This window comes from Streptomyces sp. NPDC013187 (genome assembly GCF_042899705.1).
In the GTDB taxonomy this organism is placed as follows: domain Bacteria; phylum Actinomycetota; class Actinomycetes; order Streptomycetales; family Streptomycetaceae; genus Streptomyces; species Streptomyces hawaiiensis_A.
In genome coordinates this window covers 371944-428200 of sequence record NZ_JBIBAF010000009.1, presented here as the reverse complement: position 1 = coordinate 428200, position 56257 = coordinate 371944, and the positions used below count along the sequence as shown (strand labels likewise).

The window sequence follows — 56257 nt, the reverse complement described above, 5'->3', positions numbered from 1 at the left end:
TCGATGACGTACAGCCAGTCGTCACCCCGCCGGCGCAGCACGTCGAGCGCGGTGCCCGAGTGCCGCTCCGGGCCGCCCTCGGCCGTGTCCACCTCGATCGACCAGTCCACGACCAGCAGCGCGGTGTCGGATGTCACGTAGGACTCCAGCACCCGCGCCGTCATGACGGGCCGCAGCGCCAGCACCTCCGCCCGTCCCTCGGTCCGTGCGGGCCCGGAAAGGACACTGCCGTCCTCCTGGACGGATATGGCGTCTACGGCGAAAAGCCGGTCGAGAGTGGCGACATCACCACTGTTGAAGGCACTGACGGCGAGTTCCGCCCGTGCCAGGACCTGTTGGTTCAGATCTTTGTCGATGGCCGTCATGGCGAGATCACTCCTCGGTCGTCCGGGCCGGTCGGGAAAAGCGCGCGAAAGGGCCCCACGGGCCCGCGCGTTCCGCGCGTGAGCCTGCCATATCCCGGTCATCGCCAGGCAACAAGCCGCCCCGCCACGACGGTTACTCCGTGGTGAGCTGCAGCGGAAGGCGGCCCCCTACGCTTTTCCCATGATTCTTCGAAGGGTTTCGGAATGAGTCCTGTGTCAGTGAACGAAGTCGTTCGCGGAATTCCGGTGGAACCGGCGTCGATGCGGTCGGCAATGGCACGCTTCGCGACCGGCGTCATCGTGCTGAGCGTCGGTGGCGAGAACATTCACGGAATGACCGCCAACGCGTTCAGCTCGGTCTCCCTCGAGCCGCCGAAGATCCTGTGCTGCGTGGCCCACAGCGCCGTCATGCACAAGGCGATCACCTCGGTGCACGGGTTCGGTGTCTCTATCCTGGGGGCCGGACAGGAGCCCGTCGCCCGTCACTTCGCCGACAAGGCCAGGCCGCTGGGGGCCGAGCAGTTCCACGGGTTCGGCTTCGAGCCCGGGCCCCGCACCGGGGCGCCACTCCTGCACGGGGCGGTCGGCTGGCTGGAGTGCGAACTGTCCGAGGCCTACGACTCGGGAGACCACTCGATCTTCATCGGTGACGTGGTCCACGCCGCCACGGCGCAGGACTCGTCCGGGCTGCTCTTCTTCAACGGCGGTTTCCGGCAGCTCGGAGCCGCCCCCGAATGACAGGGGTGACCATGTCCGCAGGAACGACACAGAAGCCGGCCTGGCCCGTGGATCCGATGGTCGGACCCTGGTTCATCGAGGCGCTGAACGAGGGCCTGGCCCGGTCGGTGCCGCGACTCACGCGGCCCGCACCCGCCCGGCGGCACGATGGCCCGGACACGCACGCCGTCCTCGCAGGCCCCGAGTCCGGCCACGGATTCCCCGACTCCCGCGGCATCTCCTTCACCGACCGGCACGCCTTCGGTGACCCCTTCGCCGCGAAGGTGATGGCCGCCTACACGGAGGCACTCGACACCGTGCTCAGCGGCGCCGAGCGCGAAGACACCCGGCTGCGGCGGGCGCTGCTGCGCCACGGAGCCCACGCGCTCGCGGCGGCGTCCGGACGGGTCTGCCGGACGCCGGACGGCGGCGAGTGTCTCCAGGAGCGGCCGCTGGAACCGGAGCGGGCGGCGGAGATGGGGACCCTGCTCATGGAGTGTGCCGCGCTCGTGGCGCTCGGCGACGGATCGCCGCTGCCGGGCTCCCGGGCCGCCGATCTCATCAGGGACCTGGGGACCTCCGTGCGCCGGACACCCGGGCCGGGCCGGACCCGCCGGGACGCGTCACGGCCCCGCACTTCAGCAGAAGTTCACAACAGGCACACCAAGTCCTGACAGGATCTCCTCATGGACAAAGGTCTTCTTACCGGGAAAGTCGTCCTCGTCACTGGGGCGAGCAGTGGCATCGGAGCGGCGGCGGCCAGAGTGTTCGCCCAGGAGGGTGCGGCGGTCTTACTGGTCGCCCGCAGACAGGAGCGGCTGGCCGCGCTCGTCGAAGAGCTGCGCGCCGAGGGGGCCCGGGCTGAGTACGTGGTCGCCGACGTCACCTCGCGCGAGGACGCCGCCATGGCGGTGAAGTCGGCCGTCGGTACGTTCGGACGGCTCGACGGGGCGTTCAACAACGCCGGCGTCGGCGGCGACCGCACCCCTCTGCACCAGATGGGCGACGAGACCTACGACGCCATCATGGACACCAACGTGCGCGGTGTCTTCAACTGCCTGCGCGCGGAGATCGAAGCGATGCTCGAGCACGGTGGCGCGATCGTCAACAACAGCAGCGTCGGCGGACTCGTCGCCATCCCCACCGCAGCGCCGTACGTGGCCTCCAAGCACGCCGTCGTCGGCCTCACCCGGGCAGCCGCCGACGAGTACGCGCAGCAGGGCATCAGGGTCAACGCCGTGGCCCCCGGCACCACCCGCAGCGAGATCACCACGGACTGGTTCGCCCGCAACCCCGGCCTTGAGGACATGGTCAACTCCATGACGCCCCAGGGTCGTACGGCGGAACCGGAGGAGATAGCCGCGGCAGCGGCCTGGCTGCTCAGCGACCGCTGCCCCTTTCTGACCGGCACGGTCCTGCCGGTGGACGGCGGCTTCGTCAACCAGTGAGGACCGGTACGACGTAGGGGCGATTACCCGGCCGTTACTGCCGCCCCACGGCTCCCGGATAGATTCGCAAGCCACATAAGGCGTGTGGGGCGCCCTGTTCGGTACGGCTCCTTCGCCGGGCCGGGCCGAATCACCGCAGCGGTGGCGCGTTTCGGCGCTGGGCCCCCTTCCCCCCGACCACGAGAGGGCAGGACACCCATGTCGAAGCAGTCGCTCACCCTTGTCGGACTCGGCCCGATGGGCGTCGCGATGGCCGACGCGTACCTCGCCAAGGGCTACGAGGTGACCGTGTGGAACAGGACGGCGAGCAAGGCCGAGCCCCTCGTGGCCAAGGGGGCCGTCCTCGCACCCACGGTCGCCGACGCCCTGGCCGCCCACGAGCTCGTCCTGCTCAGCCTGACGGACCATCAGGCTATGTACGCCATCCTCGGCCAGGCCACCGAGGCACTCGAGGGCAGGACCGTGGTCAACCTCAGCTCGGACACCCCGGCCAAGTCCCGTGAGGCGGCCGCCTGGGTGAACGGGCACGGCGCGGCGTACCTGACGGGCGGGGTTACGGTGCCGCCCCACCGCATCGCCGGCCCGGGCGCGCTCACGTTCTACAGCGGCCCCCAGGACGTCTTCGAGGAGCACCGCGCCACGCTCGAGGTGATCTCCGCCGCCGATCACCGGGGTGAGGACCAGGGACTGGCCGCCCTCTACTACCAGCTGCAGCTCGACATCTTCTGGACGTCCCTGTTCTCCTGGCTGCACGCCGTCGCGGTCGCCGAGGCCAACGGCATCTCGGCCGCCGACCTCCTGCCCTACGCCTCCGGCACCCTCGCCTCGATGCCGGACTTCCTGGGCTTCTACACGCCCCGGCTGGACGAGGGGAACTTCGCGGGCGACGTGGAGCGGCTCTCCATGGGGCTGGCGAGCATCGAGCACGTCGTGGAGACCGGACTGGACAGCGGTGTCGACTCCTCGCTCCCCGCCGCGGTCCTGGAACTCCTCCGGCGGGGCTTCGACGCGGGCCGGGCCGAGGACAGTGCCACGAGCATCGTCGAACTGCTCAAGCAGGCCTCCGCGTAGAAGGCCCGCCGAGACACGGGAACAGAAGCCGACAAGGGAGGGTGAGTGGGATGACTGCTGCCGACAAGCACCATCTGGCGGTGCTCGAAGCGGTGCGGAGCATTGCCCCGGGACTCAGGGAGAACGCCCGGGCCGCCGAGAAGGCCGGCTGGATACCGGACGAGAGCATCGAACTCCTCGAGAAGGCCGGGGTCTTCGGCATCGCCGTGCCCGAGAGGTTCGGCGGTACGAACCTTCCGGCCGCCGAGCAGTTAGCGGTCCTTCAGGAGGTGGCCAAGGCCTGCGGTTCCACCGGCTGGGTCACCGCGGTCTGGGTGACCACCGCGTGGATGGCGAGTCTCTACCCCGACAAGGCCCAGGAGGAGATCTTCGCGGGCGGCCAGGTGCGTGTCTCCGGCGGCTTCACCCCCTCCGGCACGCTGGTGCCGACCGAGGGCGGTTACCTCCTCACCGGCGAGTGGCGTTTCAACAGCGGTGTCCGCGCCGCGGACTGGAACGTCTGCTCGGCGCTCGTCCAGCACGGGGACGGCCGGGTCGAGGACCTGTACCCGCTGGTCCCGACCTCCGACCTGGTCATCGGAGACGACTGGGACGTCTTCGGCGCGGCCGGGACCGGCAGCGTCACCTCGAGCGCCGACGGCGTCTTCGTCCCCGCACACCGCGTGGTCGGCGCCGAGGCGTACGAGGCGGCCACCGGCGACCGCTGGAACGCGGACCTCAAGGGCCGCAACTACCACCTGCTCAGCTACGTCCTGACCCAGTGCACCGCCGTCTACACCGGCCTGGCCCGGGCCGCCCTCGACGTCTTCGTGGAGAAGCTCCCGGGCAAGGGCATCGCGTACTCGAACTGGGCCGAGCAGATCAGGCATCCGCACATCCACCACCAGGTGGCCGTGGCCGCCAACAAGATCGCGGCGACGGAGGGCCTGCAACGCTCCTTGGTCGAGCTGGTGCAGGAACGCGCCGATCAGGGCCGCCGGCTGACGGTGGCGGAGAAGGCGACGATCCGCGGGCAGATCGCCTACGTCGTGCAGACGGCGAAGGAGGCCGTCGACATCCTCTACACCCTCAGCCCGGCTTCCGTCATCGTGCGCAGCGGAGACCTCCAGCGCATCGAGCGGGACATCCTGGCCCTTTCGGTGCACGGCCTGTTCGCCCCCCTCGCCTCCCTGGAGGTCCAGGGACGTCTGCTGCTCGGCCTGGAGCCCGACAACGACTACCTCTGAGCCGCCGGACCGGGCGGAGCCCGGGGCCCCACGCCCGAGCGCCCCGCCCCGTACGCACTCGACGTGCCGTACGGGACGGGGCGCTCGGGCGTTCGGGGGAGCCGGGCGTTCGGGCGTTCCGGGGAGCGCGGGTTCGGGGCGCCGTTACGACGGCTGCTCGTCCCACACGCCCGTGGCAGCCGTCTCGCGCACGTAGTCGGCGAAGTCGCGCGGCGCCCGGCCCAGGATGCGCTCCACGGCGTCCGTGAGGTAGCCGTTGGCACCGCTGTGCACCTGAGCGAAGAGACTCGACTCCATACGGGCGAACTCCTCGGTGTCCATGTACCTGTACGGTTCCGGCACACCCGCGGCCCGCATCTCGGCGGCGAACTCCTCGGCTGTCTGCGCGGTGAAGCGGAAGTCGTGGCCGGTGCCGGCGGCGATCTCCGCCACGGCGTCGCCGAAGGTCAGCAGCCGCGGCCCGGTCAGCTCGTAGAGGCGGCCGGTGTGGCCGTCCTCGGTGAGCACCCGCGCGGCAGCCTCGGCCACGTCCTGCGCGTCGACGAACGCCTCCCGGCCGTCCCCGGTGGGCAGGCGGACCTCGCCGGCCACCAGCGGGTGCACCAGCAGCGCCTCACTGAAGTTCTGGTGGAACCACGCGGGACGCAGGATCGTCCACGGGGCACCGGACGAGCGCACCGCCACCTCGGCCGGGTAGGCCTCCGGCCAGCCCCGTGCCGACTGGAGAACCACCCGCTCCACGCCGAGAGAGAGGGCCAACTCGCCCAGCGAGCGCAGCCGTACCGCGGCCTCCTGGCTGAACAGGTTCTGCAGGTAGACCACATACACGGCGCGGGCGCCCTCCAGGGCGGGAGCCCAGGTGGCGCTGTCGAGCCAGTCGAAGTGCTGCTCGGAGGAGCGGGACGCCACCCGCACCGGGTGGCCGCCGTCGCGCAGGGCCGGTATCAGCCGGCGGCCGACCTTGCCCGCACCACCGAGGACGACGACGGGTCTCTCCGTCAGATTCTCAGTCATACGCTTCACTTCACCGGTTCCGCAGGCCCGGAGCAAGGGGGCCCCGCACCCCACAGGGTGCCCGGTGACCAGCGGGTTCACCCCACTGGGCGGCCAGTGACGGGGCGGTGGCCGGGCGATGGTCACCGCCCGGCCGGATCTCCCGGTCCGGACCCGTCTCCCGGCCCGGTTCCCCTCTGAGCATGGCTGCCTCGTCCGGGGTGCCGGGGGCCGCTTGGTAGACGATCATCCGTCAGTCGGCTCGGGCCGGCGGACACCCTCCACCGTCGCGGTGTAGCTGGCGCCGGCATGCCCCAGGGCGCGTGCACGGTGCTCGACGGACGACACGGCGCGCAGCACGCTCGTGTCGAGTCCTCGAAGCCGCGCCGCCTCGATGATGTCGTCGACCGTGGAGCACCGCATCGTGAGCAGTTCACCCCCGCCCGGGTAGGCTCCCTCGTCGATCTCGCGGGCTGTGTCGGGTGCGAGCAGCGCGACCGTGTCGAGCATCACCCTCAGATAGGGCGCGAAGTCCCGCACCTTCACACCGTCCGCTTCGGCCAGGGCGAAGCTGTGCATCATCCCCGACATGCTCGTCCAGAAGAAGTCGAGCAGAGACATGTCGTACAGGGCGGCGAACCCCGGATCCTCGCCGACGTGCACCACGCCGCCGCCCAAGGCCTCGAAGGTCACGCGGTGCCGGTCGTACGCGTCCCTGGAACCGCTGAGGAAGACCAGCGAGTCCGGGCCGGCGATGAAGCTCGGGCCGATCATGATGGCACCGTCGAGGTAGTCGATCCCCTGCTTCGCCGCCCACGCGGCCGCGGTACGGGACCGCTCCGCCGTGCTCGTGGAGACGTTGAGCAGCACCCGGCCCTCGAAGTCGGTGGTGTCGACCGTGTCGAGCACCGACTGCGCGGCCTCGTAGTCGGCGACGCTGACGACGACCAGGTCGCCCGCGCGCACCGCCTCGGCCGCGGTGTCCGCCCACTGAGCGCCCGCGGCCACCAGGTCGTCCGCCTTGCCCCGGGAGCGGTTCCAGACGGTGGTGGGATGGCCCGCCCGTGAGAAGGCGCCGGCCAGGGCACGACCCATGGGACCCAGACCGAGCACGGTGACCGGCAGTTTCCGGATGTCCGATCCAATTGTCATGTCAGGCAGCATCTTGGCTTCTGACCGTCCTCACAAGACCCCTCGGTCAAAACGTGCTCAAAGCGCTCTCAAAAAAACATGTCAGAGGTCGGAAAATAGACAGGAAGGGGGGAGATCGGTATCTGTCGATTACCGCGGAGTGGGTGCCGTAGGGAAATGTTTTCGGCCTCCAGGAACGGATCCTGGAGGCCGAAAACATTCACCTGGCGGGTGGCGGGGTCAGCGACCCCGCACCGTCACTTCTTGTTCTGCTTGAGCAGCTCGATCACGCCGGAGAAGTCGTCGCCCCCGAAGCCGTCGGCGACCCGGCGGTCCATCAGCGACTGGATCGGGTCCAGCAGCTCCGAGCTGACACCCTGGCTCCGGCTGGCCTCGACGATGTTGCGGAAGCCCACCTGCTGCATGCTGAGCGCGGCCGAGATGCCGATGTTGTACTCGTCGTTGTCGATCTGTCGCGCCAGGTTCGCGACGATACCGGCGATCGAGGTCACGTACGGGATCAGCAACTCGGTGGAGAACTGCTGAGCGTTGACGCCCTCGGAGCGCACCATGGCGATGGCCTGCACGGCGCCACCGAGCATGCCGTACATGCCGGCCAGCAGGGACAGGTCGAGCAGGGACGCCAGGCCCGCGTCGGTACCCGCGAAACGGGCGTCGCCCATGGCGCTGAGAACCGGCTTGTCGCGCTCGAAGGACTCGGTACCGGCGCCGCTGTAGAGCACGTAGGCGTGGTCGGTGCCGATGATCTGCGGAACGGCCATGATGCCGCCGTCGATGTAGTCGTAACCGAGGTCGGCCGCCCACTTCGCGGTCTCCCGGGCCTGCTCCGGGGTGCCGTTGGTGAGGTTGTAGACCGTGCGGCCCTTCAGGGCGTCGCCCAGCGGGTCCAGGACCTCGCGGACGGAGTCGTAGTCGAGGAGACAGACGATGACCACGGGGCTCGCCTGCGCGGCCTCGGCGGCCGTTGCGGCACGCTCGGCCCCCTGCTCCACCAGGGCGTCGGCCTTGGAGGCCGTACGGTTCCAGACCGTCGTCGAGTGACCGGCCTTCAGAAACGCGCCGGCGAGCGCCGCCCCCATCTCTCCCAGACCGATGACAGTAACTGCGGTATTGCCCGCCATTTCGTGTTCCCTCTCACTTGAAATCAATCGGGTGCCGGGGATGAGTGTTACCGGTGCGCCAGCGGAAATCAAGTGCGTACGGTGGCGAGGCACCTGCGTTTGCATGAGAGGGAATTAGTCCTCGTGAAAATGACAAACTATGAGTCTCTTGCTATTCGCTCGGGCCGGTCGGTGATATGGGTGTGCGGGTGGCGATCAGAAAGATGAATGGCTCCACGCGCGCACGCCTGTGACCGGACCGGCTCCGCGGCCCCTCCGCCCGCCGGGCGCAGGGGCCGCGGCCCGGGAGCCGGCGTCAGGCGCCGAGGATGCCGGCGATCTGGCCCGCGGCGGTGTTACCGCTCTCGATGGCGCCGTCCATGTAGCCGTTCCAGCCGCTGGCGATGTCGCTGGTGGCGAACGTGAGCCGGCCCACCGGCTGCTGGACCGCCCGCAGGGGACCCATCAGGACGCCCGGACCGCGCACCGCCCAGCCACCCTGCGAGTACGGGTCCTGGCCCCAGTGCTGGGTCGAGACCGCGAGCACCTCGATGCCCGGGATGATCTTCCGCAGCTCGGTCTGCACCGTCGCCCGGTCGCCGGCGTTGAACGACGCGGCATTGCTGAAGCCGATCACGATGTTGCCGTCGGAGCGCTCCTTGAACGGGAACACCGCGGTGATCTTCGAGGAGGAGGCGGCGGGCGACTCCGCGGAGAACCGAACCAGGCCGGAGCCCTTGACGTGCATCATGAACTTCTGGGCCGTGCGCACGCCGAGGCCCCGGGTGGACAGGCCGGTGAACTCGGAGGGCAGGCCGGGCGTGAACCGGATGCTGTTCCACACGTTCACCGGGACCGCGACCACCACGCCGCCGGCGGTGTAGTTCGTTCCCTTCGCCGTCACCGTGACCTGCTTGCCGTTGACCGAGACGGTGGTCACCGGTGAGTTGAGCTTCACCGTCGCCTTGGCCTCGTTGAGGATGGATTGCACGAGGGCGGTCGAACCCACCGTGGGACGGTAGGTGTTGATGCTCCCGTAGCCCTCGTAGCTGTGGCCGGCCAGAGCCCACCAGTGGGCCAGCTCCGTCAGGCCCATGGTCGAGGCAGAGCCGGTCAGGTAGGAGGTGGCCGGGTCGGCCAGCAGCTCCTCCGCGGGGCTGAACCGCATCTGGTTGAGCCGGTCGCGCATGGAGAGCTTGTCCAGGTCGCGGAGCAGGTCCTCACGCGTGAAGGGCTTGTAGGGGTTGGGGAACCACTCCCTCGACCCCTCGAACAGGGGCGTGACCACCTGCGACTGGCGGGTGAACAGGTCGAAGGGGTCGAAGGGCTGCCAGCCACCGGTCGTGGTGGTCGGGAAGTAGCTGCGGGCGGGCGGCGCGTCGGCGGTCAGTGCCAGCTTGTGCTTCTGGACCTCCTGCCACACGAGCGGCTGCTTCTCGTCGACCCACGTGCCGCCCATCTCGACCTGCTCACCGGCGAAGGTGGACGTCCACACCCGGCCGCCGATGCGGTTGCGTGCCTCCAGCACCAGGACCTTCAGGCCCTTGGCCGTGAGACTGCGGGCGGCGCTGGCCCCCGCGAAGCCGGCGCCTATGACGATGACGTCGTAGTCGGCGCGGGACGCGGCCCTCGCCGTGCCCGACGTGGCCGCCGCGACCGAGGCGGTCAGCGCGGTCGTACCCGCCGCCTTCAGCAGGAACCGGCGCGAGAGCCGGCGTGAGATGTCGGCGGGAGGGTTCTCGGCGTGCTGCGACTGGGACGAAGTGTTCTCGATGGTCATAGTCTTCCTCGAAGTGGCTGTCCTGAACCGACCGCTCGTGCGGGCCGGTGTGGGCCGACACGAGCGGTGGTGGTGGTGCGCGAACGTCCCCCGTGAGACGCCGCGGGATCAGGCAGCAGCCGCATGCCGGAAGCGGTTCCGAGAACCCCGGCCCGGATGTCCAGGCAACAGAGCGCGCGTGCGGTGCGCAGGACAGGGTCACTGTCCGTGGACTCCGTTGTCCTGCTCCCCCCTTGGGAATCGACGCACCCTCGAAGCTTCGCGAGTCACGATGGCCGACGATGGCGGCCCACCGGAGTGCGCCGCCTGACCCCCGAACTGAGGCTAGTCCAGAGGGAATTCGGACAATCCATCCTCCGGTAACGGAGGAGGAACCGGGCCGGGTGCCCAGGGGAGCGCGCGGCGGACCGCCGCGCACCGTTTCCGCGCGTGCCTCAGCTTCCGCGCGTGCCTCAGCGGTCGTACGTGTAGAAGCCGCGTCCCGTCTTCCGCCCCAGCAGGCCGCCCTCGACCATGCGGATCAGGAGGGAGGGCGGGGCGTACAGCGGTTCCTTGTATTCCTCGTACAGTGACCCGGCGATGGACGCGACGACATCGAGGCCGATGAGGTCGCACAGTTGCAGCGGACCCAGGGGGTGCGAGCAGCCCAGGCGCATGCCGCGGTCGATGACCTCCGCCGTGGCGAAGCCCGACTCCGCCATGCGGATCGCCGAGACCAGATACGGGAACAGCAGCGAGTTGACGACGAATCCGGCCCGGTCGGCGGTGCGGATCACCTCCTTGCCGAGCACCTCGGAGACGAACCGCTCAGCACGGTCCGCCACCGGCTCCTCGGTGAGCAGGGAGCTGGTGAGCTCGACCAGCGGAAGCATGGGCACCGGGCTGAAGAAGTGGACGCCGATCACCCGGCCGGGCCGGCCCGTGGAGCGGGCCAGACGCATGACGGGCAGCGACGAGGTGTTGGTCGCCAGGATGGCGTCCGGGTCCTCCACGATGGCGTCCAGAGCGGCGAACAGCTCCACCTTGGCCGTCTCGTCCTCCCGGATGGACTCGACGACGAACTGCCGGTCGGCCATCGCCTTGAGGTCCGGGACCAGCTCGATCCGGCCGAGAACCGCGTCGCGCTCGGCCTCGGTCAGCTTGCCCTTGGCCACCGCCTTGCCGAGAGAGTTCCGGATGCGGTTCCGGCCCGGCTCCACGGACTCCGGCCTGGAGACGGCGACCGTCACGTCCAGGCCGGCACGGGCGCACACCTCGGCGATGCCCGAACCCATCAGGCCGCAGCCGACGATGCCCACCCGGTTGATGGGCGGTGTGCTCTGTAATGTCGTGTTCATGCTGTCACTCCCCAGCGGATGAGACCGGCGCCCATGGACATGCCGCCGCCGAAGCCGCCGAGCAGCACGAGGTCGCCGGGGTGGAGGTGGCCCTGACGGTGGGCCTCGTCGAGGGTGATCGCGACGGCGGCGTTGCCCGCGTTCCCGTAGCGTTCGAGAGTGCGGTGCGTGTGCGCGGAGGTGAGGCCCGCACGCTCGACGAGCTGGGCCAGCATCACCCCGTTGGGCTGGTGCGGAACGAAGTGGGCGATGTCCTCGCGGGAGATGCCCGTGCGGGCGTACAACGCGTCGAGCAGGGGAGGGAAGTTGTCCAGCACGAAGTCCCGGACCGCCCGCCCCTCCATACGGAAGCAGTGGTCGCCGTCGCGGACGGTCCGCTCGGACGCGGGCAGTCTGCTGCCCCCGGCCTCCACACGGATGAGCTGGTGCGCGTCGCCGCGCGATGCCAGTTCGAAGCCGGTGATCCCGTACGGCTCGTCCACCTCGCCGACGACTGCGGCACCGGCACCGTCGGCCATCAGCACGGCCGTACGACGGTCGGTGAAATCCAGGATCCGCGAGTATATGTCGGCGCCCACGACGAGGGCCCGGCTGCCGGGCCGCTCCCGGATCAGACTGCGGGCGATCGCAAGCGCGTAGACGAAGCCGCTGCACACCACGTTGACGTCGAAGCAGACCGCCGCGTGCGCGCCGAGCCCCCGTTGCACATGGAAGGCGGTGGGCGGCTGGGGGGAGTCGGGGGTCGAGGTGGAGACGATGAGGTAGTCGACCTCGTCCGCCTCCAGTCCGGCCGCCTCCAGAGCGCGTTCCCCCGCCCGGATACCGAGGTCCGAGGTGGCCTCGTCGGGCGCGGCGTACCGCCGCTCCAGAATGTGTGTCCGTTCCTCGATCCATTCGGTCGGGACACCGACACGCGCGGCGATCTCGGCGTTGGTGACCTCCTCCTTCGGGAGGTAGGAACCCGTGCTCAGAATGCCGATGGGTTGCTCGGTCATGGCCTCAGATGCTCCGCACCGGATTCAGCGCCGCCGCGCCGATCCGCTCGCGCAGCGCCGGGTCGGTGACCCCGAGCCCCTCCTGCGGAGCGAGACAGAGCACGCCGACCTTGCCGATGTGCTCGTTGTTCTGCACCAGCCGGGCGGCCTCCCCGACCTCGTCGAGGGAGTACACGCTGGACAGCACGGGGGAGATCCTGCCCTGGGCGACCAGCCGGTTCAGCTCGGCCTGCTCCTGCAGGTTGGCGGCATGGCTGCCGATGATGCGCTTGGAGTTCATCCACAGGTAGCGGTTGTCGTACGTGTGCTGGTAGCCGGTGCTGGAACCGCAGGTGACCACGGTGCCGCCGCGCCGGACGACGAACGTGGAGACCCCGAAGGTGGCACGGCCGATGTAGTCGAAGGCCACGTGCGGGTCCTCGCCGACCTCCTGACGGATGATCCGGCCGAGACGCTTGCCCTGCTCGATGGTCTCCTCGGGTGTGTCGGCGCGGCCGAGGCCTGTCTCGGCCCGGTTGATGATCACGTCGCAGCCGAGCGCCCGGAGCACCTTGGCCTTGCTCTCCGAGCTGACGACACCGACCGGAATGCCTCCGGCCGCCTTGACCAGCTGCACGGCGAACGCCCCGAGGCCGCCGGTCGCGCCCCAGATGAGAACGACGTCCCCGAGCTTGATCCGCGCGCCCTTGTCGCTGATCAGCATCCGGTAGGAGGTGGCCGCCGTGAGCAGTACGCTCGCGGCCTCCTCCCAGGTCAGGTGCGCGGGCTTGGGCAGGAGCTGGCTGGCCTTGACCACGGAGTAGTGCGCCAGGCCGCCGAAGTTGGTCTCGTAGCCCCAGATGCGCTGGCCCGCGCCGAGCATGGCGTCCGCGTGTGTGGCCGGCTCCTGGTCGTCGACCTGGACGCAGCTGACGACGACGTGATGGCCCGCGCGCCAGTTCCGGACGGCGCTGCCCGCGCGCACCACCACGCCGGCCCCGTCGGAGCCGATGACGTGGTGCGGCAGGTCGTGACGGCCGGCGAGACCGCCCAGGCGCCCGAAACGCTCCAGGAAGCCGAAGGTGGGCACCGGCTCGAAGGTCGCGGACCAGACGGTGTTGTAGTTGATCGCGCTGGCCATCACCGCGACCAGCACCTCGTCGGGCGCCAGTTCCGGCATGGGCACGTCGCCGACGCGGATGGACCGGCGCACGTCCTTGTCGCCGTCGTCGCCGAACATGCCGACGTCCTCGGCCCGCAGGTGAGCCGCCGTGTACCGCTCCGGTACCTGCTCCCGTTCCAGCACTTCCGCGGGTGCCCCCGCGAGCACAGCCTCGGTCAGGGAATCCATCATGCTCCAGTCTCGTGAAGTGACAGGCCCCGCACCGAGCCACGGAGGGTACGGAGCGGGGCCCGGTCGCGTGGCGAAGGGGATGGTCAGGCGCTGGTCTCGTCGGCCACGGGACGGTCGACGGCCATGATCCACTTGCCGTCCTCGCCACGGACGAGGACATCGGTGCAGGTGCCGTCGATCTTCTGGGGCTTGCCGTCCTCGCCGGTGACCTCCAGGTGGAACTCGACGATCAGCAGGGAGGTGTCACCGGTGCTGAAGGTGCGGAGCACCTTGGAGTTCAGCTTGGGCTCGGTGGCCAGGAACTCGGTGATGCTCTTCGTGCGGTCCGCCCCGGTGCGCGGCGTCCCGGTGAGATTGGAGATCGCGTCCGCGCGGTACAGCTGGTCGAAGATCGCTCCCTGTCCGCTGTTGAACGCGGCCACGAACACGTCGTTCTGCTGGTCCGGGTCGTCGGTCAGGGTCAGGTCGAGGGTCTCGCTCATGAGGAGGGGGTTCCTTTCGGGTGCGGTGCGCTCAGAGTTCCTTGCCGTACGGGTTGTCGATCGCGAAGCGCCACTGGCCGTCGGCGCCCAGACGCAGCACGTCGAGGCCGATGCCGGAGTGGCTTTCGGCCGCGCTGTCCGCCGTCGCGGGGACGTCGATGGCCCACTCCGTGACCAGCAGGGCGGTGTCCGACGTCACGTACGACTCGAGAACCCTGTTCGTCAGCACGGGCTTGGCGGCGAGGAACTCGGCCAGCCCCTTTCGCCGTTCCTCGCCGCTGACGGCGTGCCCCTTCTCCCACACGCTGATCGCGTCGTCCGTGTAGAGCCGGTCCACGGCCGCGGCGTCGCCCGAGTTGAAGGTGCGCACATAGGTGGCGGCGTGTTCCAGAACTGCCGCGGTGAGCGCGTCGTTGGTCTCTGCCATGGCAAAACCACTCCGTTCCGTGAGATGTGCGGTCACCGTAGGCGGGCGCGGGCCATCCCCCGGTCACTGCCAGGCAATGGGTCGGAGCGGGTGCCGAGGCCCCGGCGGATGGGCGTTCGCTGGACCGGATCGGAGCGCTCAGTTCCTCCCGGCAGCGGATCATCGCCCTCGACGCGGAAGCGGGCGACAACTCCTGTCCGCCTCTTCGTGGGCCTCCAGGTCCTCTTTCGCTGCTCCGCCGAGTACCGCACCGAAGCACGTCACACAAAGATGGGCGCCTGACGGGCATGTGCCCTGGTCAGGCGCCCATGGTCGGCGTCTGGAAGAAGCCGAGCCTCCGCGGCGAGTACGACACCAGCAGGTTCTTCGTCTGCTGGTGGTACACGGCCCAGACCACCCCTGACCTGCAACAATCAGTGAAATGGCCGGAGGGGTGGCGAAGTTGGTCCGCTTCTGGTCCGGATAGGTGGCGGGGCGGCGCCGGGTGTCGAGGCGGGGCCCGGTGCCACCACCCGGCGCAGGTCGTTCGAAGCGTCTTCTGGCGTCCACAAGGTCCAGGACAGGGCTGTTTTCACAGGTGGGGGGGCGTTGTGGTTCAGGCGCGTCGGGACAAGCCGCGCAGGCAGGTCCGGCTGTCGTTCCTCGGCTGAGCGGCACGGCCATGGGGGGCCGGGCGGCGTGCCCCGTGCTAGCGTTGGCTGTTTGCAGCGTCGCTGTGTCGGTGCTCCGTTCGGTGCCCCTGGCCGGTGACCGCGTCCCCGCCGCGCCTTCCTCGGTACGGTCCCTTCAGAGGAAGGCTTTCTGTGAGCGAATCAGCACGTGCCGATGCCCGGCGGCAGGACTACGTGTCCGAGGCGTCGAACGCCACTTCGGCGTTGCCCACGACGGCGTCCTTCGTACAGCTGGGGCTGCCGGCCGAGGTTCTGCGGGTGCTCGACGAGCATGGTGTGACTGTGCCCTTTCCCATCCAGGCTGCGGCCCTGCCGAACGCGCTCGCGGGACGGGACGTCCTTGGCCGGGGCCGTACAGGATCCGGCAAGACGCTCGCCTTCGGTCTGGGGATGCTCGCCCGGACGGCCGGGCAGCGCGCGCAGCCCAAGGAGCCGCTGGCGCTCGTTCTGGTCCCCACCAGGGAGCTGGCGCAGCAGGTCGGTGAGGCGCTCACCCCGTACGCCCATGCGCTGCGCCTGCGGCTCGCGACCGTGGTGGGTGGAGTGTCCATCGGACGGCAGGCCGCCGTGCTGCGGGACGGTGCCGAGATCGTCGTCGCCACACCCGGTCGGCTGCACGACCTCATCGAGCGCAAAGGCTGCCGACTGGGACGGGTGCGCATCGTGGTCCTGGACGAGGCCGACCAGATGTGTGACATGGGGTTCCTGCCGCAGGTCACCGAAATCCTGGACCAGGTGCGTTCCGACGGGCAGCGGATGCTGTTCTCCGCCACCTTGGACCGCGACGTCGACCAGCTGGTGCGGCGCTACCTGCGCGACCCCGCCGTCCACTCCGTGGACCCCTCGTCCAGCGCGGTTTCCGCGATCGAGCACCACGTCTTTGTCGTGCACGGTCCGGACCGGTACGCCGTGACCACGGAGATCGCCGCCCGGGACGGCCGCGTCCTGCTGTTCCTGGACACCAAGCACGGCGTCGACCAGCTCACGCGGCATCTGCGGGCCAGCGGCGTGGCCGCCGCCGCCCTGCACAGCGGCAAGTCCCAGCCGCAGCGCACCCGGACCCTGGCCCAGTTCAGGAACGGGCAGGTCACCTCGCTGGTGGCGACGAACGTCGCCGCACGCGGCCTGCACATCGACGACCTCGACCTCGTGGTCAACGTCGACCCGGCCACAGACCCGAAGGACTATCTGCACCGCGCGGGCCGCACGGCTCGGGCCGGCCGCTTCGGCACCGTCGTGACACTCGTCCTGTCGGGACAGCGCCGCGCGACGAGCCAGGTCATGGCGGACGCAGACGTCGCTCCCAAGGTCACCGAAGTGCGGTCCGGCGAGGCGGAGCTAAGCCGGATCACCGGCGCCAAGGCCCCCTCCGGAGAGCCTCTCGACGGCGGGTCGTCCGTATCACGCCCCAAGAACCACAACGCCCCGTTTCGCGGCCTGGGCAGCGCCAAGGACGCGAAGAGCGGCTCCGGCGGCAGGTCGTCCCGCAAGAGCAACGAGGCCCGCAAACTCGCGGAGGCCCGCAAGGCGGCCCGGGTGCGGCGCGGCGGCTGAGCCCGGCCTCCCGGACCGCCGGGCGGTGTCTTACGTCTACGCTGCTGGACGGACACGCGGGACCGGAGATCGGCCGGGTGCACGGACGGCGTCCGGTACGGGCGATCGGCAGGTGCTGCATGCCGTCTGGGGTTCTCTCTGCGGCCCGCTCGGCGATGGTCCAGCAGTTCGTGCGCGGCAGGTCCGACACCAGGCCGAGTACCAACTGCCGGACCCGACGCCGCTCATCAGGCCCTCGAATGCCTCCTGCCAGCGGGCAGGGCCTACGCTGTGACCTGCGGCCACTGCGTGATTTTCCCCTTTCACACACCGATGATCAACGGTGGCTGCACCCGTCTCCACAGCGCGTCAGGGTCGCGCAGCGTTCGCCTGCCGTCCCGTGTCAGGAGGACATGTGCAACGTGGCGAAGTCTGGTGGGTCGAGTTCGACGAGCGGCGGCTGGTCGTACTGCTGTCAGGAGACGGCGCGTCCGGGATCCGGGCGATGCAGGTCGTCGCTCCGGCGGGCGTCGACATCAGCGGTCTGGGTGTCGAAGTGCGAGTTGGCGCCATGGAAGGACTGCCCTTTGAAGGCGTGCTGCGGTTCGCGATCCCGCGTCCAGGCTTTACCCCTTGCACGTGGCTGACCACCGTGTCCCGGGACGACCTGATCGAGCGGGCGGGCGTCCTGTCCTCCGCGAAGCTCAGCGAGATTGAGGACGCCGTCCGTCTCAACGGCCTCGGCTAGGTGGAGAAGGAACCGACGCCCCCGATGGCGTGGGCGGTCTCGTCCAGATGATCGACGCTGGCCCACCTGTCTCCTCGGCACCCCCCACCATCGAGATCACGAACTACGGCTGGAGTACTAAAAACCTTTCGTAAGGCGGAACCCGGGCTTGTTCGACTACTCGGTGTCAATGGCGGCGCTCATCGTGGGCGACGGTTACCGAGTCACCCTTCGGGAGCAGAGTCCGCACGCGGTACGGCCTCCTCTGATGCTGGTCAGGGTGAGCGTAAGGTCCGTGCTGCACCTGCAGCGGCATCGCCACCGGTCGGTGGTCCTCCCCGGATAAGGCTCCAACGGTTCGAACCCGGCGGCCCGCGCCTCCGCGACGGCTGTCGCGGGATCGGTTCGGCCACCGGTTCGGGGGCACTTCTTGCAGCCGGTCGTTCCCGACCGGATGGAGGACAGGCGCGTCGCGACCTCGTTCCCACAGGAGCAGCGGCAGCGCCAATGGTCCGTGGTACGGCCGGGGTACGGCTCCAGCGGCTCGAACCCGGCCGCTCGCATTTCGGCGGACGCACGCTCGTCGGTTGCCGAGTTGAGGGCACAGAACCGGCAGCCCTTCGAACCGCTGTTGACGTTGGAGTAGGTGGGGTTGGTTTCGCGACCGCATGTGGTGCAGCGGCATCGCCACGGTGTTTGGCTGCCCGGGTAGGGTTCCAGCGGTTCGAGTCCGGCCGCGCGCATGGTTTCTCCGGCCTTCGGCGCGTTCGTGGCGGCGCGTTTCGCCTGGGTCTCCTTCGCTCGGCAGATTCGACAGCGCTGGCCGGCGTTGCGGACGGCGTTGAACGTCGGACGCCCCTCGTGCCCGCAGGTCATGCACCGTGAGGGCCAAGTCGCGTTGGTGCGGCCGGGATACGGCGCGAGTGGCTCGTATCCGCAGGCCCGCATTTCGGCGGCTGCGGCCTCCGCGTCGATGAGGACCGCGGCTCGGGGGCGGTCACCACCTCGGGGCGCATAGTCTTCCTCTGCGCTCCGGGTTTCCTCGTCGACCATGGCCCAGACCTCGGCCGCCGTGACGCGGGCTGCGGAGCAGGTCTCCGTCCAGCCGTTCGGCATGACGTCGCTCGTGAGGAAGGGGATGAGTCCAGCCTGACGCAGGCGGCCCAGCACGGCCTGTTCGACGTCGTAGGCGGCCGCGCCGGTGGTGTAGTCACGGGCCTGATGCAGTTGCCAACCGTGGCGTTCGTGTTGGATGAGGCGGGAGGTGTAGCCCGTGCAGGCACCGATCCCGATCTTGACGGCTTTCCACTCCTGATGGGTGATGACGTAGACCTTCGACGGTCCTGCCAGGTCGATGCCGTGGGTGGCGCAGAACTTGCATCCTCCACCAGCGCGGATCTTCATGAGCGTCGGGGAGATCTCGTTGCCGCAGGTTGTGCAACGGCACCGCCATGCAGTCATCGAGGTGGCATAGGGCTCCAGCGGCTCCAGTCCAGCCGCGCGCATGGCAGCCACCGCGTCGTCCGGGTCGGTCCTTCTGCCCGCTGCAGCCCTCACGTCGGCGCAGTGCCGACAGCCGCTCTGGCCCGCCAGAATGCCGCCGAGACTCGGTGACGTCTCACGCCCACAGCCGTTGCAAAGACACCGCCATGCCTTGTCACGACGCCCGGCGTACGGTTCGAGCGGTTCCAGGTCGGCCGCACGCATGAGGGCCTCGGCTTCGTCCGCGGGCCAGCGGCGTCGGCCACCCGGGGCGGGAGGGCAGTACGGGCAGGCCCGAAGGCCGCGCCTGAGGTTGCTCAACCTGATCTCGACGTCTCGGCCGCACGCGAGGTGGCGGCAGCGCCACAGCCCGCTCGGTCCCGGGTAGGACTCCAGTGGCTCCAGCTCGAAGTCCTTCGCCTCAACTGCGGCCCGGTCGCCGTCGGCGCGGGGCAGTTCGCGGCGACGCGCCCATGCCCGGCTGATGCCCCGCCCGGCGTTCTTGCGCCCGCACGGACCGCAGCCCCCTTGTCCGAGCCTGACCGACCCGTGAGTGGGCGTTCCGATCGTGCCGCAGCTTGTGCAGCGGCACCGCCAGGGGATGTCGGTCCCGGGATAGGGCTCCAAGGGTTCCAGACCCGCCGACCTCATGAGCGCGGCGGCCTGGTCGGGGTCGACCGGCGCGTTGGGCGCGCACCATCGGCATGGCCCCCCTCCTCGTTTGATGTACGAGTTGCGCGGCTTGACCTCCCGACCGCACGGCACGTGCCGGCAGCGCGCCAAGGGGGTGTCGCCCCGGGATACGGCTCCAACGGTTCCAGGCCGGCTGAGCGCATCAACGCCGCCGCCTCTTCCGGAGGAATGGGAGCCGTGCCCGAGCAGTGCCGGCAGCCGCCCTGCCGACCCGCGGCAATGTCGCCCAGCCGCCGGGTCACTTCCCTCCCGCACGCTTCATGGCGGCAGCGCCAGGGCTTAGCACTTCCTGGATAAGGCTCCAGTGGTTCGAGCCCGGCATCCCGCATGATCAGCACCGGATCGCGTGGATCCTTCCGCGGACGTCCCGTCACCACCCGGCCCCCCTGAAGTACCCGCTTACGGGGTGAGGATCGCACGCGGCACTGACAACGGCCTCGCTCGCGTCGAGAGCTTGGGGCGGCCTTCCTCGCGCGGCCTCCTTGCCCGGCCCTTCCGGGCTGTCCTCTCCGTGGTCTTCGGCTGACGGTTCGGCGTTCTTTGGTCCGCGAGTGGTCCGGCGGGAACTCCCTTGGATGCCGTTAGGTAGCTTCGCCAATGCGCTGCACCGGTTGCGGCCGTGCGGCACCTGCTCGCCGACGGCGGCGAGGCCATAGCCGACCTGGCAATCCTGCGCGACCAGCGCGAGGTATACGGTCCGGCGGGCGGGGCAGCACCTCCACCCCCACCGCATGGCGCCGGATCTTCAGCGAACCCTGCGGGCCCGGGCCGGCCATAGAGCTCCATGAGGCCCTGGACCCGCTGGCGCCCCACCTGGCCCCCCGCCGGCCGGGAGGCCATCCTCCTCCAGGGCGCCCGTATCGCTCTCGCCGACGGGCCGTACACGCCTGCCGAACGGGAGACCCTCGCTGCAGTGGGCGCTGCGCTGACGATCTGTGCGGATGATGTGACGCGATTGCTCACGGCGGCGCGGAAGCCGTCGGAAGCCCCGGGTGGGGCCCGGGCCCTTCGCGCCCTCCCGGCGATGAGACTGATCCTGCTGCGGGTCGGTGAGGGCTGGTCGCTCCCCCCCACTCTCGGCTTCGCTCGAGCGGGGGGACCCCCATCGCGGTGGTAGCCGCAGATCGAAACAGCCCCGCGCCCCTTCCGGGGCGGCGCGCCGTCGCCGACTACTCCCCAGGGAGTAATCCGCACCCGCCGTCACCCCCGGCAGTACGCGTCACCTCGCCCTCCCGCCCGACGAAAGCCGTGGTTCTCACCGGAAGTCTGGGGACCGAAGCAGACGTCACCCGGAGGGAGATCGGTCGATGAGGGCCGGAGAGACAACCACGACGAGGACGGGGCGCGGGCGAGCCGTTCCATGGGCGGTGCTCGGGTTGTGGATTGCCGTGATCGCGCTCGTTGGGCCGTTCGCGGCGAAGCTCGGCAGCGTGCAGCACGACAAGGTCACCGACTACCTGCCGGCGAGCGCGGACTCGACGCAAGTAGCGAAGATCGAGGAGAAGTTGCCCGGTGGCGAGGCCACCGAGATGTTGCTCGTCTACCACCGGGACGGCGGGCTCAGCGCAGCCGACCGGGAGACCGCGGCCGGGCAGGTCGCGGAGATCACCCGGCAGCACAAGCTGATCGGCGGTACTCCCAAGGGGATTCCGTCCAAGGACGGCACGACCCTGATGTACCCGGTCGCCAGCAACGAGCCCGGGGCGGACGAGGAGAAGCAGGACAAGCTCGTAACCGACGTTCGCAAAGTCGCCCAGGGCGAAGGCGGGCTGAGCGTCGATGTGGGCGGCACCGGCGCGCTGGACACCGACTCCGGCGCGGTCTACGACTCGCTCGGCGGACCGCTGCTCTACACCACCGTCGCCGTCGTCGCCATACTGCTGATCCTGATCTACCGCAGCCCCGTGCTGTGGCTCGTGCCCCTCGTGGTCGCCGGGATCGCCGACTACATGTCGATGGGCGTCGCCTACGGCCTCAACCAGGCCTTCGGCACGACCGTCTCGGGGCAGAGTTCGGGTGTGATGACCATCCTTGTGTTCGGGGCGGGCACGGACTACGCGCTGCTGCTCATCTCGCGCTACCGGGAGGAGCTGCGGCGCATCGAGCGACCGTACGAGGCCATGGTGGCCGCCCTGCGCGGCTGCGGGCCCGCCGTGCTCGCCTCCTCCGGCACCGTCGCCGCCGGACTGCTGTGCCTGCTCGCCGCCGACCTCAACAGCAGCAAGGGCATGGGCCCGCTCGGCGCCGTCGGAGTGCTGTGCGCGCTGATCGCGATGATGACCCTGCTCCCCGCCATCCTCGTACTGGCCGGACGGCGGGTGTTCTGGCCGCTCGTGCCCGCCTTCGGGAGCACGCCCAAGCAGCGGCGCAGTCTGTTCTCGGCGATGGGCAGCTCCGCCGGACGCAGGCCGCTGACCGTACTCGCGAGCGGTGCCGTACTGCTCGGCGTCCTCGCCCTCGGCTCGTTCAACCTGCCGGGAGCGCTCAAGCAGGAGGACTCCTTCGTCAAGAAGCCGGAGTCCGTCGTCGCGATGGAGACCCTCGCCAAGTCCTTTCCCGACAGCGGCAGCCAGCCCATCGACGTGATCACCCCGCAGGGGCGCGCCGACGAGACCCTCGCGACCGTCCGCGGCACACCGGGCGTCGGCAGCGCGGAGAAGGGGCGTACGGGAGACGGCTGGACCGAGATCTCCGTCTTCGCGAAGAGCGCACCCCAGTCGGCGGGGGAGACCGCCACCATCAAGTCCCTGCGGAAGGAACTGAAGGGCTCCTACGTCGGCGGGGACAGTGCCCAGCAGATCGACCTGGAGGTCACCAACGCCCGGGACACGAAGATCGTCGTACCGCTCGTCCTCGTCTCCGTGATGCTCATCCTGATCGGGCTGCTGCGGAGTCTGGTCGCACCGCTGCTCCTGGTGGTCGCGGTCGTCGCGGTGTGGGGCGCCTCCCTCGGGATCGGTGGACTGATCTTCGAACCGCTCCTCGGCCTCAAGGGCACCGATCCGGGGCTAGGACTGCTGTCCTTCGTGTTCCTGGTCGCCCTCGGCGTCGACTACGGCATCTTCCTCATGCACCGGATGAGGGAGGAGTCCCTGGCGGGAGCGGAACCGGCCGAGGCGGCACTCACCGCGCTGCGTACCACCGGCGGCGTCATCGCCTCCGCCGGACTGGTCCTCGCCGCGACCTTCGCCGTGCTGACGAACATGGGCCTGGTGCAGCTGGTCCAGCTCGGCTTCGTGATCGCCGTCGGCGTCCTGCTCGACACCTTCCTCGTACGGACGTATCTGGTGACCAGTGCCAGCGTCGCCCTGGGCCGGAAGGTGTGGTGGCCGGGCGTGCTCTCAAGGGAGCCCGGGCCGGCCGAACCGGCCGGGTCGAGCGGACCGGGCGGACCGACCGAGCCGCCCCGGCAGCCGGAAACCGTCAGTGCACCCTGAGCAGCTGATCGAAGACCTCGATCGAACGCTCTGATCGAGCACGCTGATCGAGCACCTTGATCCCGCGGGCCCGCCCGGGCGCCCCTCCTTCCGGAGAGGCGCCCGGGTTCCCGCACGAGTACCGGAAGATGGAGCCGTGGAAGAACGGGGAACGACCACAGGGGTACGCGACCGGTCGGCGGCGGAGACGGCGGCCGGTGGCGGCGGGCGGTCCCGTCGCGTCGAGCGCATCATGTCCGCCATCCACCGCGAACCGCTGACCGCACCGCACCGCACCCGCAACGACGCGGTCCTCGCCCTCTGCGTCGCCGTGCTCGCCGTAACCATCACCCTGACGGGCGGCGAAGGGACCCGGCCCGACCATCTCAGCTGGACGCTGCTGCTCGCCGGGCACGTGCCCCTCGTATGGCGGCGCCGCCGTCCGGTGGTGGCCCTGCTCGGGGTGGTGGCGTGCATGGCTCCGTACTACGCCCTCGACTACAACCCCGCCCTGCCCGTCCCCGCGATCGTCCTGGCGCTCTACACCGTGGCGGCGACCGGCGCCGTACGCCGCACGCTGCTCACCGGTGTCGCCGTCCTCGGCCCGACACTGATCAGCAACGGCCTCACCAACTCGGAGGGGGCGCTGGAGTCCCTGGAGATCTCCGGCTGGATCATCGCGGTCCTGTTCGTCGGTATCGCCGTCCGCTACTACCGCTTGTACGTCGCCTCCATCGTCGAGCGGGCCGAACGGGCGGAGCGCACCCGGGAGGAGGAGGCCAGGCGCCGCGTCGCCGAGGAACGGCTGCGGATGGCCCGTGACCTGCACGACCTGCTCGCCCACAGCATCACGCTCATCGGCGTGCAGACGTCCGTGGCGGCCCACGTCCTCACCGCCGACCCCGAGCGCCTCGACCGCAAGGCCGTCGCCCAGGCACTGGACGACATCGCGGGGACCTGCCGGATCGCCCGGGGGGAACTGCGTACGACGCTGGAGGTGCTGCGGGCGCATGACACGGTCGTGGGAGCGGGCGCGGATCCGGGGCCCGGTCCCGCGTCCGGTTCTGTTTCCGGGGCCGAGGACATGCGGGGGCCGCTGCCCGGGATCGACGGACTGGCCGATCTCGCGGAGACCGGCCGGGTGGCCGGGGCCAAGGTCGAACTGTCCGTCCGCGTGGACGACATCCCGCCCTCCGTGGGCGCCGCCGCGTACCGGATCGTGCAGGAGGCGCTCACCAACGCCGTACGTCACGGCGGCCGCGAGGACCTCACCGTGCGAGTGGGTCTGTGGACCGCGGACGGCGCACTGCGGGTGAGTGTCAGGGACGACGGGACGGGCGGGGACGACGGCTCGGGCGGCGGAGTGGGCCCGTCCGACGGCACGCCGGGGTTCGGGCTCATCGGAATGCGGGAGCGGGCCCGTAGCGTGGGCGGCACGCTGGACGCCGGCCCGGGGCCCGCCGAGGGCTTCGAGGTGACCGCCACACTGCCGCTGTCCCGGGAGGACGAGGTTCGATGACCATCCGCGTGCTGCTGGCCGACGACCAGAACCTCGTACGGGCCTCCTTCGCGATGCTCGTCTCGTCGGCAGGCGACATGGAGGTCGTCGCCGAGGCGGGCACCGGGCGGGAGGCCGTGGCGCTGGCCCGGTCCGCGCGGGCCGATCTCATCGTGATGGACATCCGCATGCCCGACCTCGACGGGATCGAGGCGACCCGGCTCATCGCCGCCGACGAGGATCTCGCGGGGGTGAAGGTGCTCGTCCTGACGACGTACGAGACCGACGAGCACATCGTCGAGGCACTGCGGGCCGGGGCGTCCGGCTTCCTCGTGAAGGACATCAGGCCGGCCGAACTCCTCGACGCCATCCGGACGGTGGCCGCAGGGGAGTCCCTCCTCTCACCCGGTCCCACCTCGCGGCTGATCGCCCGCTTTCTGCGCACGCCGAACACCGGGACGACATCCGCGGCGGGCGGGCCGAGCGGGCTGTCCGAACGGGAACGGCAGGTGCTCGCGCTGGTCGCGCGCGGTCTCAACAACCCCGAGATCGCCGACGCGTTGGGACTCAGCCCGCTGACCGCGAAGACCCATGTCAGCCGGATCATGGGCAAGTTGGGGGCGCGGGACCGGGCGCAACTGGTGATCGTGGCGTACGAGTCGGGGCTTGTGATACCTGGGACTGTCTGAGTTCGGGCCGACTTCGGGGCGGGTTCAGGTTGCGTTCCGGGGGGGCGGTTGTACGGTCCCTCAACTTCCTGTGGTTGCACGGGCATTGCTCTGTCCCTCGGTGCGCACCAGTCTGCGCGTTTCGCTTATGGGAGTGTCCGAAGTCTTGAGCGGAAAAGCGAAAGTTGCCTCTGAGCTGGGAAGATGAGGCTTGTCGAAGGTCTCTGTCATCGCAGCAGGAAGGCACTTTCTGCGTGCACCCTACCCAGTCGCGTCCCCAGCTCGTCGTGTCGGCCGATGGCCACGGGTGGTCAGCCATGCCGGATCCCGCTTGCTGGCCGATCTCTCCCATGTCACCAGCCTGACCAGCGCTTTCAGGGACGCACTGCGTCCACTGCGACCGCGTGGCACCGGGCACGACCCTGGCCGGATCGCGTAGATCTCGCGATCATGCTCGCCGACGGCGGCGAGGTGATGACGGACCTGGCCCTGCTGCGCGACCAGGCCGAGGTTTTCGGCCCTGTCGCCTCCACTCCGACCGCCTGGCGCCTGCTGGCCGGCATCGATTCGGCTGCACTCGCGCGCCTGCGCTCGGCAGAGCCACCGCCCGGGATGTCGCCTGGCTGCAAGCCGCCGAGACCACGGCAGTGATACCCGCTGCCCGCGCGGGTGGACGCGACCTGCCCGGTCTTATCCTGGACCTCGACGCCACCCTGGTCACCACTCACTCCGAGAAGGAGCAGGCAGCGGCGACCTACCAGCGCGGCTTCGGCTACCACCCGCTGCTGTGCTTCCTGGACAACACCGGCGAAGCCCTGGCCGGGGTACTGCGGCCGGGCAATGCCGGCGCCAACACCGCCGCCGACCACATCGCAGTCCTGGACGCTGCCTTGGCCCAGATCCCCGACGCCCACCGCCACGGCACCGGCATCCTCATCCGCGCCGACAGCGCCGGAGGCGCGAAAGTCTTCCTCGCCCACGTCCGAGCACTGCGCGAGCGGGGAATCCACACCTTCTTTCCGTCGGATACGCCGTCACCGAACCAGTCCGCCGCGCGATCCGTGCCCTGCCCGACCACCTGTGGCACCCCGCGCTGGAGCAGGACGGCACCCTGCGCACCGGCGCCGAAGTGGCAGAACTGACCGGAACGGTGGACCTGGCCGACCACCCGGACGGCACCCGGATCATCGTCCGGCGCGAGCGCCCACATCCCGGCGCCCAGTTGTCCTTGTCCGATCTCTACGAGGGCATGCGCCACCAGGTCTTCCTCACCGACACCCCCACGGCGAAGGCTCCCTGCAGCATCTGGAGGTCCGCCACCGTGCGCACGCCCGCGTCGAGTACCGCATCCGCTGCGGGCAAGAACACCGCTCTCGGCCGCTTCCCCTCCCGCCACTTCGCCGTCAACGCTGCCTGGCTGGAGCTGGCTCTGACCGCCGTCGACCTACTCGCCTGCCCCCAAGTTCCGCTACTGGATGGCGGCTTGGCCTCCGCCGAGCCGAAGAAGCTCCGCTACCGGCTGCTGCACGCAGCCGCCCGCATCACCCGCGGCGGCCGCCGCCTTCACCTGCGGATCTCCGCTACCTGGCCCTGGCGAGACGAGCTCGTCAAAGCGTTCGCCCGCCTCGCCACCCTGCTACGGCCAGCGACCTGACCGGCGCACCGTCCCCGCCCACCCACGACCCGAGGAACTGGAGCACCCGACCCGAGCGTCGGGCCTCAGCCATGCCCGCCCGACGGCAAGCGATCAACAACCACGGTTCGCCGCGATCAGCCCGGCTGATCACTCCCGACCGAAACGCGGAGGCTAGAAGAAGCCAAGCTTCTGAGGGCTGTAAGAACAAAGGATGTTCTTCGTCTGCTGGTAGTGGTCCAGCATCATCTTGTGTGTCTCGCGGCCGATGCCCGACTTCTTGTACCCGCCGAACGCCGCGTGGGCCGGGTACGCGTGGTAGCAGTTGGTCCACACGCGGCCCGCCTTGATCTCGCGGCCCAGGCGGTAGGCCGTGTTGCCGTCGCGGGTCCAGACGCCCGCGCCGAGGCCGTACAACGTGTCGTTGGCGATCTTCAGGGCCTCGTCGACCGAGTCGTACGTCGTGACCGAGACGACCGGGCCGAAGATCTCCTCCTGGAAGATCCGCATGTCGTTGGTGCCGCGGAAGATGGTCGGCTCGACGTAATAACCGCCCTCGAGGCCGGGCACCGCCCGGGGGTTTCCGCCCGTGACGACCTCCGCGCCCTCCTTCCTGCCGATGTCCAGGTAGGAAAGGATCTTCTCGTACTGGTCGTTGCTCGCCTGCGCGCCGATCATCGTGGCCGGGTCCAGCGGATCCCCGCCGACGATCGCCTCGGTGCGTTCGACACAACGGGCCATGAAGTCGTCGTAGATGGAGGAGGGGATCAGGGCGCGCGACGGGCAGGTGCAGACCTCGCCCTGGTTGAGGGCGAACATCACGAAGCCCTCGACCGCCTTGTCCAGGAAGTCGTCGTCGGCGGCCATGACGTCGGGCAGGAAGATGTTCGGGCTCTTGCCGCCCAGTTCCAGCGTGACGGGGATGATGTTCTCGCTCGCGTACTGCATGATCAGGCGGCCGGTCGTCGTCTCACCGGTGAACGCCACCTTCGCCACCCGCGGGCTGGACGCCAGCGGCTTGCCCGCCTCCACGCCGAAGCCGTTGACGACGTTGACCACGCCCGGCGGGAGAAGGTCGGCGATCAGGTCCATGACGTAGAGCAGACTGACCGGCGTCTGCTCCGCCGGTTTGATGACCACGCAGTTGCCGGCGGCCAGCGCGGGCGCGAGCTTCCACGTGGCCATGAGGATCGGGAAGTTCCAAGGGATGATCTGCCCGACCACGCCCAAGGGCTCGTGGAAGTGGTACGCGACGGTGTCGGCGTCGATCTCCGCGATGCTGCCCTCCTGCGCGCGGACGACTCCGGCGAAGTACCGGAAGTGGTCCACGGCCAGCGGGATGTCGGCGGCCAGGGTCTCGCGGACCGGCTTGCCGTTCTCCCACGTCTCGGCGACCGCGATCTTCTCCAGGTTCTCCTCGATGCGGTCCGCGATCCTGTTGAGGACGTTCGCGCGTTCCGCCGTGGACGTACGGCCCCACCCGTCGGCCGCCCGGTGCGCCGCGTCCAGGGCGAGGTCGACGTCGGCCGCTGTCGAACGGGCGACCTCGCAGAAGGCCTCGCCGGTCACCGGTGTCGGGTTCTCGAAGTAGCGGCCCTCGACCGGCGCCGTCCAGTCGCCGTCGATGAAGTTGTCGTAGCGGCGGGCGAAGGAGACGATGCTTCCTTCGGTTCCTGGCTGCGCGTACACCATGGCGGCTCTCCTGGGGAAGTGCGGGTGAGACGGTCCGTCGCCGTCCTGACGGCCCTCACTGTGCTCCCGGGGGGTTGGCGCAAGGTTGGCGTGCGCTACCGGCCCGTCAGTCGCGCAGGGCCGTCGTCAGCCGGCCCGCCGCCATGGCGCGGCGCGCGTCCTCGGGGCCGAGCAGCCGCAGTGCGTGCTCGTGGATCTCCGCGTCGTACGGAGCCCGTTCTCCGTAACGCAGGGCGTGGCCCGGGCGGGCGCTCGCCAGGACGGCCTCCCGTACCGCCACTTCGAGGCGGGTGCGCCACTCCTCGATGCCGGGTGCCTCGGAGCGGGGCAGGAGCGGGCCGCCGTAGTGGTGCAGGGCGGTGTCCGTGTCGCCCTGCTCCAGCGCGCGCAGGACGTCGGCGGCGTCGCAGGACACGGGGGTGGTGAGGGCGTAGTGGCGGGGGGATATCGCGCCGCCAAGCGCCCGGCGCAGGTGGGAGATCTCCGCCTTGAAGGTGGACGACGTGACCGGCCGGTCGCCGTACAGGGCCGAGCGCAGCCGTTCCGGGGAGAAGCCGTCGGGTTCGAGCGCGAGGAGGGTGAGGATCTCCAACTGCCGGGGGCGCAGGGGGAGTGGCCGGCCCTCGTGCACGGCTCGCTCGGTGCCCAGGCAGGTGAGCCGCAGCCGAGCCGGGCGAGACGTCTCCGTGGTCAGGCGGGCCTCGATCGTCGACACCAGGGTGCGGACGGTGGACATGGCCAGCGGGTGCGACCGGTCCCAGGTCGTGGACAGGTCCAGTACACCGAGGACGCTGCCGTCCCTGCCGTGCACAGGCGCGCAGTAACAGACCCAGCCGTGCAGGGCCGACACCAGATGCTCGGCCGAGAAGACGGAGCTGGGGCGGCCGGTGCGCAGGGCGAGGGACAGCGCGTTGGTGCCCATGGCCTGCTCGTCCCAGCGGCCGCCCGGTGCGAAGTTGACCCGCTCGGCCCTGCGGCGCATGGTCGGGCCGCCACAGGTCCACAGGATGGTTCCCGACTCGTCGGTGACCGCCGAGACGAACCCGGCGTCCTCGGCGATGCTGTGCAGCTCCCCGGAGAGAGCGGAGACCGGCCCGTACAGCGGTGACGACGTCCAGCGCTGGTGCACTCGGCCGTCGTCGGTGACGGGGGCGCTGTCGCGGGCCGGGTCGACGCTGCCCAGCGAACGCGCCCAGGACTCGCTCACCTCGTGGCGCAGTGCGGCGGTGCCGCCGGGTCGCGTGCCCGGGACGCTCAGCCGCGGCACCCAGCGGGACCACTCGTGCTCCAGCACGGCCCTGCGCTGCGTGAGGTCAGGGCGCTGTGACATGGCCTCTCCCTGCCGTCGTACCGGTTCTCGGGCTGAGGTCAGTGATACCGGAAGCGTCGACCCCGGTCGAGAATTCGGCAGGGCCCGCGGTGAGACGTTCTGAACGGGCGACCGCATGACTGGATGTTTGTCCGGTGCCCGCGTGCCGCCGTCCGGGTGACGCGTTCACTCGACCCGACGGACGGGGTCCGGCCCGCGTACCACCGGTGCGTGGCGCCGCGTTCCCCTGGCATGAACAGCACGGAGACGGCGCGGCGCCTTCCGGGGAACGACGCGGTGCCCCGCTCGTACGCCCAACTCACCAGCGGATACGCGGGACATCCGCCGATCTACGCGGCTCTGGTCGCCGAGTGGGAGGCGCGGGGCCACGCGGTTCCCGAGCACCGCGACGGCCAGTGGGTCTCCTTCGCCGCGCCGGCCGACAGCGAAACCTGGACGGCCATCCCCTCGTGGACCTCCGGCCGGCACATGGGCCCGGTCGTCCCCGGCGCCCCTCGTCCGGCTGCCACTCCTCACCCGGCTGCCACTCCTCACCCGGCGGCCGGACGGCACCCGGGCCCGGCCGCACCCGCAGGAACCCGCCCGGCCTCCGGCCGGCACCCGGGGGCGGCCGGGCCGTCGTCCGGCGCCCGCCTCACCAGCCGTCCGTCACCACCGGCTCCGCGCTGACCGGTGCCAGCACCGCGAGGGTTCCGCTGGCCTCCCGCAGGGCCGATTCGAGCGGGCCGGGGGTGTGCAGGGTGCCGGTTCCGTCCGGCGGCACGAGCCACTCCAGCCGGCCGGCGGGCCGGTACGGCGGCGGCACGGCGACCCAGGAGCCCCGGCCGACGTGCCGTACGCCGAAGCCGATCCACTCGCTGACCGGATCGGGCGGCAGGAAGAACCCCACTCTGCGCGCGGCGCAGTCCACCAGAGTGGGGCCGGGCACCTTCAGCGGATCGCGCCACAGAATGTCCAGCGCGAGCAGGCCGAGCCGGTCGGGGACGCTCAGCACGTCCCAGTACCGCCCGGCCTCCACGAGCATGGTCCCCGCGCCGTAGTCCCACTCCCGCTTGCACTCCTTGGGGTCCGTGGCGGCTGCGGCGAGCCACTCGACGGCTTGCTTCCACATGACGCTCTGCATGGCCACCCCAGGCACAGTCGGTGGCGCCGCGGTCGGGCGCGCGCTGGACACGGGCCGGATGGCCCGCGGGGTTCCGCGTGCCGCCCGGCCGTAGCCATGCTCGTAGATATTTCTACGCGTCGGAAGGGGTGGCGCGGTGTGGCGTTTGGGGCGTGCCGGTCCCGGTCGAACGAGGGCAGCCGAAGGCACGTTCCGTACAACCGCGTTCAACTTCGTGCGCGTCTCGAACGGCTGTCACCAGCGTGGGAGCTTCAACTCGTACTCCGGCCGGAACCGCTGCAGGTAACCGGTGTCGTCCCGGCTGCGCATCCCCGAGTCGACGTACCGCCGGTGCAGTCGCTCCAGCCGCTCGTGGTCGAGTTCGACTCCCAGTCCCGGCCCGGTGGGCACCTCGACCTCGCCGTCGCGCAGCTCCAGCACGCCGGGGACGATCACGTCGTCCGCGGAGTTCCACGGGTAGTGCGTGTCGCAGGAGTGGTCGAGGTTGGGGATGGCCGCGGCGACATGGGTCATCGCGGCGAGACTGATGCCCAGGTGCGAGTTGGAGTGCATCGACAGGGCGAGGCCGAACGCCTCGCACACCGCGGCCAGTTCGCGGGTGCGGCGCAGTCCGCCCCAGTAGTGGTGGTCGGTGAGCAGCACCTGGATCGCGTCCTGCTCGACGGCGGGCCTCAGATGCTCCCAGGCGATCACGCACATGTTGGTCGCGAGCGGCATGGGGGAGTCCTTCGCCACCTCCGCCATCCCGGGGATGCCCAGCGTGGGATCCTCCAAGTACTCCAGCACGCCGTCGAGTTCACGGGCGACGTACTTCGACGTCTCCACCGTCCAGGCCACGTTCGGGTCGAGCCGCAGCGGCTGCCCGGGGAAGGCCTCCGCGAGGGCGCGCATCGCGGTGATCTCCTCGTCGGGCGGGAAGACCCCGCCCTTGAGCTTGAACGACCGGAACCCGTAACGCTCCTGCATGAGCCGGGCCTGCTCGACGATGCCGGCCGGGTCGAGGGCCTCGCCCCAGTCGTCGCCGATGGCCGCACGGCCGTCGAGCGCGGGATGCTCGGCCCACTTGTAGAAGAGGTAGGCGGCGAACGGCACCGCGTCACGGACCTTCCCGCCCAGCAGGTCGCTGACCGGACGGCCGAGCAGCCTGCCCTGCGCGTCCAGGCAGGCCACCTCGACCGCCGAGGTGGTCCAGCCACGCTCGTGGGAGCTCGGCACGGTCGGCAGCAGCGCCGCGTCGATCGCGGCGGACACGGCGGTGGTGTCGAAGACGTCCATGCCGGCGACGACCTTCGCGGCGGCGTGCAGGCGCTCCAGCCGGGCCGCCCCGCCCGGCGACTCCCCGAGCCCCACCGTGCCGTCCTCCAGGACCAGTTGGAGGATGATCCGCAGGGCGAGCGGCTCGTGCACGCCGTTGGAGTTGAGCAGCGGCGGGTCGCCGAAGGCGATCGGGGTGACGATCAGCTCACGGATGCGCGTGGCACTCATGCGGCGGCCACCTCCAGGCCGTGGTCGAGGAGTTTCGCGAGCCGGGCGATGTGTTCCGGCGCCGGGTCGAGCAGGGGCGCCCGTACACCGCCGACATCCAGGCCGCGCAGGGTCACACCGGCCTTGACGAGCGACACGGCGTACCCGGGGACCTCGTCGCGCAGGGCTACCAGCGGGCCGTAGAACTCGTCGAGGAGCCGCGAGACCAGGGCGTCGTCGTCCTCCGCCAAGGCCCGGTGGAAGGCCAGGGCGATCTCCGGGGCGAAGGCGAACACCGCCGAGGAGTACAGCTCCACGCCGATGCCCTGGTAGGCGGGCGCGGTCATCTCGGCGGTGGGCAGCCCGTTGAAGAACTGGAAGTCCTCCGTGCCCGGCACGGCCCGCACCGCGCGGACGATGCGGTGCATCCGCTCGATGTCCCCGATGCCGTCCTTGAGGCCGACCACTCCGGGCAGGGCGGCGATCTCGGCGGCCGTCTCCGCTGTGAGCCGGGCGGTGCCCCGCTGGTAGAAGACGACGGGCAGGTCCGTGGCCGCGATGACCTCCTCGACGTAGCGCACCAGGCCGTGCTGCGGGGCGCTGACGAGGTAGGGCGGCAGCAGCAGGATGCCGTCGGCACCGGCGCGTTCGACGCGGGCGGCCTGGTCGCGGGCGACCGGTGTGGGGCCGCCGGCCGCGGCGAGGACCGGCACGCGTCCGGCAGTGGTCTCGACGGCGACCCGGGTGGCCCGCTCGATCTCCTCGGCGGACAACGCATGGAACTCGCCGGTGCCGCAGGCGACGAACACACCTCCCGCGCCCGCGGCGACACCCGACTCGATGTGCTGGGCCAGCCGTTCCTCGTCCAGTGATCCGTCCGCCGCGAACGGCGTGACCGGAAAGAACAGCACTCCGTGGAACTTCATGTCTCCCTCAAACGTGGGGGGTGGGTGGTCAGCCCTTGGTGGCCCCGGCGGCGATGCCGGTGACCAGCGAGCGCTGGAGGAGCAGATAGACGATCAGGCTGGGGACCAGGGCGATGACCGCACCGGCCAGCACCACCCCGGAGCCGACCTCGGGGTCGGTGCGCAGGATGGACAGGGCGACGGTGACCGTGTAGTCGGTGGGGTCCTTCGCGGCGATCAGGGGCAGCAGGTACTGGTCCCAGATCATGATGAAGCCGAGCACCCCGGCCACGCCGAGGGCGGGCTTGCACAGCGGCAGGATGACCTGCCACAGCATCCGCAGCTCGCCCACGCCGTCGATGCGGGCGGCCTCCTCGATCTCGGTGGGGATGTCCTTCATGAACTCGGTCAGCAGCATCACCGAGAAACCCCACGCGCCGAGCGGCAGGATCACGCCCCAGACCGTGCCCTTGAGGTCGACGCCGAGCACGGGAACATGTCCGAGGACCAGGGACAACGGGATGGCGATGACCTCTTCCGGGAGCATCATCGTCAGCATGAACAGGGTCAGGACCAGCGCCTGCCCGCGGAACTTGTGCCGGGCCAGCGCGTACGCGGCCAGCGTGCACACGGCGAGCTGGAGCAGCAGTCCGCCGCCCGCGATGACCAGGGAGTTGCCGAAGTAGTCCCAGATGCCCCGCTCGCCCGCCACCTGGAAGTTCAGGAGGGTCGGGTGGTGGGGGAGGAACGACAGGGTGGAACCGCTGGCCTTCTCGCTGAAGGAACCGGAGAAGATCGTCAGGAACGGTGCCGCGAAGACTCCGAGGGCGAGCAGGCAGAGCAGGACGCGCAGCGCCCAGGCGGGTCCCGGCCGGTCGTTCCAGCCGAGGGCGGTGTCGAAACGGGTGGGCGTGGTGCGCTGGTTCCCGCCGGACTTCCGCGCGGGGGAGGCGGTCACCGGGGTCCGGACGGGGTCGATGGCAGGGGCGCTCATTTCGCGTCTCCCCTCTTGCGGAGGTAGTTGACCGTGACGGTGAGCAGCAGCGTCACGCAGAGCAGGACCACGGAGGCGGCCGAGGCGCCGCCGATGTCGTTACGGGTGAAGCCGAGGGTGTATGCGCGGGTCATCCACACGTCGGTGGAGCCGGCCGGGCCGCCGCCGGTCAGGACGTACACCTCGGTGAAGACGCGCAGTCCGCGGATGGCGGCGAGGGTGAGGACGATGCCCAGGGCGGGGCGGATGGCGGGCAATGTGATGTGGCGCAGGCGCTGCCACAGCGAGACTCCGTCCATCGCGGCGGCCTCGTACAGCGAGCGGTCCACGCCCGCGAGGCCCGCGAGGATGATCACCATGTTGTACGGGGCGAGCATCCAGATGCCCATGGCCATCGTGGCCCACAGCGCCGTGTCGGGGTTGTCCAGGTAGGGCACCGGACCCAGCCCGAACAGCCCGAGACCGCTGTTGAGGAGCCCGTCGGAGGTCGGGTAGTACATCAGCCGCCACATCTCGCCGACCACCGCGGTGGCGGTGACGACCGGCAGGAACACGGCAGTGCGGATGATCTTCAGCGAGCGAGCCTGGCCCTCCAGCAGCAGTGCCAGCGCGGAGCCGACGACGATCCCGCCGAGGGACATGCCGATGCCGAGGACCAGGGTGTGGCCGATGGCGTCCTGGAAGCGGTGATCGGTCAGAACCCGCGTGTAGTTGTCGAGGCCGACCCATGTGTCGCCGAGGAAGGGCCGTACGTCGAAGAAGCTGAGCCAGACGCCCTTGCCCATCGGCAGGAACTTGAAGACGAGGGCCAGCAGCAGCCCCGGGGCGAGGAACAGCCAGGGCAGTACGGCCTTCTTGCCGACGAGCCGGGCTCTGCGCGGCCCGGGTGTCGTCACGGTCGCGGTCATTTCAACAGCTCCTGGTCCTTGAGGTCACCGGCGAGGGTGTCGTTGAGTTCCTTCAGGCCGGAGCGGACGTCGCTGCCGCAGTAGGTGAAGATCGCGTTGAGCGCGTCGGCGGTGTCCTGCTTGATCGGGGCGAAGTCGGGCGCGTTGGGGAACTGCACCGAAGCGGTCTCGTACGCCTTCTGCACCACGCTCCAGCGGGGGTCGTGGCGCACTTCGGCCGCGTCGAGCGTGGAGTTGACCGGGATGCGCACGACGGGCTGGTGGTCGCCGGTCATGGCGAGTTCCTGACCCTCGGGGGAGACGAGGAACGCGGCGAGGGTCTGCTCCTGCTTCGCCTTGCCGGTCCTGGCGCCGAAGTAGATGTTCTCGCCGTCGGCCAGCACGTCGTTGTTGCCGGCCGGGCCCGAGGGGGCCGGTAGCACCTCGTACCTGTCCTTGCCGAGCGCCTTGTCGAACGTGGAGATGTTGTACGGGCCGGTGAGGTACATCCCGGCGTTGCCGTCCTGGAAGTTGGTGGTGTTCGCGGTGACGGAGGTCAGGGCGCTGGGCTGGATGACACCGTTGTCACCGCAGAAGAGGTTCTTCTTCATCCAGGTGACGGTGCGCAGGGCCGCCGCCGAGTCCATGGCGGGCCGGTAGCCCGACCCCTCCTTCCGGAGGATCCGCACACCGCCCTGCCACAGATAGCTGGCGCCCCACCAGGCGACGTAGCCGTTCTGCGCGCTGCCCGGGACGACCATGCCGTAGGTGTCCTTCTTGCCGTCCCCGTCCGGATCACGGGTGGCGAAGGCCTGGGCGAGGGCGAGGGTGTCCTGCCAGGTCTTCGGCTGCGGCAGGCCGAGTTTCTCGCGCCAGTCCTTGCGGACGAACAGCGTCATGGCCTGGCGGGAGTACGGGATGCCGTAGTGCCTGCCGTCGCGGCCCACGGTGGACGACCAGGACTTGGCGGTGATCTCGTCGTGGCCCGCTATGGAGGCCGGGGTGACGGGCTTCAGCAGACCCTGGGACTGGTAACTGCCCATCAGGGCCGTGTCGTTGATCATGACGTCCGGCAGGTCCTTGACGGACGCGCGGCTCTGGAGCTGCTGGTCGAAGTTCATGACCGGCTGGTAGTCGATCTTGATGCCGGTCTTCTTGGTGAAGGCGGCGAACACCCGGTCGTAGGTCTTGGCGGACTCCGGATCGCTCCGGGTCCACACCTCCAGGGTGTTCGGGTCGCCGGCCCGGGCGCTGCCGGAACCGGAACCGCAGCCGGCCGTTCCGAAGAGGAGCCCCGAGACGGCGAGTGTGGCAGCCAGGCGGAGACTTCGTCGGCGATCCCGCATGGGTGGTTCTCCGTTCATATTCGTGAACCCGCTTCACGAATCTAAATGATCGGCCAAGCTACGGATCGTTTCCGCGCCATGTCAAGACATGGCCGAAAGATTTCACCGACGTCACACGACGCCCGGGACACGGGGAGAACGGCGACGGCCCCCACCGGATCATCCGGTGGGGGCCGTCCGAAAAGTCAGGGGTCCTCGGGTCAGGCCTGGCGCTCGGCGTTCTTCTTCTTGATCCGCGCCGCTTCCTTGCGGACCTCTGCCTGGGTGGTGCGCTCCCGCTCCAGCCACTCGGGGCCTTCCTGCTTCAGCGCCTCGATCTGCTCGGTGGTGAGGGGCTCGGTGACGCCCGCGCGGGCGAGGCCGGCGATGGAGACGCCGAGCTTGGCGGCGACCACCGGGCGGGGGTGCGGGCCGTTGCGCCGCAGGTCCTGCAGCCACTGCGGGGGGTTCGCCTGGAGCTCGTTCAGCTCGGCGCGCGAAACGACGCCCTCCTGGAACTCGGCGGGTGTGGCCTCGAGGTACACACCCAGTTTCTTCGCCGCTGTCGCGGGCTTCATCGTCTGGGTGCTCTGGTGCGACGTCATGGCTCCCAGGGTATCGAGCGTGTGCACGACCCCTGACCACGCCCGGTAACCTGGCGAGGTGACAGGCTCGGATGCAACCCCCTCGTTCCGGCTCGCCTACGTCCCCGGAGTGATGCCCGACAAGTGGGTGCGCATCTGGAACGAGCGGCAGCCCGACGTCCCGCTGGTTCTCACGCAGGTGCCCGCAGGGGAGGTGGCCGAGCGGCTGCTGGGCGGGGACGCCGACGCGGGCCTCGTCCGCACGCCGGTGGACCGGACGGTCTTCAGCGCGATTCCCCTCTACACCGAGCAGACGGTCGTCGTGGTGCCCAAGGACCACCTGGTCACGGCCGTCGACGAGGTGGCGCCGGAGGACCTGGCCGACGACATCGTGCTGCACCCGCTCGACGACGTCCTCGAGTGGGAGACCCTCCCCGGGCGTCCCGCCCTAGAACGGCCCGCCACCACCGCCGACGCCGTCGAACTCGTCGCAGCCGGCATCGGCGTCCTCGTGGTCCCGCTGTCGCTCGCCCGTCTGCACCACCGCAAGGACCTCACCCACCGGCCCCTCACGGACGCTCCCGAGTCCAGCGTGGCCCTCTCCTGGCCCGAGGACGCGAAGACGGACCAGGTCGAGGACTTCATCGGCATCGTCCGCGGCCGCACGGTCAACAGCACGCGGGGGCGCCAGCAGCCCCCGGCACGGGCCCGGTCCACGGACGCGACCCGGGGCGGCGCCCAGCGAAAGCCGGTGCCCGGCAAGTCGGCGGCCGGCAAGTCGGCGGGGGCGAAGCGCACGGGGAAGAGCGGGAGCGGCACACCCAAGGGCAACAAGCGCGGCAAACCCCGCCGCCGCTCGTAGTACCAGGGCCTGCCGTCGTTCGTGGTGCCCGAACCGGCCGTGGTTCGTGGCGCCAGGGCCTGCCGTCGTTCGTGGTGCCCGAACCGGCCGCCGCTCGTAGTACCAGGGCCTGCCGTCGTTCGTGGTGCCCGAACCGGCCGTGGTTCGTGGGTGCCCGCGTCAGCCGTCGTTCTGATACCGCGTCAGCCGTGGTTCGCGGTGCGAGGCGGCGGACGGACCGCAGCCCCGCACGCGTACCCGTATCCGCTCAGCCGGCCGACGGAGAAGGCGCCGGCGCCCCGTAGGACGGATTGGGGGCGACCGTCTGGAAGTCCTTCAGGTCCTCGGGGATCGGCAGCACGCGAACCGGCGCACCCTGCTGCGGCGGCGGCGGTGTCGTCTGCTCCTGGGGCAGCTTGGGCGGAGCGGTGATCTGGAAGCTGACCTGCTCCTGGTTGATCAGGCCGGTCTTCTCCAGCACCGTGATGTGGTCGAGCACGGTGTCGTTGGTCGTGTCGGCGAGCTCCCGCACGAGGCTGTTCCGGGTGGTCGCCCGGATCTTGGCGATCGTCGGGAAGATGCCCCCGTGCGCGACGCGCATGATGGTCACGGCCGTCGACTCGAACTCCTTGCCGGTGCTGCCTTCGGCCGTCGCCACGAACTGCTGCTGCTGTGGCGACGGCTCGTTCGGCAGGGTGATGCCGAGGTCCGTGGATATCTTGCGGCAGCCCGCGTCGAGCCGGCCGTGTCCCACGAGCAGGTGCTTGGAGACTTCCTGCATCTCCGGCGACGTGCTCCGCTGCTTGATCAGCTGCCCCAGCGGGTACTCCCACAGTCCGGCCGCGCGCACGCGCACCACGAAGTCGCGGTCCGCCTCGGTCAGCGGACCCCACTGGGTGTTGGCGATGATGCGGTCCTGGCCGGAAGCGGCGTTCTCCACGCCCAGCATGCTCGGGTAGGCGAGCGCGGTGAGCGTAAGGATCAACGCACCGCCCACGAACGCGGTTCCTGCCGTGCTGCGCGAGATGCGCATCGTGCCTCCTGGGATATGAACGGCCCAACACCGAGAGGTACGGACGCCGCGGGCGAAACAATCACCCCTGCCGCAAAAAAGTTCGCGGAGCCCGCACGCCTTGGTCCGTGTACGGGACGGGAGAGACCAGATCAGGACAGGTCGGCCGAACCGATCAGCCAGTCGTACGCCGACCGTGCCGTGAACTGCTCCTGGCCACCCGGCAGGAGCAGGCCCGCGGTGGCGAACTCCGGTGCGTCCGCCTGGGCCGGGACGTACGGGACCGCGATGCAGCGCATACCGGCCGCGTGCGCGGCGGCGGCGCCCGGAGCGGCGTCCTCCAGCACGACACAGTCGGACGGGGCCGCGCCGAGCCTGCGGGCCGCCTCCAGGAAGACGTCCGGAGCCGGCTTGCCGTGCGCAACCTCGTCGGCGGAGACCACGGTGTGCAGGCGCGCGTCCAGCCCGGTTCCGGTCAGCACCGCCGCGATGGCCTCCGGCGACGAGCCCGAGGCCACGGCCATGGGCACGCCCTCGGTGGCCAGCAGCTCGACGAACGCGCGCATCTCCGGGTAGGCGCGCGTGGCACTGCGCGCCAACTCCAGGTAGTGGCGGTTCTTCACGGCGAGCAGTTCCCCGACCGAGGCGGGCAGGTCGTAGCGGTCCTTCCAGTCCGCGACCGTCTCCTGCGTGCTGATGCCGACGTACCGCTCGTGGTCCGCCCAGGTGAAGTCCGCGACGCCGTACTCGGCGAGCGTCCGGCGGCCCGCCTCGTAGTAGTTCGGCTCGCTGTCCACGAGTGTTCCGTCGAGATCGAAGATGACTGACATTCCGCGGAGCCTGCTCATGCCGCCATGCTCTCAAAGATCACCCGCGGGCCGACCGCCCGATGGACTCCACCAGCGGCAGCATGCGGTGGGACACGCGCTCGCGCAGGGCGACCTCGGTACGGGTGCGCACCACCCCGGGCATGCTGATCAGCTTCTGGACGACGTCCTCCAGATGTGCGTTGTCCCGGGCCACCACCCGGGCCAGCAGATCCCCGCCCCCCGTGATCGAGAACGCCTCCACGATCTCCGGCACCGCCGCCAGAGCGTCACCCACCTCGTCGAGATGACCCTGGGTGACCTCGATGTGGACGAAGGCGAGCACGGGATGCCCGAGCGCGGCGGGGGAGAGGGCCGGTGCCGTGCCGGTGATCACGCCGTCGCGCTCCAGCCGGTCGAGCCGGGCCTGGAGGGTGCCCCGGGCGACGCCCAGGATCCGGGCGTACTCGCGCACGCTGGTACGCGGCTGCTCCAGCAGCAGCCGCAGGATGCGGGTGTCGAGCTCGTCCACGGGCATGGCGCCTCCTCCTCGTCCGTTGGCTCTGCCGCGGCCGTTCATCGGTCGCTCGGACTGCACCAATGGCCCAGTCTAAAAGGTGCCGGTTGAGCCACTGGCCCCCGGGATGCTGATATGGACCCGTCGATGGCGCTGCGGACCCCGCGGCGCCTTTTTCATGCGTGCTCATGGCCGGTCGTGCGAGAGGGGCGGTAAGCGGTGCTGAAGAGCGTGTTCATGGCTCCGGATCCGGGGCGGACGCGGCTGCGGTTCGCTGCGCGTGCCGTGCTCGGCATCGCGCTCGCGGTCGCCGTGTGCGGCCTCGCCGGGCATTCCCTCGCGGGTGCCGTCACCGGCGGCCTCGCCGCCCTGCTCGCCCTGTTCACCGTCACCGACGCCACGGTCCGCGGGCAGGCCGTCACGACCGCCCTGCTGCCCGCGGTCGGCCTGCCCGTACTCACCGCCGCGGCGGAGCTGCACGACCACCCGGTGGCCAGGGACCTCACCTTCCTCGCCGTCGTCGGCGCGGGCGTCTACGCCCGTCGCTGGGGCCCGCGCGGGCACAGTCTCGGCGTGTTCGCGTTCATGACCTTCTTCGTGGCGCAGTTCCTGCACGCCACCACCGGCCAGCTGCCCCAGCTGTACGCCGCGGTCCTGCTGTCGGTCCTCGCCGCCGCCGCGGTGCGTTTCGGCCTCTGGTGCTACGAGCGCCGTCTCCCCCCGCCGGCCGTGCCCGTTCCGCCGGGCGGCACCGGGCTGGCCCGGGTGACCACCCGCCAGGCGATCCAGGCCACCGCCGGGGCCGGCTTCGCCCTCGTCGTGGGCCAGCTGGTGTCCGGGCAGCGCTGGTACTGGGCCGTCGGCGCCACCTGGTGGATCTTCGTCAACACCACCTCGCGCGGCGAGACCCTGGTCCGCGGCTTCCGGCGGCTGCTCGGCACGGTCATCGGCATCGCCCTCGGTCTACTCGTGGCCGTGCCCGTGCACGGCGACCCGGTCGTCACGGCCGCGCTGGCCGCCGTCTGCGTGTTCGGCATCTTCTACACCGCCGCCGTGTCCTACACGTGGATGATGCTCTGGGTCACCCTCCTCGCCGGACTGCTCTACGGCCTCCTCGGCGTGCTCGGCCCCGGCCTGCTCGCCCTGCGGCTCGCCGAGACCGGTGTCGGGGCGCTCGGCGCCGCCCTGGCCGTGGTCCTCGTCCTGCCCGTGACCACCCACAGCGTCACCGACGCCTGGATCCGGCGGGCCCTGCGCTGCGTGCATGCCTGCGCCGTCGAGACCGCCCGGCGCCTGGCGGGCGTGGCGGACGCCGACCCGGCCCCGCGGGTGGCGGAGCTGGAGCAGCTCCTCACCCGGGTGCGGCTCTCGGTCGCCCCGCTCGTGCACCCGCTGAACCCGATGCTCGGCCGCAAGCGGCGGGCCCGGCACGTGCTGGACCTCCTCGACGACTGCGCCCGCGAGATCCGTGGTCTGGTCGCCGTCGCGGCGGACCCGGAGGCCTCCCACGACGCCCGTCTCGCCACGGCCTGCCGGCGGGTGGAGGCCGCTGTGGAGGCCCTCACCGAGGGCAGGGAGATCGCGGTCGACGCGGACGGCCCGCCCCACGCGGAACCCGCCCTGGCCCATCTGCACGGCCTGGAGCGAGCCCTGGCCGGTCTGGCCCGCCCCCTGCGCACCCCGTCGGGCTCACCGCTGGTGGGCGCCTGAGGGACCGTGAGGACGTGCGCGGCCCTGCGCCGGCCGGGTACCGACGTCCGCTCCGCCGGGCCCGGGTCCGACCGGGCGACGCACCCTTGACCGCTTGGTCTAGACCGCGCATGATCGGCTGCGCGGTCCACCCGGCCGCGCGGACGAGAGGGGACAGCGGTGACGGACGGCAGGCGGCGGGCGTTCATCGGGTCGTTCACGGCGGCCGGCGGTCCCGGCATCGTGACGGCGGAGGTCGACACCGGCACCGGCGCGCTGACCGTCCTGAGCAGCGTGAACGCCGTCCCGGACCCCTCCTGCCTGACACTCTCGCAGGACGGGGAGATGCTGTACGCGGTCAGTGAGACCGCCGAGGGCGCGGTGGCCGCGTACCGGGTGGACGGGGACAAGCCCGAGCCGGCCGGGCGGCCCGTCCCGGTCGACGGCAGCGGCCCGACCCACCTCAGCCTGTACGCCGGGCACGTCCTGACCGCCAACTACGGCTCCGGCAGCGTCACCGCAGTACCCCTCCGCCCCGACGGCACGCTCGCGCGGTCCGCGTCCCGCGTGCTCCGGCACAGCGGCGCCGGTCCGCACACCCCTCGCCAGCAGGGGCCGCACGCCCACCAGGTGCAGCCCGACCCCAGCGGCCGCTGGGTCGTCAGCGTGGACCTCGGCACGGACTCGGTGCGGGTGTGCACGCTGACGGACGGGGCCCTGGTCCTGCACCGGGAGACCGCCCTGCGCCCCGGCTCGGGGCCGCGCCACCTGGCCTTCCACCCGGACGGCAGCCACGCGTACGTCGTCAACGAACTGAGTCCCTCCGTCACCGTATGCCGCTGGGACGCGGCGGAAGGCGCCCTGACGCCGCTGTCCGAAACCCCGGTTCTGCCCGGTGCACCGGCGCGCGACGCCTACCCGTCGGGCATCGCCGTCTCACGCGACGGACGCTTCGTCTGGACCGCCACCCGTGGCGAGGACGTCCTGTCCGTGCTCACCGTCGAGGGCGAAGGGCTGCGGCTCGTCGCCACGGTGCCCTGCGGCGGCCACTGGCCGCGTGCCCTCACCGCCGACGACGGCTTCCTGTACGTCGCCAACGAGCGCTCCGGCGACGTGACCTGGTTCGCGGTCGACCCGCTCACGGGCCTCCCGCGACGAGGCGGCTCGATCAGGGTGACGGCGGCGTCGTACGTGACCCTCGGCTGAGCAGGAGTCACCAAGCCGCCCGCACCCTGCCGCACCCCCGACGAAGAAGGCCCGCTCCGAACCGGAGCGGGCCTTCTCGGTGTCGTGCGCGGCGCCTGGTGTCAGCGCACGGGCGTGCCCTGCGCCTGCTGCGGCGCGATTCCGAGCGCCGTCGTGTACTTGGCCAGGGCGAGCTTGCCGATCGCCGGGTACGGGCCGAGCGGCTCGGCGGCGGAGCACCCGGCCTCCCTCGTGGCCTCCTCGAGCAGGACCTGCTCGATCTCCGGGCCGATCAGGTACGGAGCGAGCGCCAGCTGCTGAGAGCCCGAGGAGCGCAGCTGCTCGGCGACGGACGCGATGGAGCCCTCCTGGTCCAGCGCCGCGGCCATCACCGGCACGGCGAGACGCGCGGCGAGCAGCATGCCGGTGATGCCTGCCGCCTGCACGGCCTCGTCACCACCCACCGAAGCGAGGATGATGCCGTCCGCGGCGGTCGCCACGGTGAACAGCCGGGCACGGTCCGCTCGGGCCAGACCGGCCTCGGACAGCCGCACGTGCAGCGCCTCGGCGAGCAGCGGGTGCGGGCCGAGGACGTCGGTCAGCTCGGCGGCGACACGGCTCTCCATGAGGGCCTGGCGGACCTGGCGCAGCAGCGAACCGTCCGGGCCTGCGAGCAGCGGCACGACGACGGCGACGGGGCCGTCGGGCATCTTGACGTCCATGCCGGCGGCACGGGCCTGCTCGAAACGGGCCGTGCGCTCCTCGGCCGCGTGCACGAGCACGGCCTGCAGTGAGGGAAACTCCGCGTTGTCCCCATCGAGGTAACCGATGCGGGCGTCGAGGCCGGGCAGCTCGGAGCGGGCGATGCTCACGACCTCTTCGGCGAGGCTGCGCGTGGTGTTACTGGGCGTCCCCGGCACGGCGAGGACGAGCGCGGGCGCGCCCTCGGGAGCAACCAGCGGCTCGGGACGGCGGTGCCGTCCGGGCTGGCGGGGGCGCGGCATTCGTACGGGCAGGCCATCCGCGGGCCCAGTGGGGGAACTCATGGCGCCGCATGTTACTGGCTTCCTGGGTTCCTCTGTTCGGGGAGGGTGCAGGTGAGCGGTATCCGTCCCGTTTTGTCTATTGAGTTACGTACGGATCGGACGCGATCGGATCAATCACCCGAACGGACGGTCACCGACAGCATCTTCTCGTCACGCGGCAGCGTGAGGGAACCGCTGCTCAGTTCGGCCGCGATGCGCACCGACCCGTGCAGGGGATCGCCCTCGGCCGGTACCCGCCGCGCCCGTGGGAGCCGCCGGGCCAGTTCTTCGTCCAGGGGCCCCAGCAGCGGGTCGCCCAGCTCGAACAGGCCGCCGGTGACGGCGACGCGCGCCTCACCGCCGGAGGGACACACGGCCGCCGCGGAGTCCGCCATGTGCCGGGCGGCGGTACGCAGGATGCCCGCGGCCACGGGATCCTCGTCCGCGCAGGCGGCCACATGTGGTGCGAAGGAGGCGAGCACGGCGGGCCGGTCGGGACGGGGATACAGCGCGCCGGGCAGCCCCGCGACGGGCCCGAACCGCTCCTCGGCGCAGGCCAGCAGGCGGGCCGAGCCGTCCTGGCGACCGTCGTGGGCGCGCAGCGCGGCCTCGAGACCGGCCCGGCCGATCCAGGCACCGCCTCCGCAGTCGCCGAGCAGATGCCCCCAGCCGTCCGCGCGCCGCCAGCCGGTCAGGTCGGTGCCCACCGCGATCAGCCCCGTGCCGCCGGCGATCACGGCACCGGGGCGCGGCCCGAGCGCGCCCACGTAGGCGGTCACGGCATCGGCGGCCAGTGCGACCCGGCGCACCCCCCACTCCCGGGCCAGGGCACCGGGCAGTTCGGCGCGCAGCCCGTCCCCCAGGGAGGCCATCCCTGCCGCGCCGACGGCGACGGTGGTCAGCGGCACCGCTCCCGCCTCCGCTGTCAACGCGCCCACCAACGGCACGAGTTGCGCCATGAAGTGCTCGGGATCGATGCCCCGCTCGCCCGTGCGCACCGGTTCACCGGACGCCCGGCGGGCCAGCGGGCCGCGCTCGGCGGTTCCGATCACGGCCCGCAGTCCGGAGCCGCCGGAGTCCACGGCGAGAAACCCGGAACCCTCCGACGCCCCGGTCATGGCAGGCGCCAGTCCACCGGTTGGCCGCCCTGGCGGATCAGCAGGTCGTTGGCCCGGCTGAACGGGCGCGAACCGAAGAAGCCCCGGTCGGCCGACATGGGGGAGGGGTGGGCGGATTCGACGGAGGGCAGGTCGCCGAGGAGCGGGCGTAGATTGCGGGCGTCACGGCCCCACAGGATGGACACCAGCGGCTTGCCGCGCGCCGCCAGGGCCCGGATGGCCTGCTCCGTGACCTCCTCCCAGCCCTTGCCGCGGTGGGCGGCGGGCTTGCGCGGGGCGGTGGTCAGGGCCCTGTTGAGCAGCAGCACGCCCTGCCGCGTCCACGGCGTGAGGTCACCGTTGGACGGCTGGGGGAGCCCCAGGTCGGCGTGCAGCTCACGGTAGATGTTGATGAGGCTGCCGGGCAGCGGCCGCACCTCGGGCGCCACCGAGAACGACAGCCCCACCGCGTGCCCCGGAGTGGGGTACGGGTCCTGACCGACGATCAGGACGCGTACGTCGTCGAAGGGCTGCTGGAAGGCCCGCAGAACGTTCGGCCCCGCCGGGAGGTAGGTGCGTCCCGCGGCGATCTCCGAGCGGAGGAAGTCCCCCATCGCGGCGACGCGTTCGGCCACCGGTTCCAGGGCCTTCGCCCAGCCCGCTTCGACGATTTCATGCAGAGGTCGTGGTGCCACGGGCGTCACCCTACTGCCGTACGGACAGCGGCGATCAACCGGTGGCCAACGCCTGTGTGCACCCTCGCCCCCCCCGGCCTCTTGCTCTACCTCGGCCCCCGTCCTCGTGCTCGCCTCAGCCGACGAGCGCGGCCCGCACGCACAGTACGTCCGGCAGGTGCGAGGCGAGCTGCTGCCAGCTGTCGCCGTCGTCGGCCGACGCGAACACCTCGCCGTTGCGGTTGCCGAAGTAGATGCCCGCGGGGTCGGCGTCGTCCGTGCACATCGCGTCGCGCAGCACCGTGCCGTAGTGGTCCTCCTGAGGCAGGCCCGTGGAGAGGGGCTCCCAGCTCTTGCCCGCGTCCGTCGTCCGGTAGACCCGGCACCGGTGGTCGGCCGGGACCCGGTCGGCGTCGGCGTTGATCGGGAACACGTACGCCGTGTCGCCCCGGTGCGGATGCGCCGCCGCGGCGAAGCCGAACGTGGACGGCAGGCCCTCGCCGATGTCCGTCCAGTGCGCACCGGCGTCGTCGCTGCGGTACACGCCCCAGTGGTTCTGCAGGTACAGCCGGTCCGGGGTGGCCGCGTCCCGCGCGACCTTGTGCACGCACTGGCCGAACTCCGGGTTCGGGTCGGGCAGGAACACCGCCGAGACACCCGAGTTGGAAGGTGCCCAGCTCGCGCCGCCGTCCAGGGTGCGGAACACACCGGCGGTCGAGACGGCGACCGTCACCGCCTTCGGGTCGCGCCGGTCGGTGAGCACGGTGTGCAGGCCCTCCCCGCCGCCGCCCGGCACCCACTTCGAGCGCGTGGGGTGCTCCCACAGGGGCCGGACCAGCTCGAACGTCTCCCCGCGGTCCTCCGAGCGGTACAGCGCGGCCGGCTCGGTACCCGCGTACACCACGTCCGGCTCGGCGGCGGCAGGGTGCAGCTGCCACACCCGCTCCAGGGACGCCCCCGTGTCCTTGGGGAACTTCACCGCGGGGCGGGCCGGTTCGGTCCAGGTCCGGCCGAGGTCGTCGGAGTGGAACACGGAAGGGCCCCAGTGCGCGCTGTCGCCGCCCACCAGCAGCCGCGGGGTCCCGGCCCGGGTGTCGAGGGCGACCGAGTACACGGCCTGTGCGTTGAAGTAGGGGCTCTCGTCGAACTCCCAGGCCTCACCGCCTCGCCGGCGCCCGATGAACAGGCCTTTGCGCGTGCCCACGGCGAGCAGTACCTCGGTCATGCCGATCACCTCCGCGGCGTCGTCGTTGACGCCCTCGTCCCGAACACCGGCCAGTCTGCACCCGACCACTGACAGTCACCTCCGGAGCGGGCTGCGCCCCAGGTCAGCGGGGTGTCGGCGGAGGCGGGCGCGGGGTTGAGCGGGCCGCCCCGGCCGGGCGCTCGACGGGGCGGGGGACCGTGGAGACCGTCACGCCGGGTAGGTGCAGTGAGCATCCAGGGGCCGCCGTCCGTATGGGGAGAGCGGCGGAATGGTCGTGGGCTCGTGAGGAGGAGGCCTTCGATGGCGTTACGTGGTCCGAAGGTGTGGCTGTGGCGCTGGCGGCGCAATCCGCTCAAGCGCCGTGGGGACCGGGTGGAGGCCTGGGTCGTCCTGGGCGTGTGGATGCTCACCGTGTTCGTCGGGCTGCTCGCCGGGACGACGGTGAGCCGTTCCGTCGAGGACGGACTGGCCCGGGAACGCGCCGAGTGGCGCCCCCTGGTGGCACGGCTCGCCGAGCGCGCCCCCGGGGCGGCCTCCGAGAACGGCCGTGTGTCCCGCACCGAGACGGTGTGGGCGACGGCGCGGTGGACCGCCGCGGACGGGTCGGAGCACTCCGGCCAGCTGCGGGTCCCGGTGGGCAGCGCAGCCGGTGCGCCGGTCACCGTGTGGACGGATCCCGAGGGCCGTCAGGTCACCCGGCCCGTCACCGAGTCCCAGGCCCGTGTACGGGCCTCCCTGATCGGTGGCGCGACTGGCCTCTGCGTCGCGGCCGTCCCCCTGGTCGCCGGCCGTGCCCTTCGCGGCCGCCTGGAGCGTCGCCGCATCGACCAGTGGGACGCGGAGTGGGCCCGCTTCGGCCCCATGTGGGGGCGCACGACGGGGTGAGGCCGTGTGGGCGCCCCGCCCGGCCCCTCCACACCGGCCTTGCCGGGAGCCCTGTCCGGCCCCTCTGCACGGCCTTGCCGGGAGGCCCGTCCGGCCCCTCCGCACCGGCCTTGCCGGGAGCCTGCCGGCCCCTCCGCACCGGCCTTGCCGGGAGGCCCGTCCGGCCCCTCCGCACCGGCCCTGCCGGGAGGCCCGTCCGGCCCCTCCGCGGGCGTCGGACCTGTCGGCGGACTTGTCCGGCCACCCGCGGGCGTCGGCCCTACCGGTGTCCCGCTCCGGCCAGCGCCCGACCGCACACCCGGAGCAGCGTCAGGTCCTCGCGTATGCCGTTGCCTCCGGCGTCGGTGCGATGCCGGAGGGGGGAGGCGAGCTCCGCTCGGAGCAGGTCGTGCAGAGGCGCTCCCGACGGTCCCAGTGCCGAGACGCACTCGGCGATCGTTGCGCGCGTGCGCGGGTGGTCCCTCCACACCGAGCGGAGGACGGGGAGGAACCGTTCCGGTCCCCCCGTCGCCCGCCACACCGCACAGGCGGCGGCGGCCCGGGCCGGCGCGTCACCGCGGTCGGCCAGCTCACGCAGCCCGGGCAGGGCCGGGCGAGCGGCCGGGCCCAGCCGCCCCAGTACGGCCGCCGCACGGCGCCGGCGGCCGCTGTCCGTGCCTGGCAATGTGTCCGTCAACGCGCGGAGCAGCACGGGCAACACGGCATGCGCGTCTCCCGTGATCGACCACAGCGCGTCCGCCGCCGGGATCGCGCAGTCGCCCTCCAGCAGTGCGCGCAGATCCGGTACCGCTTCGCGTGCGGCGCCGCCGAACGCGCCGAGGGCACGAACCGCCGCCTCCGTGACGGCGTCGCGCCGCCGCAGCCCGTCCGGCATGCCGCGCAGCAGACGCAACACGGCGGGTATGGAGGCGTCGTCGCCCAGTGCGGCGAGGGCCGACAGCAGGGGAACGGCCCGTTCGCAGATGTCGGACGCGTCGAGCGGCACGCGGGCGAGCCGCCGCCGCAGCGCGGGGACGAGCGGCGCGGCCGCGCGGCCCAGGTGGGGTACGGCCAGCCCCAGATCGTGAGGTACGACCGGACCCGCCAGCACCTCGGCCAGTACCGGCGTGGCCCGCGCGTCCCCCGTCCCGGCCAGTGCCTTGAGCGGACCGCCCAGGGTCGGCGTACCCCGCTCCCCATGCCGTATACGCAGCTCCGGACGGTACGTCACCAACGCGTGGAGATGGTCGGCGGCGGGCGCGGCCAGCTCGGAGAGCTCCAGCAGGACCGTGACCGCCGCGTCGTGCAACCGGCCTTCCGCCGAGCCGAGCTGGTTGCCGATGAGGGCGACCGGCTCCGCGTGGCCGGTGCGCCGTTCACGGAAGAGTCCGGCCGACATCCACACGCCGTTGCACCGGTCGAGGGGATCCGGGCTGGTCAACTGCCCGCACAGCAGGGCGACACGGTCGGCGACCCGGCTGCCGAGCGCGGAGTGCAGGGTCCGCAGCAGCCGGGAGCCCTCCTCGTCCGAGGGGCGCAGCCGCCGCAGCCGGGCGGCGAGCGTGTCCGGACCGGGACGGTCGTCCGGGCGCCCCGTCCGGGACCGCCTCTCTGATCGGTCTCTGAGCAGTCCGACGACGGTCGGTACGAGATCGGCGGGGAGCAGGTCCGGGGCGCATCCCGCGAGCTGGCCGAGGGCGGCGAGCCGGAGACCGGGGCCGTAAGGCGGCCCGCTCAGCTCGGTCAGCAGGCGCACCGCCTCGGCCGTGTGACCCCCGTCGGCCGTGTGAGCCTTCTCGGCCGCGTGGGCCTTCTCGGCCGTGTGAGCCTTCTCGGCCGTGTGGGCCTTCTCGGCCGTGTGGGCCTTCTCGGCCGGGCGGTGGCGCTGCGCGAACAGGCCGAGGCTCTCCGCGAGAGCGAGCAGGACCCGGTCGTCCCGCTCCACGACGATCCGCTCCCGCAACAGGGCGAGCACCCGCGCCGGTTGGTCCACGTACCGCACCAGCGCGCCCGGGACCACCCGTCGCACCGCGGCGTCCGGGTCCCCCGCGAGACGGACGAAGACGTCGGCACGCGCGCGCAGGATGTCCCGCGCCTCTGCCGCACGGTCGTCCCGGGCACCGGCGATGTCCCCGATGCTGACGAGGAGCTCCACCACCCCCGCCCGGTCCCGCACCTCCTCGCGGCCGGCGAGCGCGAGGAGAAACGGAACACAGGCGAGCGCCGAGTCGTGGACGTCGTCGTCCTGGTGGTGCACGGCGCCGTACATCCCGTCGAGCGCGGTCTGTCGCTCGGCCGGGTCCGAGGAGGCCAGCCCCCGCAGTAATCCGGGCACGTCCTCCGCGCTGCCGTACGCGTGGCGCAGCGAGGCCCGGTCGACCTCGTCCATCCCCCTGAACACGTTGTCCTCCCCCAGACGAAGTGCCACCGACGGGGAGTCTGCACCACGGCACTGACAACGAAGCGGAATCGGGAGATGACTGTGCGCGAACTGTGCGCACGATGGCTTGAGTTCGAGTCGGCCCCGCCCTGGCCGGTTGTCCGCCTCGGCCGGCTCCGCCTCGGCCGGCCCGCCTGGCCCGTTGTCCCGCCCGGGCCGGTCGTCCTCTCGGCCGGCCCGCCCGGCCCCCGGCGTCTCAGCCCCCGCCGCCGGGCAGCGCCCGCTCCACGATCGTGTCCAGACCCGCCGTCTGGGGCAGCGTCCCGAACGCGTGCCCCCAGTCGCCCCCGAGCCGGGTCGCGCAGAACGCGTCGGCGACGGCCGCCGGGGCGTGCCGGACGAGGAGGGAGGCCTGGAGGACCAGCGCCATCTGCTCCACGAGACGGCGAGCCGTGGTCGGTGACGCCTCGGACAGACCCGTCTTGAGCCGCGTCACGGCCGAGTCCAGGCGGGCGTCCGCTCCCCGGGCGAGGGCGAGCTCGCCGAACAGGGCCTCGGCGGTGCCCGGTTCGCGGCTCAGTGCCCGCAGCACGTCGAGCGCGTTGACGTTCCCCGACCCCTCCCAGATCGACAGCAGGGGAGCCTCGCGGTAATGCCGGGGCATCCCAGAGTCCTCGACGTAACCGTTGCCGCCGAGGCACTCCAGTGCCTCCGCGGTGAAGGCGGGGCCCCGTTTGGTCACCCAGTACTTGCCGACGGCGGTGGCGATCCGGCGGAACGCGGCCTCGGACCCGTCCACGTCGTCCCCGCGGATCGCCCGGTCGGCCGCCCCCGCCAGCCGCAGGGTGAGCGTCGTGGCGGCCTCGGACTCCAACGCGAGATCGGCGAGAACGTTGCGCATCAGTGGCTGGTCCACGAGCCGTGCGCCGAACGCGCTGCGGTGGCGAGCGTGGTGTCCGGCCTCGACGAGGGACTTGCGCATCAGCGCGGCCGACATCATCACGCAGTCCAGCCGCGTGCAGTTGACCATCTCGATGATGGTCTTCACACCCTGCCCCTCGGGGCCGACCAGCCAGGCCACCGTCCCGTCGAACTCGGGCTCGGAGGAGGCGTTGGACCGGTTGCCCAGCTTGTCCTTCAACCGCTGGATGCGGAAGGTGTTGCGGGTCCCGTCGGGCAGGACGCGCGGCACCAGGAAGCACGACAGCCCGCCCGGGGCCTGTGCCAGGACGAGGAACACGTCGCACATCGGCGCCGAGGTGAACCACTTGTGCCCGCGCAGCGTGTACACCCCCGGCTCGGCCGACGGTGTGGCCGCCGTGGTGTTCGTCCGGACGTCGGAGCCGCCCTGCTTCTCGGTCATCCCCATGCCCGCGAGCAGTCCGCGCTTCTCCGCGGGCTCCCGCAGGGCCGGGTCGTACTCCCGGCTCGTCAGCAACGGCTCGTAGAGTTTCGCCAGCTCCGGCTGCCTGCGCAGCGCGGGGACGGCGGCGTAGGTCATGGACGTGGGGCAGCCGTGCCCGGCCTCGGTGTGCCCCCACACCAGTCCGCCCGCGGTCCTGACGACATGAGCGCCGGGGCGGTCGTCCGCCCAGGGCGATGCGGCCAGTCCCTCCCCGATCGCCGTGCGCATCAGGTGGTGCCAGCTGGGGTGGAACTCCACCTCGTCGACGCGGTTGCCGTACCGGTCGTGTGTGCGCAGCTCCGGCTCGTGCCGATTGGCCAGGTCGGCCCACTCCTGGGCCTGGGCGCTGCCGGCCTGCCTTCCGAGCCGCCGCAGGTCCTCCTCGGCCCACCCGGCGCCCTCCCGCCGCAGCCCCTCCAGCAGGGCCGTGTCGACGGAGGCGTCGTAGGGGGTGAGGGGTGGGGCCTGGTTGGTGACGTCGTGCGTGGCGGGCCCGCCGTACGACGGCTGTTCGTCCAGTGTCGAGACCATGCCTCGAGTGTTGCACCATGGCAACGACCGCAGCAATCCTGCAACACGGAAATCGGCGGCGTACAGTACGTGGCCATGCCGATGAACGTCCCGGCGCCGCCCGGCGCGCTCGATCTGCGCCCGCTCTCCGCGCGGTCGGTCGTCCTGAGCCTGCTCCTCGGCACGCATCCCCCGGAACTGCCGGTCAGGGAGCTGCTGCGGCTCGTGGAGGGCTTCGACGTCGGCGGCTCCACCCTGCGGGCGGCGCTCAGCCGGATGACGGCCGCCGGAGATGTGCGGCGCACGGACGGCGGTTACCGCCTGAGCGACCGGCTGCTGGAGCGTCAGCGCCGCCAGGACGACGCCGTGCGGCCGCGCACGCGCGCGTGGGACGGCGACTGGGAGATGGTCGTGATCACCGCGACCGGACGCGGCCCGGCCGAACGTGCCGAGCTGCGCACGCGGCTGACCGCCCTCCGGCTCGCCGAACTCCGCGAAGGCGTCTGGCTCCGGCCCGACAACCTCACCCGTGCTCTCCCCGGCGACCTGGGCCAGGTCGTCCAGCGCTACACGGCCCGCCCCGACCGCCCCTCCGGCGAACTGGCCGAAAACCTTTGGCCGTTGGACGCCTGGTCGGCCACCGCCCGGGCGCTGCTCGCCCACATCGCCGGCTCGCCCCGACCGGCCGACCGCCTGACGGCCTTCGCCGCCGTCGTACGGCACCTGCTCGCCGACCCCGTGCTGCCGCCCGGACTCCTGCCCGCCGACTGGCCCGGCGCCGAACTGCGCGCCGCCTACACCGCCTACCAGCGGGAGCTGGTCGGGGCGGTACGCGCGCGTGTGCGCGGGACATGACGCGGACGGCCGTGCGCAGCGTCCGCCGGACGCCGCGCACGGCCGCCTTCACCGTGGGGGGACTGTCTGCCCGGGCTACCTGTAGGTGATGTCCGAGGTGGAGTAGAGGCAGTTCTTGCTGTCGGGACCGGATCCGACGGCGGTGTTGTTGTTGTACTTCTGGCAGGGGACGACCTTGCGGCCGGAGTCGTTGCGGATTGTGATGTTCCGCAGCGTCGCCACGTCGTTGCGGTTGACGTTGATGCCGACGAGCCGCGCGGTGGAGCCGGTGCCGGTCACGTCGATGGTGTTGAGGTTGACCTTGCGGGTGTACTGCGTGGAGCAGTCACCGCAGGAGCGGTACAGCGTCTTGAACTCCTGTACCGCGAAATTGGAGATGGTCAGGGTGCCGCCGCCGTTGTGCTGGAAGACCTTGTCCGCCGCCTTCTTCGCGCCGCCGCCGATCACCTGGTAGGTGGCGCCGTTGCCACCGCGGAAGGTGGCGGCGTCCTCGCCGACGTCCTCCCACCAGACGTTCTGCAGCGTGCAACTGCCCTCGCAGTGGATGCCGTCGGCCGCGGGGGCGCCGAGGATGACGTTCTTCAGCACCGCGCCGTCGGCGAGCTTGAAGATCGGGTCCTGACCCTCCTCCTGGCCGTCACCGGCCAGGGCGCCGGTGCCGTAGTACCGCTTCATCCCGTAGTCCTTGGTGCCGGACACGGAGATGGTGGAGGAGGTCCCCTGGCTGCCGTTGGGGGTCGGCCAGGTGGCGGCGCTCGCAGTGGGCGCGTTGACAGTCATGATCATGCCAACCGAGAGGCCGAGTGCGGCCAGCGTGCCGGTCATCGCGCGCCTGCGGGCGCGCGGACGTGTCGCAGAAGTCATGTCCCGAGTCCTTCTGTCGTGGGGGTGGATGGGGGTCAGGGCCTTCCGGTGGTTGTGCGTCCCGTCGGAGTTTTCAGCAGCCAGGAGAACACGTATGTGAATGATGTTCTCCACTCTGTTCGCCATACGCGCTGTGGGCGGCCCATTTCGCGTCAGTGGGTCACACTGCTGAACGGAACGTAGGGGGCAAGCGCTTTCTAGTCAACGCCTCGCACAGAACGGATTCGGTCGGCGCTGGTCAGGGGGGCGACGCGTGGGAGCGCTTCCATGGGGGCCATGTCCATGCCACCATGCCGGGACGGACGCCTCCCACGACGGAAGGAACCCGGACGTGCCTGCCACCCCCCACCTCAAGTCGAGGAGACCCCTGCGGTCGATGCTCCTCGCGCTGGTCGCCGCGCTGTTGCCGTTGGTCGCGGCCACCGCGCTCACCGCTCCCGCGGCCGCCGCGGACCAGCCCACCCGCGGCTCCGCCCCCGGCTCAGCCCGTAAGGGGGCCGTACCCGCCGCGGCCCTCACCGAGGTCACGAACTTCGGTACCAACCCCAGCAACCTGCGGATGTACCTGTACGTACCGGAGAACGTGACCCCGAAGCCGGCGGTCGTCGTGGCTGTGCACTGGTGCACCGGCTCGGGCCCGGACATGTACAACGGCACCGAGTACGACACGCTCGCCGACCGGTACGGATTCATCGTGCTGTACCCGTCCGTCACCCGCAGCAGCAAGTGCTTCGACGTCTCCTCGCCCCAGGCACTGCGCCGCGGTGGAGGCAGCGACCCCGTCGGCGTCAAGTCGATGATCGACTGGGTCACCCGCACCTACGACGCCGACACCGGCCGGGTGTTCGCCACCGGCATCTCCTCCGGCGCGATGATGACGAACGTCCTGCTCGGGGACTACCCGGACGTGTTCGCGGCGGGCGCCGCCTTCTCGGGCGTCCCGTTCGGCTGCTTCGCCACCACCGACGGCTCCGAGTGGAACAGCGCCTGCTCGGGCGGCACGGTCACCCGCACCGCGAAGGACTGGGGCGATCTCGCCCGGGGCGCGTATCCCGGCTACACCGGACCCCGGCCCCGCATGCAGATCTGGCACGGCACCGAGGACGACGTCCTGCGCTACCCCAACTTCGGCGAGCAGATCAAGCAGTGGACGAACGTGCAAGGCGTGAGCCAGACGCCCACCGCCACCGACACGCCCCAGTCCGGCTGGACCCGCACCCGCTACGGAGGCACGGGGGACCGGGCTCCCGTGGAGGCGATCAGTCTCCAGGGCGTCGGCCACAACCTGTACGCCCAGGGCATGGCGTCCCGCGTGCTCACCTTCTTCGGCCTGGACGGCTCCGGCCCTGCTCCTCAACCCCAGCCCGGCGCCTGCCGGGTGAAGGTCTCGGTGAATGCCTGGAACACCGGGCTGACCGCCTCCGTGACCCTCACCAACACGGGCACGACGACCGTCAACGGCTGGAAGCTCGGCTTCACGCTGCCCGCCGGGCAGACGGTCACGGGCGGCTGGGGTGCCACGTACGCGCCGTCGTCCGGGTCGGTCACCGCCACCAACGTCTCGTACAACGGCACCATCGCGCCGGGCGCCGCCGTGAGCTTCGGCTACCAGGCCTCTCACGCCGGCAACAGTGCCGCTCCGGCCGCGTTCACGCTCAACGGGACGGCTTGCGTGACCGGTTGACGTATCTGGTCGGGTGCCGGACCGGACGGCCGGGCCGGACAGGTCGGATCGGACGGCCGGATGAGACAGACCTGACCGGACCGGCCGGCTCAGAGGTGCCGTAACCGCGAGACCGTTTGGAACCACGTGATCGAACCGCACAGCTGACCCGAACGACGGTGCCCTGGTGGGTCGTGGCGGCCCACCACCCCGTCGGATGTGCCGAGTACGCGGGGCGGAAGTATCGTAGAGGCACAGAAGTCCCGCAGTTCATGCCAGGGATTGCAGGCTGCCCGGGGCGCGCCGGCGAACACCGCCAGCGCAGGCACCTCGTCTGGCGGCACCCGAGTCGAAACCGCGGACCCTTACGGACGGCCCCCGGTACGTCCCGTGTCTCACATGATTTTGGCGGAGCGATGCCGTCGGGGGATCAGGGCAACTGCAGCGCTGGTCGCATTTTCAGGCAGACAGCACAGGAGGTGACGGATCATGTCCGTCTCCGCTCCATTCCCCGTCGCATTCAACGGATCTGTGGACCGGTTTGTGGTGACGATGGGTAACCGCATCATCGTCATCACTCAGAATGGCGGTGTGTTCGGCCATGACATCAAC

General features: G+C 71.1%; 50 protein-coding genes and 2 pseudogenes (1 of these 52 cut by a window edge). 21 read left to right on the top strand and 31 right to left on the bottom strand.

All coding sequences use genetic code 11. The annotated features are described in order from the left end of the window. On the bottom strand, positions 1 to 365 hold the 5' portion of the coding sequence (locus ACFY5B_RS21890) for a YybH family protein (RefSeq protein ID WP_389971609.1). Its footprint begins 25 nt before the window's first position; 365 of the gene's 390 nt are visible here — the first part of the coding sequence; its start codon is at positions 363 to 365; its stop codon lies beyond the left edge, outside the window. A gap of 273 nt (positions 366 to 638) precedes the next feature. Here ACFY5B_RS21890 and ACFY5B_RS21885 point away from each other — a divergent pair, with 273 nt between their 5' ends. The 5 genes from ACFY5B_RS21885 to ACFY5B_RS21865 all read left to right on the top strand — a co-directional run bounded on the left by ACFY5B_RS21885 (position 639) and on the right by ACFY5B_RS21865 (position 4827). Next, positions 639 to 1103, top strand: coding sequence for a flavin reductase family protein (locus ACFY5B_RS21885; protein WP_389971607.1), 465 nt, complete (start codon positions 639 to 641; stop codon positions 1101 to 1103). 11 nt (positions 1104 to 1114) lie between these two features. Further along, positions 1115 to 1756, top strand: a complete 642-nt coding sequence (locus ACFY5B_RS21880) for a hypothetical protein (protein WP_389971605.1) — start codon at positions 1115 to 1117, stop codon at positions 1754 to 1756. A gap of 12 nt (positions 1757 to 1768) precedes the next feature. Continuing rightward, complete coding sequence (locus ACFY5B_RS21875; RefSeq protein WP_389971603.1) at positions 1769 to 2530, top strand: SDR family NAD(P)-dependent oxidoreductase; 762 nt, start codon at positions 1769 to 1771, stop codon at positions 2528 to 2530. 198 nt (positions 2531 to 2728) lie between these two features. Further along, positions 2729 to 3601, top strand: coding sequence for an NAD(P)-dependent oxidoreductase (locus ACFY5B_RS21870; RefSeq protein WP_389971601.1), 873 nt, complete (start codon positions 2729 to 2731; stop codon positions 3599 to 3601). Between the two features lie 50 nt (positions 3602 to 3651). Then, positions 3652 to 4827 (top strand): acyl-CoA dehydrogenase family protein, encoded by a 1176-nt coding sequence (locus tag ACFY5B_RS21865; RefSeq protein ID WP_389971599.1) that lies wholly within the window; start codon positions 3652 to 3654, stop codon positions 4825 to 4827. A 144-nt stretch (positions 4828 to 4971) separates the two neighbouring features. Here ACFY5B_RS21865 and ACFY5B_RS21860 read toward each other — a convergent pair whose 3' ends face one another. The 9 genes from ACFY5B_RS21860 to ACFY5B_RS21820 all read right to left on the bottom strand — a co-directional run bounded on the left by ACFY5B_RS21860 (position 4972) and on the right by ACFY5B_RS21820 (position 14426). Continuing rightward, positions 4972 to 5841: an NAD(P)H-binding protein gene (locus tag ACFY5B_RS21860; protein WP_389971597.1), complete on the bottom strand. Its 870-nt coding sequence runs from the start codon at positions 5839 to 5841 to the stop codon at positions 4972 to 4974. 225 nt (positions 5842 to 6066) lie between these two features. Then, the gene (locus ACFY5B_RS21855) at positions 6067 to 6972 is read right to left on the bottom strand and encodes an NAD(P)-dependent oxidoreductase (protein ID WP_389971595.1); all 906 of its coding nucleotides are present in this window, start codon (positions 6970 to 6972) and stop codon (positions 6067 to 6069) included. Between the two features lie 236 nt (positions 6973 to 7208). Next, on the bottom strand, positions 7209 to 8093 hold the full coding sequence (locus ACFY5B_RS21850; RefSeq protein ID WP_389971593.1) for an NAD(P)-dependent oxidoreductase: 885 nt from the start codon (positions 8091 to 8093) through the stop codon (positions 7209 to 7211). A 295-nt stretch (positions 8094 to 8388) separates the two neighbouring features. Further along, positions 8389 to 9852 carry a flavin monoamine oxidase family protein gene (locus ACFY5B_RS21845; protein WP_389971591.1) on the bottom strand — a complete coding sequence of 488 codons (1464 nt, stop codon included), beginning with the start codon at positions 9850 to 9852 and terminating at the stop codon, positions 8389 to 8391. Between the two features lie 452 nt (positions 9853 to 10304). Continuing rightward, positions 10305 to 11189 (bottom strand): 3-hydroxybutyryl-CoA dehydrogenase, encoded by an 885-nt coding sequence (locus ACFY5B_RS21840; protein ID WP_389971589.1) that lies wholly within the window; start codon positions 11187 to 11189, stop codon positions 10305 to 10307. Continuing rightward, positions 11186 to 12184, bottom strand: coding sequence for a 3-oxoacyl-ACP synthase III family protein (locus ACFY5B_RS21835; protein WP_389971587.1), 999 nt, complete (start codon positions 12182 to 12184; stop codon positions 11186 to 11188). Before ACFY5B_RS21835 ends, ACFY5B_RS21840 begins: the two co-directional genes overlap by 4 nt. A gap of 4 nt (positions 12185 to 12188) precedes the next feature. After that, positions 12189 to 13514, bottom strand: coding sequence for a crotonyl-CoA carboxylase/reductase (gene ccrA / locus ACFY5B_RS21830; RefSeq protein ID WP_389971650.1), 1326 nt, complete (start codon positions 13512 to 13514; stop codon positions 12189 to 12191). 86 nt (positions 13515 to 13600) lie between these two features. After that, a complete protein-coding gene (locus ACFY5B_RS21825; protein WP_389971585.1) occupies positions 13601 to 13999 on the bottom strand; it encodes a YybH family protein in 399 nt (132 codons plus the stop codon). A 31-nt stretch (positions 14000 to 14030) separates the two neighbouring features. Further along, positions 14031 to 14426 carry a YybH family protein gene (locus ACFY5B_RS21820; RefSeq protein WP_389971583.1) on the bottom strand — a complete coding sequence of 132 codons (396 nt, stop codon included), beginning with the start codon at positions 14424 to 14426 and terminating at the stop codon, positions 14031 to 14033. Between the two features lie 803 nt (positions 14427 to 15229). Here ACFY5B_RS21820 and ACFY5B_RS21815 point away from each other — a divergent pair. Next, complete coding sequence (locus ACFY5B_RS21815; RefSeq protein WP_389971581.1) at positions 15230 to 16651, top strand: DEAD/DEAH box helicase; 1422 nt, start codon at positions 15230 to 15232, stop codon at positions 16649 to 16651. A 109-nt stretch (positions 16652 to 16760) separates the two neighbouring features. On the opposite strand, the pseudogene ACFY5B_RS21810 reads toward ACFY5B_RS21815, so the two are convergent. Then, positions 16761 to 16904: pseudogene (locus tag ACFY5B_RS21810) on the bottom strand (IS701 family transposase); the annotation flags it as partial. Positions 16905 to 17045: 141 nt separating this feature from the next. Between ACFY5B_RS21810 and ACFY5B_RS21805 the strand changes: the two are divergent. Then, positions 17046 to 17378 (top strand): type II toxin-antitoxin system PemK/MazF family toxin, encoded by a 333-nt coding sequence (locus tag ACFY5B_RS21805; RefSeq protein WP_389971579.1) that lies wholly within the window; start codon positions 17046 to 17048, stop codon positions 17376 to 17378. A gap of 195 nt (positions 17379 to 17573) precedes the next feature. Here ACFY5B_RS21805 and ACFY5B_RS21800 read toward each other — a convergent pair whose 3' ends face one another. After that, on the bottom strand, positions 17574 to 19064 hold the full coding sequence (locus ACFY5B_RS21800; RefSeq protein ID WP_389971577.1) for a hypothetical protein: 1491 nt from the start codon (positions 19062 to 19064) through the stop codon (positions 17574 to 17576). A 1206-nt stretch (positions 19065 to 20270) separates the two neighbouring features. Between ACFY5B_RS21800 and ACFY5B_RS21795 the strand changes: the two are divergent. The 7 genes and pseudogenes from ACFY5B_RS21795 to ACFY5B_RS21765 form a co-directional block, all read left to right on the top strand. Continuing rightward, positions 20271 to 20514, top strand: a pseudogene (locus tag ACFY5B_RS21795) (TerB family tellurite resistance protein); the annotation flags it as partial. 325 nt (positions 20515 to 20839) lie between these two features. Then, positions 20840 to 22969 carry an MMPL family transporter gene (locus ACFY5B_RS21790; protein ID WP_389971575.1) on the top strand — a complete coding sequence of 710 codons (2130 nt, stop codon included), beginning with the start codon at positions 20840 to 20842 and terminating at the stop codon, positions 22967 to 22969. Positions 22970 to 23105: 136 nt separating this feature from the next. Beyond that, positions 23106 to 24467, top strand: a complete 1362-nt coding sequence (locus ACFY5B_RS21785; protein WP_389971574.1) for a sensor histidine kinase — start codon at positions 23106 to 23108, stop codon at positions 24465 to 24467. Beyond that, on the top strand, positions 24464 to 25135 hold the full coding sequence (locus ACFY5B_RS21780) for a response regulator (RefSeq protein ID WP_389971572.1): 672 nt from the start codon (positions 24464 to 24466) through the stop codon (positions 25133 to 25135). The genes ACFY5B_RS21785 and ACFY5B_RS21780 overlap by 4 nt, the downstream gene beginning before the upstream one ends. A 429-nt stretch (positions 25136 to 25564) precedes the next feature. Next, positions 25565 to 25765 carry a hypothetical protein gene (locus tag ACFY5B_RS21775; RefSeq protein WP_389971570.1) on the top strand — a complete coding sequence of 67 codons (201 nt, stop codon included), beginning with the start codon at positions 25565 to 25567 and terminating at the stop codon, positions 25763 to 25765. Then, a complete protein-coding gene (locus ACFY5B_RS21770; RefSeq protein ID WP_389971568.1) occupies positions 25762 to 26256 on the top strand; it encodes a transposase in 495 nt (164 codons plus the stop codon). Before ACFY5B_RS21775 ends, ACFY5B_RS21770 begins: the two co-directional genes overlap by 4 nt. Further along, the gene (locus tag ACFY5B_RS21765; RefSeq protein WP_389971648.1) at positions 26172 to 26768 is read left to right on the top strand and encodes a transposase; all 597 of its coding nucleotides are present in this window, start codon (positions 26172 to 26174) and stop codon (positions 26766 to 26768) included. Before ACFY5B_RS21770 ends, ACFY5B_RS21765 begins: the two co-directional genes overlap by 85 nt. A 153-nt stretch (positions 26769 to 26921) precedes the next feature. On the opposite strand, the gene adh is transcribed toward ACFY5B_RS21765, so the two are convergent. Both adh and ACFY5B_RS21755 read right to left on the bottom strand, forming a co-directional pair. Beyond that, positions 26922 to 28439 carry an aldehyde dehydrogenase gene (gene adh, locus ACFY5B_RS21760; RefSeq protein ID WP_389971566.1) on the bottom strand — a complete coding sequence of 506 codons (1518 nt, stop codon included), beginning with the start codon at positions 28437 to 28439 and terminating at the stop codon, positions 26922 to 26924. A 106-nt stretch (positions 28440 to 28545) separates the two neighbouring features. Beyond that, positions 28546 to 29769, bottom strand: coding sequence for a transcriptional regulator (locus ACFY5B_RS21755; RefSeq protein WP_389971564.1), 1224 nt, complete (start codon positions 29767 to 29769; stop codon positions 28546 to 28548). Between the two features lie 231 nt (positions 29770 to 30000). Here ACFY5B_RS21755 and ACFY5B_RS21750 point away from each other — a divergent pair, with 231 nt between their 5' ends. Beyond that, positions 30001 to 30438 (top strand): hypothetical protein, encoded by a 438-nt coding sequence (locus tag ACFY5B_RS21750; protein WP_389971562.1) that lies wholly within the window; start codon positions 30001 to 30003, stop codon positions 30436 to 30438. Here the strand turns inward: ACFY5B_RS21750 and ACFY5B_RS21745 are convergent. From ACFY5B_RS21745 to ACFY5B_RS21715, 7 genes are all read right to left on the bottom strand, one after another. Continuing rightward, the gene (locus ACFY5B_RS21745) at positions 30404 to 30892 is read right to left on the bottom strand and encodes a hypothetical protein (protein ID WP_389971646.1); all 489 of its coding nucleotides are present in this window, start codon (positions 30890 to 30892) and stop codon (positions 30404 to 30406) included. The two genes, ACFY5B_RS21750 and ACFY5B_RS21745, sit on opposite strands and share 35 nt — an antisense overlap. 234 nt (positions 30893 to 31126) lie before the next feature. After that, positions 31127 to 32377 (bottom strand): glucarate dehydratase family protein, encoded by a 1251-nt coding sequence (locus tag ACFY5B_RS21740; protein ID WP_389971560.1) that lies wholly within the window; start codon positions 32375 to 32377, stop codon positions 31127 to 31129. Beyond that, positions 32374 to 33282, bottom strand: a complete 909-nt coding sequence (locus ACFY5B_RS21735) for a 5-dehydro-4-deoxyglucarate dehydratase (RefSeq protein ID WP_389971558.1) — start codon at positions 33280 to 33282, stop codon at positions 32374 to 32376. The genes ACFY5B_RS21740 and ACFY5B_RS21735 overlap by 4 nt, the downstream gene beginning before the upstream one ends. Before the next feature lie 28 nt (positions 33283 to 33310). Then, positions 33311 to 34255: a carbohydrate ABC transporter permease gene (locus ACFY5B_RS21730; RefSeq protein WP_389971556.1), complete on the bottom strand. Its 945-nt coding sequence runs from the start codon at positions 34253 to 34255 to the stop codon at positions 33311 to 33313. Further along, complete coding sequence (locus tag ACFY5B_RS21725) at positions 34252 to 35163, bottom strand: carbohydrate ABC transporter permease (RefSeq protein ID WP_389971554.1); 912 nt, start codon at positions 35161 to 35163, stop codon at positions 34252 to 34254. The genes ACFY5B_RS21730 and ACFY5B_RS21725 overlap by 4 nt, the downstream gene beginning before the upstream one ends. Next, positions 35160 to 36488, bottom strand: a complete 1329-nt coding sequence (locus ACFY5B_RS21720) for a sugar ABC transporter substrate-binding protein (protein WP_389971552.1) — start codon at positions 36486 to 36488, stop codon at positions 35160 to 35162. The genes ACFY5B_RS21725 and ACFY5B_RS21720 overlap by 4 nt, the downstream gene beginning before the upstream one ends. Positions 36489 to 36688: 200 nt before the next feature. Continuing rightward, a complete protein-coding gene (locus ACFY5B_RS21715; protein WP_389971550.1) occupies positions 36689 to 37072 on the bottom strand; it encodes a DUF5997 family protein in 384 nt (127 codons plus the stop codon). A gap of 58 nt (positions 37073 to 37130) precedes the next feature. On the opposite strand from ACFY5B_RS21715, the gene ACFY5B_RS21710 reads away from it, so the two are divergent. Continuing rightward, positions 37131 to 37913 (top strand): LysR family transcriptional regulator substrate-binding protein, encoded by a 783-nt coding sequence (locus tag ACFY5B_RS21710; protein WP_389971548.1) that lies wholly within the window; start codon positions 37131 to 37133, stop codon positions 37911 to 37913. Positions 37914 to 38160: 247 nt separating this feature from the next. Here the strand turns inward: ACFY5B_RS21710 and ACFY5B_RS21705 are convergent, their stop codons facing one another. From ACFY5B_RS21705 to ACFY5B_RS21695, 3 genes are all read right to left on the bottom strand, one after another. Continuing rightward, on the bottom strand, positions 38161 to 38925 hold the full coding sequence (locus tag ACFY5B_RS21705) for a DUF4142 domain-containing protein (RefSeq protein ID WP_389971546.1): 765 nt from the start codon (positions 38923 to 38925) through the stop codon (positions 38161 to 38163). A 131-nt stretch (positions 38926 to 39056) separates the two neighbouring features. After that, positions 39057 to 39752, bottom strand: a complete 696-nt coding sequence (locus ACFY5B_RS21700; RefSeq protein ID WP_389971544.1) for an HAD family hydrolase — start codon at positions 39750 to 39752, stop codon at positions 39057 to 39059. A gap of 19 nt (positions 39753 to 39771) precedes the next feature. Next, positions 39772 to 40248, bottom strand: coding sequence for an Lrp/AsnC family transcriptional regulator (locus tag ACFY5B_RS21695; protein WP_031111300.1), 477 nt, complete (start codon positions 40246 to 40248; stop codon positions 39772 to 39774). 198 nt (positions 40249 to 40446) lie between these two features. On the opposite strand from ACFY5B_RS21695, the gene ACFY5B_RS21690 reads away from it, so the two are divergent. Then, a complete protein-coding gene (locus ACFY5B_RS21690) occupies positions 40447 to 41937 on the top strand; it encodes an FUSC family protein (protein WP_389971542.1) in 1491 nt (496 codons plus the stop codon). 159 nt (positions 41938 to 42096) lie between these two features. Further along, positions 42097 to 43122, top strand: a complete 1026-nt coding sequence (locus ACFY5B_RS21685) for a lactonase family protein (protein WP_389971540.1) — start codon at positions 42097 to 42099, stop codon at positions 43120 to 43122. Positions 43123 to 43223: 101 nt separating this feature from the next. On the opposite strand, the gene ACFY5B_RS21680 is transcribed toward ACFY5B_RS21685, so the two are convergent. The 4 genes from ACFY5B_RS21680 to ACFY5B_RS21665 form a co-directional block, all read right to left on the bottom strand. Next, on the bottom strand, positions 43224 to 44147 hold the full coding sequence (locus ACFY5B_RS21680; RefSeq protein ID WP_389971538.1) for a sirohydrochlorin chelatase: 924 nt from the start codon (positions 44145 to 44147) through the stop codon (positions 43224 to 43226). A 110-nt stretch (positions 44148 to 44257) separates the two neighbouring features. After that, positions 44258 to 45244 (bottom strand): N-acetylglucosamine kinase, encoded by a 987-nt coding sequence (locus ACFY5B_RS21675; RefSeq protein WP_389971536.1) that lies wholly within the window; start codon positions 45242 to 45244, stop codon positions 44258 to 44260. Next, a complete protein-coding gene (locus ACFY5B_RS21670) occupies positions 45241 to 45918 on the bottom strand; it encodes a uracil-DNA glycosylase (protein ID WP_389971534.1) in 678 nt (225 codons plus the stop codon). Before ACFY5B_RS21670 ends, ACFY5B_RS21675 begins: the two co-directional genes overlap by 4 nt. Positions 45919 to 46033: 115 nt before the next feature. Further along, on the bottom strand, positions 46034 to 47191 hold the full coding sequence (locus ACFY5B_RS21665; RefSeq protein WP_389971532.1) for a WD40/YVTN/BNR-like repeat-containing protein: 1158 nt from the start codon (positions 47189 to 47191) through the stop codon (positions 46034 to 46036). Between the two features lie 213 nt (positions 47192 to 47404). On the opposite strand from ACFY5B_RS21665, the gene ACFY5B_RS21660 reads away from it, so the two are divergent. Next, positions 47405 to 47989 (top strand): hypothetical protein, encoded by a 585-nt coding sequence (locus ACFY5B_RS21660; protein WP_389971530.1) that lies wholly within the window; start codon positions 47405 to 47407, stop codon positions 47987 to 47989. Between the two features lie 259 nt (positions 47990 to 48248). Here the strand turns inward: ACFY5B_RS21660 and ACFY5B_RS21655 are convergent, their stop codons facing one another. Continuing rightward, the gene (locus tag ACFY5B_RS21655) at positions 48249 to 50369 is read right to left on the bottom strand and encodes a HEAT repeat domain-containing protein (RefSeq protein ID WP_389971644.1); all 2121 of its coding nucleotides are present in this window, start codon (positions 50367 to 50369) and stop codon (positions 48249 to 48251) included. 235 nt (positions 50370 to 50604) lie between these two features. After that, positions 50605 to 52284, bottom strand: a complete 1680-nt coding sequence (locus ACFY5B_RS21650; protein ID WP_389971528.1) for a DNA alkylation response protein — start codon at positions 52282 to 52284, stop codon at positions 50605 to 50607. Positions 52285 to 52359: 75 nt separating this feature from the next. On the opposite strand from ACFY5B_RS21650, the gene ACFY5B_RS21645 reads away from it, so the two are divergent. Next, a complete protein-coding gene (locus ACFY5B_RS21645) occupies positions 52360 to 53118 on the top strand; it encodes a PaaX family transcriptional regulator C-terminal domain-containing protein (protein ID WP_389971526.1) in 759 nt (252 codons plus the stop codon). Positions 53119 to 53193: 75 nt separating this feature from the next. On the opposite strand, the gene ACFY5B_RS21640 is transcribed toward ACFY5B_RS21645, so the two are convergent. After that, a complete protein-coding gene (locus ACFY5B_RS21640; RefSeq protein ID WP_389971524.1) occupies positions 53194 to 53982 on the bottom strand; it encodes a pectate lyase in 789 nt (262 codons plus the stop codon). A gap of 376 nt (positions 53983 to 54358) precedes the next feature. On the opposite strand from ACFY5B_RS21640, the gene ACFY5B_RS21635 reads away from it, so the two are divergent. After that, positions 54359 to 55666 carry a PHB depolymerase family esterase gene (locus ACFY5B_RS21635; RefSeq protein WP_389971642.1) on the top strand — a complete coding sequence of 436 codons (1308 nt, stop codon included), beginning with the start codon at positions 54359 to 54361 and terminating at the stop codon, positions 55664 to 55666. The last annotated feature ends 591 nt before the right edge of the window (positions 55667 to 56257 follow it).

Excerpts from the sequence above, each read along its gene's own strand:
- ACFY5B_RS21885 (WP_389971607.1), top strand. The coding sequence starts at position 639 with ATGGCACGCTTCGCGACCGGCGTCATCGTGCTGAGCGTCGGTGGCGAG.
- ACFY5B_RS21880 (WP_389971605.1), top strand. The coding sequence starts at position 1,115 with ATGTCCGCAGGAACGACACAGAAGCCGGCCTGGCCCGTGGATCCGATG.
- ACFY5B_RS21875 (WP_389971603.1), top strand. The coding sequence starts at position 1,769 with ATGGACAAAGGTCTTCTTACCGGGAAAGTCGTCCTCGTCACTGGGGCG.
- ACFY5B_RS21870 (WP_389971601.1), top strand. The coding sequence starts at position 2,729 with ATGTCGAAGCAGTCGCTCACCCTTGTCGGACTCGGCCCGATGGGCGTC.
- ACFY5B_RS21865 (WP_389971599.1), top strand. The coding sequence starts at position 3,652 with ATGACTGCTGCCGACAAGCACCATCTGGCGGTGCTCGAAGCGGTGCGG.
- ACFY5B_RS21860 (WP_389971597.1), bottom strand. The coding sequence starts at position 5,841 with ATGACTGAGAATCTGACGGAGAGACCCGTCGTCGTCCTCGGTGGTGCG.
- ACFY5B_RS21855 (WP_389971595.1), bottom strand. The coding sequence starts at position 6,972 with ATGACAATTGGATCGGACATCCGGAAACTGCCGGTCACCGTGCTCGGT.
- ACFY5B_RS21850 (WP_389971593.1), bottom strand. The coding sequence starts at position 8,093 with ATGGCGGGCAATACCGCAGTTACTGTCATCGGTCTGGGAGAGATGGGG.
- ACFY5B_RS21845 (WP_389971591.1), bottom strand. The coding sequence starts at position 9,852 with ATGACCATCGAGAACACTTCGTCCCAGTCGCAGCACGCCGAGAACCCT.
- ACFY5B_RS21840 (WP_389971589.1), bottom strand. The coding sequence starts at position 11,189 with ATGAACACGACATTACAGAGCACACCGCCCATCAACCGGGTGGGCATC.
- ACFY5B_RS21835 (WP_389971587.1), bottom strand. The coding sequence starts at position 12,184 with ATGACCGAGCAACCCATCGGCATTCTGAGCACGGGTTCCTACCTCCCG.
- ccrA (WP_389971650.1), bottom strand. The coding sequence starts at position 13,514 with ATGGATTCCCTGACCGAGGCTGTGCTCGCGGGGGCACCCGCGGAAGTG.
- ACFY5B_RS21825 (WP_389971585.1), bottom strand. The coding sequence starts at position 13,999 with ATGAGCGAGACCCTCGACCTGACCCTGACCGACGACCCGGACCAGCAG.
- ACFY5B_RS21820 (WP_389971583.1), bottom strand. The coding sequence starts at position 14,426 with ATGGCAGAGACCAACGACGCGCTCACCGCGGCAGTTCTGGAACACGCC.
- ACFY5B_RS21800 (WP_389971577.1), bottom strand. The coding sequence starts at position 19,064 with ATGCGTGCGGCCGACCTGGAACCGCTCGAACCGTACGCCGGGCGTCGT.
- ACFY5B_RS21790 (WP_389971575.1), top strand. The coding sequence starts at position 20,840 with ATGAGGGCCGGAGAGACAACCACGACGAGGACGGGGCGCGGGCGAGCC.
- ACFY5B_RS21780 (WP_389971572.1), top strand. The coding sequence starts at position 24,464 with ATGACCATCCGCGTGCTGCTGGCCGACGACCAGAACCTCGTACGGGCC.
- ACFY5B_RS21775 (WP_389971570.1), top strand. The coding sequence starts at position 25,565 with ATGCTCGCCGACGGCGGCGAGGTGATGACGGACCTGGCCCTGCTGCGC.
- adh (WP_389971566.1), bottom strand. The coding sequence starts at position 28,439 with ATGGTGTACGCGCAGCCAGGAACCGAAGGAAGCATCGTCTCCTTCGCC.
- ACFY5B_RS21755 (WP_389971564.1), bottom strand. The coding sequence starts at position 29,769 with ATGTCACAGCGCCCTGACCTCACGCAGCGCAGGGCCGTGCTGGAGCAC.
- ACFY5B_RS21750 (WP_389971562.1), top strand. The coding sequence starts at position 30,001 with ATGAACAGCACGGAGACGGCGCGGCGCCTTCCGGGGAACGACGCGGTG.
- ACFY5B_RS21745 (WP_389971646.1), bottom strand. The coding sequence starts at position 30,892 with ATGCAGAGCGTCATGTGGAAGCAAGCCGTCGAGTGGCTCGCCGCAGCC.
- ACFY5B_RS21740 (WP_389971560.1), bottom strand. The coding sequence starts at position 32,377 with ATGAGTGCCACGCGCATCCGTGAGCTGATCGTCACCCCGATCGCCTTC.
- ACFY5B_RS21735 (WP_389971558.1), bottom strand. The coding sequence starts at position 33,282 with ATGAAGTTCCACGGAGTGCTGTTCTTTCCGGTCACGCCGTTCGCGGCG.
- ACFY5B_RS21730 (WP_389971556.1), bottom strand. The coding sequence starts at position 34,255 with ATGAGCGCCCCTGCCATCGACCCCGTCCGGACCCCGGTGACCGCCTCC.
- ACFY5B_RS21725 (WP_389971554.1), bottom strand. The coding sequence starts at position 35,163 with ATGACCGCGACCGTGACGACACCCGGGCCGCGCAGAGCCCGGCTCGTC.
- ACFY5B_RS21720 (WP_389971552.1), bottom strand. The coding sequence starts at position 36,488 with ATGCGGGATCGCCGACGAAGTCTCCGCCTGGCTGCCACACTCGCCGTC.
- ACFY5B_RS21715 (WP_389971550.1), bottom strand. The coding sequence starts at position 37,072 with ATGACGTCGCACCAGAGCACCCAGACGATGAAGCCCGCGACAGCGGCG.
- ACFY5B_RS21705 (WP_389971546.1), bottom strand. The coding sequence starts at position 38,925 with ATGCGCATCTCGCGCAGCACGGCAGGAACCGCGTTCGTGGGCGGTGCG.
- ACFY5B_RS21700 (WP_389971544.1), bottom strand. The coding sequence starts at position 39,752 with ATGAGCAGGCTCCGCGGAATGTCAGTCATCTTCGATCTCGACGGAACA.
- ACFY5B_RS21695 (WP_031111300.1), bottom strand. The coding sequence starts at position 40,248 with ATGCCCGTGGACGAGCTCGACACCCGCATCCTGCGGCTGCTGCTGGAG.
- ACFY5B_RS21680 (WP_389971538.1), bottom strand. The coding sequence starts at position 44,147 with ATGAGTTCCCCCACTGGGCCCGCGGATGGCCTGCCCGTACGAATGCCG.
- ACFY5B_RS21675 (WP_389971536.1), bottom strand. The coding sequence starts at position 45,244 with ATGACCGGGGCGTCGGAGGGTTCCGGGTTTCTCGCCGTGGACTCCGGC.
- ACFY5B_RS21660 (WP_389971530.1), top strand. The coding sequence starts at position 47,405 with ATGGCGTTACGTGGTCCGAAGGTGTGGCTGTGGCGCTGGCGGCGCAAT.
- ACFY5B_RS21650 (WP_389971528.1), bottom strand. The coding sequence starts at position 52,284 with ATGGTCTCGACACTGGACGAACAGCCGTCGTACGGCGGGCCCGCCACG.
- ACFY5B_RS21645 (WP_389971526.1), top strand. The coding sequence starts at position 52,360 with ATGCCGATGAACGTCCCGGCGCCGCCCGGCGCGCTCGATCTGCGCCCG.
- ACFY5B_RS21640 (WP_389971524.1), bottom strand. The coding sequence starts at position 53,982 with ATGACTTCTGCGACACGTCCGCGCGCCCGCAGGCGCGCGATGACCGGC.
- ACFY5B_RS21635 (WP_389971642.1), top strand. The coding sequence starts at position 54,359 with ATGCTCCTCGCGCTGGTCGCCGCGCTGTTGCCGTTGGTCGCGGCCACC.